The sequence below is a fragment of the Saccharopolyspora sp. NPDC002578 genome, from assembly GCF_053592695.1.
Window position 1 is genome coordinate 57,672 of the sequence record NZ_JBSFWJ010000010.1, and the last position, 57,671, is coordinate 115,342.

41 protein-coding genes (2 of these 41 cut by a window edge) are annotated in these 57,671 nt (G+C 71.9%); 18 read left to right on the top strand and 23 right to left on the bottom strand.

Annotated features, from left to right (window positions below; translation table 11 throughout):
* Both ACWD38_RS07615 and ACWD38_RS07620 read left to right on the top strand, forming a co-directional pair.
* Positions 1–120: the 3' portion of a hypothetical protein gene (locus tag ACWD38_RS07615; RefSeq protein ID WP_184479874.1), read on the top strand. 396 nt of this gene lie to the left of the window's left edge; only the last 120 of its 516 coding nucleotides appear in the window; its start codon lies off the left edge, out of view; it ends in the stop codon at positions 118–120.
* A 65-nt stretch (positions 121–185) separates the two neighbouring features.
* Positions 186–770 (top strand): DUF305 domain-containing protein, encoded by a 585-nt coding sequence (locus ACWD38_RS07620; protein ID WP_450123609.1) that lies wholly within the window; start codon positions 186–188, stop codon positions 768–770.
* Between the two features lie 48 nt (positions 771–818).
* Here ACWD38_RS07620 and ACWD38_RS07625 read toward each other — a convergent pair whose 3' ends face one another.
* Both ACWD38_RS07625 and ACWD38_RS07630 read right to left on the bottom strand, forming a co-directional pair.
* Positions 819–1,580, bottom strand: coding sequence for a sulfite exporter TauE/SafE family protein (locus ACWD38_RS07625; RefSeq protein WP_184479876.1), 762 nt, complete (start codon positions 1,578–1,580; stop codon positions 819–821).
* Between the two features lie 527 nt (positions 1,581–2,107).
* Positions 2,108–2,971: a LysR family transcriptional regulator gene (locus ACWD38_RS07630; protein ID WP_450123610.1), complete on the bottom strand. Its 864-nt coding sequence runs from the start codon at positions 2,969–2,971 to the stop codon at positions 2,108–2,110.
* A 196-nt stretch (positions 2,972–3,167) separates the two neighbouring features.
* Between ACWD38_RS07630 and ACWD38_RS07635 the strand changes: the two genes are divergently transcribed.
* A complete protein-coding gene (locus ACWD38_RS07635; protein WP_450123611.1) occupies positions 3,168–4,418 on the top strand; it encodes an FAD-dependent monooxygenase in 1,251 nt (416 codons plus the stop codon).
* A 207-nt stretch (positions 4,419–4,625) separates the two neighbouring features.
* Here the strand turns inward: ACWD38_RS07635 and ACWD38_RS07640 are convergent, their stop codons facing one another.
* The 3 genes from ACWD38_RS07640 to ACWD38_RS07650 form a co-directional block, all read right to left on the bottom strand.
* Positions 4,626–8,273 (bottom strand): caspase, EACC1-associated type, encoded by a 3,648-nt coding sequence (locus tag ACWD38_RS07640; RefSeq protein WP_450123612.1) that lies wholly within the window; start codon positions 8,271–8,273, stop codon positions 4,626–4,628.
* Positions 8,270–8,599 carry a hypothetical protein gene (locus ACWD38_RS07645; RefSeq protein WP_184479880.1) on the bottom strand — a complete coding sequence of 110 codons (330 nt, stop codon included), beginning with the start codon at positions 8,597–8,599 and terminating at the stop codon, positions 8,270–8,272. The genes ACWD38_RS07640 and ACWD38_RS07645 overlap by 4 nt, the downstream gene beginning before the upstream one ends.
* A 453-nt stretch (positions 8,600–9,052) precedes the next feature.
* On the bottom strand, positions 9,053–9,799 hold the full coding sequence (locus ACWD38_RS07650; protein WP_450123613.1) for a class I SAM-dependent methyltransferase: 747 nt from the start codon (positions 9,797–9,799) through the stop codon (positions 9,053–9,055).
* Positions 9,800–10,282: 483 nt separating this feature from the next.
* Here ACWD38_RS07650 and ACWD38_RS07655 point away from each other — a divergent pair, with 483 nt between their 5' ends.
* Positions 10,283–11,851, top strand: coding sequence for a hypothetical protein (locus ACWD38_RS07655; RefSeq protein WP_450123614.1), 1,569 nt, complete (start codon positions 10,283–10,285; stop codon positions 11,849–11,851).
* A gap of 9 nt (positions 11,852–11,860) precedes the next feature.
* On the opposite strand, the gene ACWD38_RS07660 is transcribed toward ACWD38_RS07655, so the two are convergent.
* The 3 genes from ACWD38_RS07660 to ACWD38_RS07670 form a co-directional block, all read right to left on the bottom strand.
* A complete protein-coding gene (locus ACWD38_RS07660; RefSeq protein WP_246458259.1) occupies positions 11,861–12,553 on the bottom strand; it encodes a lysophospholipid acyltransferase family protein in 693 nt (230 codons plus the stop codon).
* Between the two features lie 405 nt (positions 12,554–12,958).
* Positions 12,959–13,435, bottom strand: a complete 477-nt coding sequence (locus ACWD38_RS07665; protein ID WP_450123615.1) for a (2Fe-2S)-binding protein — start codon at positions 13,433–13,435, stop codon at positions 12,959–12,961.
* Positions 13,436–13,518: 83 nt separating this feature from the next.
* Complete coding sequence (locus ACWD38_RS07670) at positions 13,519–15,870, bottom strand: molybdopterin cofactor-binding domain-containing protein (protein WP_450123616.1); 2,352 nt, start codon at positions 15,868–15,870, stop codon at positions 13,519–13,521.
* 267 nt (positions 15,871–16,137) lie between these two features.
* Here ACWD38_RS07670 and ACWD38_RS07675 point away from each other — a divergent pair, with 267 nt between their 5' ends.
* Positions 16,138–17,376 carry a PucR family transcriptional regulator gene (locus ACWD38_RS07675; protein WP_184479886.1) on the top strand — a complete coding sequence of 413 codons (1,239 nt, stop codon included), beginning with the start codon at positions 16,138–16,140 and terminating at the stop codon, positions 17,374–17,376.
* Between the two features lie 70 nt (positions 17,377–17,446).
* Here the strand turns inward: ACWD38_RS07675 and ACWD38_RS07680 are convergent, their stop codons facing one another.
* Complete coding sequence (locus ACWD38_RS07680) at positions 17,447–18,055, bottom strand: TetR/AcrR family transcriptional regulator (RefSeq protein WP_184479887.1); 609 nt, start codon at positions 18,053–18,055, stop codon at positions 17,447–17,449.
* Between the two features lie 94 nt (positions 18,056–18,149).
* Between ACWD38_RS07680 and ACWD38_RS07685 the strand changes: the two genes are divergently transcribed.
* Positions 18,150–18,878, top strand: a complete 729-nt coding sequence (locus ACWD38_RS07685; RefSeq protein WP_184479888.1) for a class I SAM-dependent methyltransferase — start codon at positions 18,150–18,152, stop codon at positions 18,876–18,878.
* Between the two features lie 93 nt (positions 18,879–18,971).
* Here the strand turns inward: ACWD38_RS07685 and ACWD38_RS07690 are convergent, their stop codons facing one another.
* The 5 genes from ACWD38_RS07690 to ACWD38_RS07710 form a co-directional block, all read right to left on the bottom strand.
* Complete coding sequence (locus ACWD38_RS07690; protein WP_184479889.1) at positions 18,972–20,132, bottom strand: sialidase family protein; 1,161 nt, start codon at positions 20,130–20,132, stop codon at positions 18,972–18,974.
* A gap of 214 nt (positions 20,133–20,346) precedes the next feature.
* Positions 20,347–21,549, bottom strand: coding sequence for a sialidase family protein (locus ACWD38_RS07695; protein WP_450123617.1), 1,203 nt, complete (start codon positions 21,547–21,549; stop codon positions 20,347–20,349).
* A 443-nt stretch (positions 21,550–21,992) separates the two neighbouring features.
* Positions 21,993–23,291 carry an enolase C-terminal domain-like protein gene (locus ACWD38_RS07700; protein WP_184479891.1) on the bottom strand — a complete coding sequence of 433 codons (1,299 nt, stop codon included), beginning with the start codon at positions 23,289–23,291 and terminating at the stop codon, positions 21,993–21,995.
* A 219-nt stretch (positions 23,292–23,510) separates the two neighbouring features.
* Positions 23,511–24,227 carry a DJ-1/PfpI family protein gene (locus tag ACWD38_RS07705; protein ID WP_184479892.1) on the bottom strand — a complete coding sequence of 239 codons (717 nt, stop codon included), beginning with the start codon at positions 24,225–24,227 and terminating at the stop codon, positions 23,511–23,513.
* A gap of 100 nt (positions 24,228–24,327) precedes the next feature.
* Positions 24,328–25,923 (bottom strand): IS1634 family transposase, encoded by a 1,596-nt coding sequence (locus ACWD38_RS07710; protein WP_184479893.1) that lies wholly within the window; start codon positions 25,921–25,923, stop codon positions 24,328–24,330.
* Between the two features lie 145 nt (positions 25,924–26,068).
* On the opposite strand from ACWD38_RS07710, the gene ACWD38_RS07715 reads away from it, so the two are divergent.
* The 5 genes from ACWD38_RS07715 (at position 26,069) to ACWD38_RS07735 (ending at position 35,858) form a co-directional block, all read left to right on the top strand.
* Positions 26,069–28,678 (top strand): bifunctional FO biosynthesis protein CofGH, encoded by a 2,610-nt coding sequence (locus ACWD38_RS07715; protein ID WP_184479894.1) that lies wholly within the window; start codon positions 26,069–26,071, stop codon positions 28,676–28,678.
* Between the two features lie 546 nt (positions 28,679–29,224).
* Positions 29,225–30,337 carry a sensor histidine kinase gene (locus ACWD38_RS07720; RefSeq protein WP_184479895.1) on the top strand — a complete coding sequence of 371 codons (1,113 nt, stop codon included), beginning with the start codon at positions 29,225–29,227 and terminating at the stop codon, positions 30,335–30,337.
* A 90-nt stretch (positions 30,338–30,427) separates the two neighbouring features.
* The gene (locus ACWD38_RS07725) at positions 30,428–31,705 is read left to right on the top strand and encodes a hypothetical protein (RefSeq protein ID WP_450123618.1); all 1,278 of its coding nucleotides are present in this window, start codon (positions 30,428–30,430) and stop codon (positions 31,703–31,705) included.
* Between the two features lie 202 nt (positions 31,706–31,907).
* Positions 31,908–33,131: a hypothetical protein gene (locus ACWD38_RS07730; protein WP_450123619.1), complete on the top strand. Its 1,224-nt coding sequence runs from the start codon at positions 31,908–31,910 to the stop codon at positions 33,129–33,131.
* 915 nt (positions 33,132–34,046) lie between these two features.
* Entirely contained in the window at positions 34,047–35,858 is a 1,812-nt protein-coding gene (locus ACWD38_RS07735) for a coagulation factor 5/8 type domain-containing protein (RefSeq protein WP_184479898.1), read from the top strand.
* A 64-nt stretch (positions 35,859–35,922) separates the two neighbouring features.
* Here the strand turns inward: ACWD38_RS07735 and ACWD38_RS07740 are convergent, their stop codons facing one another.
* Together ACWD38_RS07740 and ACWD38_RS07745 are read right to left on the bottom strand one after the other, a co-directional pair.
* Entirely contained in the window at positions 35,923–36,303 is a 381-nt protein-coding gene (locus ACWD38_RS07740) for a VOC family protein (protein ID WP_450123620.1), read from the bottom strand.
* Positions 36,304–36,425: 122 nt separating this feature from the next.
* Complete coding sequence (locus ACWD38_RS07745) at positions 36,426–37,181, bottom strand: 2-phosphosulfolactate phosphatase (protein ID WP_450123621.1); 756 nt, start codon at positions 37,179–37,181, stop codon at positions 36,426–36,428.
* Between the two features lie 297 nt (positions 37,182–37,478).
* Between ACWD38_RS07745 and ACWD38_RS07750 the strand changes: the two genes are divergently transcribed.
* The 3 genes from ACWD38_RS07750 to ACWD38_RS07760 all read left to right on the top strand — a co-directional run bounded on the left by ACWD38_RS07750 (position 37,479) and on the right by ACWD38_RS07760 (position 40,191).
* A complete protein-coding gene (locus tag ACWD38_RS07750) occupies positions 37,479–38,168 on the top strand; it encodes a response regulator transcription factor (RefSeq protein ID WP_450123622.1) in 690 nt (229 codons plus the stop codon).
* Complete coding sequence (locus tag ACWD38_RS07755) at positions 38,168–39,622, top strand: sensor histidine kinase (protein ID WP_450123623.1); 1,455 nt, start codon at positions 38,168–38,170, stop codon at positions 39,620–39,622. Before ACWD38_RS07750 ends, ACWD38_RS07755 begins: the two co-directional genes overlap by 1 nt.
* 176 nt (positions 39,623–39,798) lie before the next feature.
* The gene (locus tag ACWD38_RS07760; protein ID WP_450123624.1) at positions 39,799–40,191 is read left to right on the top strand and encodes a hypothetical protein; all 393 of its coding nucleotides are present in this window, start codon (positions 39,799–39,801) and stop codon (positions 40,189–40,191) included.
* A 174-nt stretch (positions 40,192–40,365) separates the two neighbouring features.
* Here ACWD38_RS07760 and ACWD38_RS07765 read toward each other — a convergent pair whose 3' ends face one another.
* From ACWD38_RS07765 to ACWD38_RS07775, 3 genes are all read right to left on the bottom strand, one after another.
* The gene (locus ACWD38_RS07765; RefSeq protein ID WP_450123625.1) at positions 40,366–41,202 is read right to left on the bottom strand and encodes an SAM-dependent methyltransferase; all 837 of its coding nucleotides are present in this window, start codon (positions 41,200–41,202) and stop codon (positions 40,366–40,368) included.
* A 158-nt stretch (positions 41,203–41,360) separates the two neighbouring features.
* Entirely contained in the window at positions 41,361–42,944 is a 1,584-nt protein-coding gene (locus tag ACWD38_RS07770; RefSeq protein ID WP_450123626.1) for an MFS transporter, read from the bottom strand.
* A gap of 208 nt (positions 42,945–43,152) precedes the next feature.
* The gene (locus ACWD38_RS07775) at positions 43,153–43,905 is read right to left on the bottom strand and encodes an SDR family oxidoreductase (RefSeq protein WP_450123627.1); all 753 of its coding nucleotides are present in this window, start codon (positions 43,903–43,905) and stop codon (positions 43,153–43,155) included.
* 240 nt (positions 43,906–44,145) lie between these two features.
* Here ACWD38_RS07775 and ACWD38_RS07780 point away from each other — a divergent pair, with 240 nt between their 5' ends.
* Together ACWD38_RS07780 and ACWD38_RS07785 are read left to right on the top strand one after the other, a co-directional pair.
* A complete protein-coding gene (locus ACWD38_RS07780; RefSeq protein WP_221315853.1) occupies positions 44,146–44,589 on the top strand; it encodes a hypothetical protein in 444 nt (147 codons plus the stop codon).
* Positions 44,590–44,812: 223 nt separating this feature from the next.
* Positions 44,813–53,335 (top strand): WXG100-like domain-containing protein, encoded by an 8,523-nt coding sequence (locus ACWD38_RS07785; protein ID WP_450123628.1) that lies wholly within the window; start codon positions 44,813–44,815, stop codon positions 53,333–53,335.
* Between the two features lie 139 nt (positions 53,336–53,474).
* Here ACWD38_RS07785 and ACWD38_RS07790 read toward each other — a convergent pair whose 3' ends face one another.
* Entirely contained in the window at positions 53,475–53,909 is a 435-nt protein-coding gene (locus ACWD38_RS07790) for a MarR family transcriptional regulator (RefSeq protein WP_221315854.1), read from the bottom strand.
* A 334-nt stretch (positions 53,910–54,243) separates the two neighbouring features.
* Here ACWD38_RS07790 and ACWD38_RS07795 point away from each other — a divergent pair, with 334 nt between their 5' ends.
* The gene (locus ACWD38_RS07795; RefSeq protein ID WP_184486159.1) at positions 54,244–54,402 is read left to right on the top strand and encodes a hypothetical protein; all 159 of its coding nucleotides are present in this window, start codon (positions 54,244–54,246) and stop codon (positions 54,400–54,402) included.
* Positions 54,403–54,605: 203 nt separating this feature from the next.
* On the opposite strand, the gene smpB is transcribed toward ACWD38_RS07795, so the two are convergent.
* Positions 54,606–55,136 carry an SsrA-binding protein SmpB gene (gene smpB, locus ACWD38_RS07800; RefSeq protein ID WP_450123629.1) on the bottom strand — a complete coding sequence of 177 codons (531 nt, stop codon included), beginning with the start codon at positions 55,134–55,136 and terminating at the stop codon, positions 54,606–54,608.
* A gap of 147 nt (positions 55,137–55,283) precedes the next feature.
* Between smpB and ACWD38_RS07805 the strand changes: the two genes are divergently transcribed.
* Complete coding sequence (locus ACWD38_RS07805) at positions 55,284–56,123, top strand: hypothetical protein (RefSeq protein ID WP_184479908.1); 840 nt, start codon at positions 55,284–55,286, stop codon at positions 56,121–56,123.
* Here ACWD38_RS07805 and ACWD38_RS07810 read toward each other — a convergent pair.
* Both ACWD38_RS07810 and ACWD38_RS07815 read right to left on the bottom strand, forming a co-directional pair.
* Complete coding sequence (locus ACWD38_RS07810; RefSeq protein WP_450123630.1) at positions 56,113–57,276, bottom strand: acyl-CoA dehydrogenase family protein; 1,164 nt, start codon at positions 57,274–57,276, stop codon at positions 56,113–56,115. The genes ACWD38_RS07805 and ACWD38_RS07810 overlap by 11 nt on opposite strands.
* Positions 57,277–57,280: 4 nt before the next feature.
* On the bottom strand, positions 57,281–57,671 hold the final stretch of the coding sequence (locus ACWD38_RS07815; RefSeq protein WP_450123631.1) for a zinc-binding dehydrogenase. The gene runs 644 nt beyond the window's last position; 391 of the gene's 1,035 nt are visible here — the last part of the coding sequence; the start codon falls outside the window, past its right edge; the stop codon is at positions 57,281–57,283.

A 57,671-nucleotide genomic window follows, 5' to 3' on the forward strand; every position in this document is an offset into this window, starting at 1 on the left:
GGCGCGATTCGGCCCGTGCCGGTCGTGGCGGGCTCGGCCGCCGTTCCCGTGCGCAGCAGGCCGCGGGCGCCGCCGAGCGTGCCGCGCAGGCTCGCCCTGCTGTGCGTGCTCCGACGCTGATCCGGATTCCGATCGCCCGCGCGGCGATCGCGACGGACCGGTTTGGAGCGACGAACGAGGAAAACATGAACAAGATCTGGACCACCGCTCTCGGCGGTGCGCTCACCGCTGCCCTCCTCACGGGCTGCGGCGCGCAGCAGGGCGGCCACGAAGGTCACGGCGCGAGCAGCGGCGCGCAGCAGGAGGCGCGGCACGGCGCCGCGCCTGCCGACGTCGCCTTCGCCCAAGGCATGATCCCGCACCACCAGCAGGCGCTGGACATGGCGCGACTGGCCCCGCAGCGCGCCGGTTCCCCCGAGGTCCGCGACCTCGCCGCCCGCATCGAAGCGGCGCAGGGCCCGGAGATCACCACCCTCACCGGGTGGCTGCGGAACTGGGGCGCACCGGCCGGAGGCGGCGGGCACGAGCACCACGGCATGCCGGGAGTGATGACCGCGGACCAGCTGGCGGCGCTCGCCGCGAGCGGTGGTGCCGAGTTCGACCGGCTGTTCCTGGAGCTGATGATCGCGCACCACCAGGGCGCGGTGGAGATGGCCCGCACCGAACTCGCCGAGGGCACCGACCCGGCGGCGAGGGAACTGGCGACCTCCATCACCACCGCCCAGCAGTCCGAGATCGAGGAGATGCGCGGCCTGCTGGCGCGGCGCTGATCGCGCGGTGCGGGGCCCGCCTCGGCGCGGGCCCCGCACGAGCACCGCTCAGCCCCGGGCGAAGTAGACGACGGTCATCATGACCGCGGTGGTCAGCACGATGCCGCGCAGCACGGGAGCGGGGAGCTTGCGCGCCCAGTGCGCTCCGGCGAACCCGCCCGTCGCCGCGCCGACCAGGACGGCCGCGACCTGCACCGGATAGCTCAGGACGTCGGAGGCGATCAGGAAGAACCCGGCCGCGGTGGCGTAGATGGCGGCGAGCTGCACGATGCGCGCGGAGTTCCCGGCCGCCGGGTCGATGCCCAGCCCGACGTTCCACAGCGCCAGCATCAGGATTCCGACCGCGCCGCCGAAGTAGCCGCCGTAGCCCGCCAGCACGAACTGTCCGATCAGGACTCCCCACGCGCCGAGGTGGACCGAGCGCCCGATCGCGGCGGTCAGCAGCCGCGACAGCGAGCGGCCGAAGGCGAGGACGACGGTGGCGAACGCGAGCAGCCACGGCACCGCCGCGTCGAAGGTGGCGGCGGGCAGCACCAGCAGCAGCGCCGCGCCGACCGCGCTGCCCAGCAGGCTGGCCACCGTCAACGCGCTCCGGGGAGGGGAACCGACCTGCACGATGTCCCCCCGGTACGCCCAGGCGCCGGCGAGCGCGCCGGGCAGCAGCGCCACGGTCGACGACGCGTTGGCGGCCACCGGCGGCAGCCCGGCGGCGACCAGCGCGGGTAGCGCGATGAACTTGCCGCCGCCTCCGACGGCGTTCAACGCGCCCGCGGCGACACCGGCGAACAACAGGGCGATGGTCTGCAACATGAATCCAGCATCGGGTTCGGATGTTCGGAAAAGCAATCCATCCCGATAGGACGATCCTCGCGGACCGAGCGCGCCGGAACCGACAGAGCCGTTTCGGCGACCGCTCGCCGATAGCGCGGGAAACCGGCCCGGCCGAAACACACCACGAGCTCATCAACGCCGTCCCACCTGCGACGAACTGCTCATCACCCGTCGACACGCAGAACCGCCCACCCGCCCGGATAGGCGCTCCCGGACACCTCCGATCAATCGATTCCAGAGCTGAATCGCAGCGATGAAAAGTGTTGGACCGCACCCGAAACCGGTCGAATACTGGGTGAGCGATCCGCCCTTTCCACCCGTGACCGAATTCCGGAGGGATGCCGACATGCCGTCCACCGATGTGGCCCTCCTGCTGCGGGCGCTCGGAATCCGCGTCCTGCTGCTCGGGCTCCTGCTCGGGGTCTCGGGGGCACCGCTGGCGGCGCTGGTCGTGCTGCTCGCGGGCACCGGCCTGCTCGCCCGGTCAGGTGCGGCGTTCCCGGCGGTCAGCCGAGCAGGTGCCGGAGCAGCGCCCGAGCCGCCGGGTTGGCGGGTTCCGGCGACCGGCCGACCAGACGGATCGGCCTGGTGATGCTCGGCCCCTCGATCCGCGCGTGCGGCAGCCCGGAGCGCTCGGCGATCGCGTCGGGCACGATGCTCACCCCGAGCCCGGCCGCGACCAGGTCGACCAGCAGCGGGATGTGCGTCGCCTCGCACACCCGGTTGAGCCGCACACCCGCCTCTGCGCAGCTGCGCTCGATCAGCGCCTGCAACCCGCTTCCGCTGAACTCCACGAACGGTTCGTCGTCGCATTCGGCGAGCCGCACCCGCCGCCGGTCGGCCAGCCGATGTCCCGGATGGCTCAGCAGCACCATGCGCTGGCTCCACTCGCGGAAACCGACCAGGTCCGCCACCGGCTTGCCGTCGCCCGCCAGGTAGGCCAGGTCCAGTGCTCCTGCGGCGACGGCATCCACCAGCTCCGGGGCGATCCCCTCCCGCACGCAGATGCGCACACCGGGGTGGTGCTGCCGGAATTCCCCGAGTTCGGCGGGCAGGTCGACGACGGTGAGGGTCTGGATGGTGCCGACCGAGACGCGACCGCGCGACAGGCCCGCGACGGCCGACACCTCGCCCCGCGCGGCGACGACGTCCGCCGCGATCCGCTGGGCCACCGGCAGCAGTGCGCGGCCCGCTTCGGTCAGCAGCACCCGGCGGGTCGTGCGCTCGAACAGCTGCGCGCCCAGCGCGGCCTCCAGCTTGCGGATCGAAGCGCTCAGCGCGGACTGCACGACGTGCGTGTCGCGGGCCGCGCCGGTGAAACTGCCCTGCCGCGCCACCGCGAGGAAATGCTCCAGCTGCCGCAACTCCATCCGGCCACGGTAGTCCCCGCGATCGAGGCGCAGCCCCGCACGACCGAGGTGGCCGCCGACGATCACGAGCACGACTCGACCGGCCGCACGTTCCGGTCGGCGCGATGGCGTGCGCGCGCCGCGTTCTCCCGAGGATCACCCGGATAGATCTCCGAACAGCCGGATCGGCATCGAGGTCCGTCAGTACCGTCGACGCATGGACGGCACGCGCGCGGGACGGGTCCTCGTCGTCGGAACGGGCATCAGCGGAGTCGCGACCGCCGCGCGGCTGCGCGACGCGGGATGGCGGCCCGTGCTCGTCGAACGCGCCGCGGCACGACGATCGGGCGGCTACTTCGTCGCGCTGTTCGGCGCGGGCAAGGCCGCCGCCGAACGGCTGGGAGTCCTCGGCTCCCTGCACGACCGCTCCGCCACCAAGCAGCACCTCGACGTCGATCGCCGCAACCGGCAGCGCTCCGGGCTCGCGTTCGGCGACATCCCCGGGCGACCGTGGCTGATGACGCGCGGCGACGTCGAACGGGCCGTGTTCGCGAGGCTGCAATCCGACGTGGAGATCCGCTTCTCCACGGTGCCGGCCGCCATCGAGCAGGACGACGACGGGGTCGACGTGACGCTGCTCGACACCGCATCGGGCAGCTCGACCCGCGAGCGGTTCGACCTGGTCGTGGGGGCGGACGGGCTGCGCTCCACGGTCCGCTCGCTCGTCTTCGGCCCGCACGACGCGTGCTTGAAGCGGCAGCACCACATGATCGCGGCGTTCCAGCACCCCGGAACCCCGCCGGGATTGGAAGAGGGCCAGGGCGCCACCCTGCTCGAACCGGGCCGGTCGTTGTGGGTGTTCGCGTTCTCCGACCACCCCCCGACCATCCTGCTGTCGTACCGCACCGACGACGTGGACGCCGAGTTCACCCGCTCCCCGGCCGAGAGCGTTCGCGTCGCGTTCGGACCGCAGCCGCTGGGCGCGATGCTGGAGGACGTAGTCACCGCGCTCGACGACAGCGACGAGGCGCTGTTCGACTCCGTCGAAGAGGTGCACCTGGACACGTGGCACCGGGGTCGCGTCGTGCTCGTGGGAGACGCCGCCTGGTGCGTCACCCTCTACGCCGGGATGGGCGTCTCGGCCGGGCTCGCCGGGGCCGACGTGCTCGCCGCCGCCCTAGAACAGCACCCCGGCGACCTGGAGACCGCGCTCAGCGAGTGGGAACGGGTGCTGCGCCCCCACATCGACGCCTACCAGGCCAGCGCCCCCGCGCAGCGCAAGATCTTCGTCATGGACGGCCGCTGGGAGATCCGGCTGCGCCGAATGGTCCCGAAGCTGACCAAGACCCGCTTAGGCAGGCGTTTGGTGCAACGCCTGATGCCGAACATGGACGCAACAGAGGCCCGCAAGGCCGTGGACATCGTCGGCGAAGCCTTGAAATCCTTGCACAGCCGGGAAAACCACTGACCGACCAGCGTTCTCGGCCTGGACAGGGTCGAGCGACGGACTCACTACCTGCCTTTGATCTTGTCATTCGAAGTGAGCGGCGTTGGTCGTTGTCCTGTCAGCGGCGAAGCCGCTGAGCAGCGACCAGCTTGAGCAACCGGCACCGCAGCGGGTTCTCAGCGGTTTCCTCGCGAGGACAGCTACCCAGGCCGAACAACCTCACCCCGATCACGCGAGTGCTTCGTTTGTGTCGTCGCGTTCGTAGAGTCGCCACACGGGCACGCGCACGGCCGAACGCACCCCACGCTCCGGATCGAGCAGGTCCCGCTTGCGCAACATCCGGTGCAGGTGCTCGCCCGGATCGACGCCCGCGGCGGGGCCGCGGTCGAGCAGCACCGAGAGCGGAACCCCGCCGTGCGACACCGTCGCGTCCACGCGGTGCCCGTTGAGCACCTGGTTCAGCTGCACCGCGGCGCCGGGCACGAGACCGTACAGCCGCTGCTGGTGCTCGTCCGGGTCCGGCAGGGCGTGCCCGTTGCGCGCCGCGGCGGCGAGTTCGCCGCCGACTCCGGCGCGGGTGCTCCAGTACTCGGCGTTCCCGGCCACGATCAGCTGCGAGCGGGCGCGGGTGATCGCGACGTTCCACAGGTTGCGCTGCTCTTCCAGCCACCGCACCGATTTCTCCTCGATGCCGGGGGCCGCGACCGGGGAGAACACGATCACGTCGCACTCGCCGCCTTGGAACGCGTGCACGGTGTCCACCTTGATCCGCGGGTTCCCGGCGAGCCGCCGGTCCAGCAGCCGCTGCTGCGGGCGGAACGGCGTCACCACGCCGATCGTGGCGTCCTCCGGCAGCGAGCGCCGCAGCGTCGCCACGATCCGCACGACGGCGTCGGCTTCCTCCGCGTTCTGCCACGTGCCGCCCGCCGCCGGGGTGGTCGCGTGACCGGGGACGTGCTGCCACTCCAGTGCCGGTCGTTCCATCGCGGGCCTGCCTCGGATGTCGGTGAGCACCGCCAGTTCCCCGTCGTAGAACAGCCGGTTGGCCGTGTCCGCGATGCGCGGGTGGCAGCGGTAGTGCTCGTCGAGCAGCAGCGCACCGCCGGTGGCGCGTTCGGCGGCGTGGAACGCGGAGTGGCGCACGAAGGTCAGCGACCGGCGTTCCAGCCAGTCCGCCCGGATCCCGACTTCGCGGCGGACTCCGGCTTCGCCGACCGGGTCGAGCTTCGCGATGTGCTTGAGCTGCATGACGTCCCCGATCACCACGGCCCGCCGCGCGCGGAACAGCAGCGGCAGCACCGGCGCGATGCCGCACTGGCTGGCCTCGTCGATGACGACCAGGTCGAACAGGCCGGGTTTCAGCGGGAAGCGGTTCGCGGACTGGCAGGTGACCGCCCAGCCCCGCACGTGCTCCAGCACGGCCTGCACCTCGGGGCGGTCGAAGGAACCTTGCCGCTCCAGCAGGGCGCGGATGGCGCGGCGTCCTTCGCGGGCGGCGTCGCGCACCGCCGTGCGCAGCACCGTCGCGGACGCGTCCCGCGCCGAGTCCGCCGCCGCCCGCAGCGACTCGGCGAGCCGCTGGTCGTCGGGCCGGTCCCGCAGCAGCGCCCGCCGGTCCTGCCACACCTGCTCGGCCTCGGCGAACTCGGCGACCCGGCGGCAGATCGCGGCGGGCTCGGGGTCGGCGCAGTCGTGCGGATCGATGCGCATCGCGCGCACCACCCGGGAACGCCGCCACCCCGCGAGCACCCACGCCGTCGCCGCCGCGCCCGCCCGCCGCGCCCACCGCTGAGGCCGCTGCCCCAGCAGTTCCACGAGTTCCGCTTCGGTGCGCCCGAGCGCTTCCGCCGCGTCGTGCCGGGTGGCGCCCGCCGCCCGCAGTTCGCCGTCGAGGCGGCCGATGGCGCCGAGATCGCGGCGGGCCCGGGTGGCTCGGTGTTCGGCGGCGGCGAGTTCGGCGATGGCCGTCGCGCGCCCCGGCTCCTGCGGTGCGTCGCCCGCGAGCAGGCGCAACGAGTCCGCTTCCCGTTCCCGGTTGGCGCGGGAACCGGTACGCACCAGCGCGCCCGGCTGCACCTGCTCGCAGCGGTGCCACACCTCGTCGACGGCCTTGTTGTTCGTGGACGCCACCAGCACCCGCTGCCCGTCGGCGACGGCGGTGGCGACGATGTTGGCGACGAGCTGGCTCTTGCCGGTGCCCGGCGGACCGGTGACCGTGCTGAGCCGCCGCGTCATCGCCCCCAGCAGCGCTTCCCGCTGCCGATCGTTCAGCGACCACGGCGCGACGACCCGCGGCGTGTCCGCTTCGGTGGTGGTGTCGCCGTCGAACAGCGCGCCGAGCGCGGTGTCCCGGATCCTGCCCGGTTGTTCCGCGATGGCCGCGAGGTCCTTGAGCACTCCGGCGTCGGCCTTGCCGCCCCGCGGCACCGCCAGCAGCACCGCCGCGTTGCGCGCGCCCTCCCCCGGCGACCGGTCGTCCAAGACCTCGTCGAGCGAGTCCGGCACCAGTTCGGCGTTGTTCTGCCACCGGTAGGTCTCGCGCAGCAGCGCCAGCACGTCGGCGGCCATCCGCTGCCGCTGGCCGCCCTGCCAGTTCGGTTCGAAGCTCTCCGCGAGCACGTCGGCCTCTTCCTTGCCGAGCTTCTTCTTCGCCAGTCCCGGATGCGGCAGCACCGGGCCGGAGGGGCGCAGCCGCCGCCGGCCGGTTCCGGTGTCGACGAGTTCGACCCGCCGCACCAGCAGCGGCGCGAACTCCGGTCCGGAGCCGCGGCGGCGGTCGTGCAGCACGACCGCCGGATAGCCCGCCCACAGCTCCCCGCCCTGCCGTTCGGCCTCGTCGAGGAACTTCTCGGCCTCCGGCGGGACGGGCGCGCAGCCGTCGTCGTCGAGCTCACCGCACAGGAACCGCTCCTGGCCGGGCAGCATCGCGTACTGCTCGCCTTCGGCGCGGACCGGGATCAGGCCGGTCTCCGGGGTCGCGGCCAGCAGGCAGCGGCGGTGGTAGTCGAGCAGCGCTTCCCGCCCCGGTGCCGCCTTCGGCGCGGCCGGGGCCGGTCCTTCGACCGCGGGACCCGCGGGGCGCGCGGCGAGCGGTTCCAGCACCGGCGCCGCTCCTCGCGGGCAACGCGCCAGCACGATGCGGTCGTCCACGCCGATCGACGAGCTCACCGGCACCTGGCCGCCGTCCTCGCGCATCCGCTGGTTGACGTAGCCGAAGAGGTCGGCGACGGTGACCACTCCGCTTCCGTCGTGGCCGACCTTGCCGGTGCGCAACGCCTCCACCAGCCGCCCGGTGAACGCCGACGGTTCCCCGTCCGCCCCCGCCACGGCGGGTTCGCGGGCGCGGGCGGAGCCGATCACGTAGACGCCGCGGCTGCTCAGCGGCGACGGCCGCTTCCGGGCGGCCCGGGTGCTCTTCAGCGGCTTGTGCTTGGTCTCGAAGCCGAGCGCGAATCCGCCGCTGGCGCAGGAATCCAGGATCGCGACCTTGTGCGGCGAGCGGCACGCCTCCAGCTGCTCGTTGACGAAGTCGGCCCCGACCCCGGTGCCCGCGATGTCGTCGAGGCTGGTGTCCGTGGCGAGGAAGACGTACTCCCCGTCGACCGCGACCATCCGCTCGCCGTGGCCGGTGATGTAGAGCAGCGCGAGCTCGTCCGGGCCGCAGTCCTCCAGGAATCCGGCGATCTCCGCGCGCATGTCGTCGGCCGTCGGGTCGTGCACGACGCGGACGGGCTGGAATCCGCCGATCTGCCGGTGTTCCAGCACTTGCCGCAGCAGCCCGGTGTCGGTGCGGCTGGAGGGCAGCGCCTCGATGCGCTCGTCGCGGTGGTGCCCGGTGCCGATCAGCAGCGCGCGTCGGCGCTGCGGGCGGGTCACGCCCGGCCCCGCAGGTCACGCGGCAGCGACTTCACCAGCTCGGCGCACTCGTCCGGACGCCCGGCCAGCCACAACGACCGGCCGCCGAGCGTCAGCTCCACGCGGCGGGTGCGCTCGCGGGCGCACCAGGAACTGATCGAGGACAGCAGCATCGAGGCGCTCGCCGAGCCGGCCGCTCCCAGCGACGCCCACAGCAGCAGGTCGGTGGCTGTCCCGCCCTTGTACCCGTCGCCGTGGGGTTCCCGCTCGGTCGCGAGGGAGACCTGCACTCCCAGCGAATCGCGGAGGTCGTCGCGCAACGATCGCACCAGACGCTCTTCGCGCATCGGGTCGTCCGCTGCCGCCACCCTGATCCAGAAGACCGTCGAGCCGTCCGCCATACCGCCCTCTCCAGCTGAATTCGCCCAGATCGCCGCAGAGCCTAGAAGATCGCGCGGCGAATTCGGGCAGATTCGCGGAGATAGCACCCCGACAGCGCAGAACTGAGATGATCTCACTACTTGTGTTTGATCTCGGCTTGGGCAGCGGGTCGGGTGGCGGAACCTCAGGTGCTTCCTCGCTGCGGGATCTTTTTCCCAAGTGGCTCCGCCACGAGGGAAAAAGCTGTCCTCACGAGGAAGCACCTGAGAACCCGCCGGTAGTCGCCTTGCTTTGGTAGTCACTGCTCAGCGGCTTCGCCGCTGACAAGACGACGACCAACGACGCCGCTCACCTGGAACGACAAGATCAAAGACAGGCGGTCAGAACTGCGCGTCGGGGAATCCCGCACTAGTGCGGGATCAGTGCTCCGTCCGGGGGCGTGCCGTGCGGAGGTGGAACGCCGCGCTGGACGGGTGGGCATATTCCGGCAACAAATGATCCACTCGATCACCGGGCTCGAATCCCGCGGACCGCAGCAGATTCTCGGCCTTCGCCGCGGTGAGCCCGGCCCAGTTCGGAGTGGCACGTCCGATCTTCGCGTAGTCGCGCACGATCTTCGCCAGGTAGCGGTGATCCGCGCCGGGCCGCAGCGACGCCAGCACACGGCGCGCGTCGAGGCCCCAGGTGTGCCACACCCCGTCGGCGAGCAGCAGCGCCCCGCCCGGCGCCAGCACGTCCCGCCACGCCCGCAACGCCCGCACCGGATCCGGCAGCGTCCACAGCACGTAGCGCGCGCTGACCAGGTCGAAACCTCCCGCACCGGCCACGTCGCGCACGTCGTGGCCGCCGTGCCCGGCGAATTCGATCTCGACGCCGCGCCGCCGCGCCTCCTCCCGCGCGTAATCCAGCATCGCCGGGGACGGATCGACGGCCGTGACCTCGTGCCCGAGCTCCGCCAGCAGCGTGCTCAGGAATCCGGTGCCGGTGCCCACGTCGAGCACCCGCAGCGGCTCCACCCGATCCGGGAACGCCGCGTGCAGCGCCTTGTCGCAGACCGCCCGCCACGCCTCGCGCTTGTCCTGCGCGTAGCGCTCGTAGAAGTCGTTGTACGCCGCGGCCCGCGCCGTCCAGTTGTCGCGGACGGCTTCGATCGCACGGTCGGTCACGAGCTGGTTCCTTTCGCCGGGTCCGGCCAGCCTGAACGCTCTCGCCACTGATGTGCAACAGTGCGCGCCCCGCCCGACGCAGGTCACACCCCCACCGGCCGGGAGCGGTGCGCCACCTCACCCGGCTGGATCACGAGTTCCGGCACCTCGCGGGCAATTCCCCTGCGGTGACTGGCTCCGGCATCCGCACGATCACCAGCCGTGATCATGACCTGCGGCACTGGCACGCGAGCGACGGCGAGTCGCACGACACCGCCGAGGGCTGGACCCCGGTGGGACCGCCTTCCACGACGTGCGCCACAACGGCGACCGGCGAGCACGCGGCGTGGTCCTTCCGGGGACCACGCCACCTGATTCCGCCGTTCGACCGCCGCCGCTGTCCATAAGGTCAACAACGCTGCCCCCGACGACGCACTTCCGGGCCTTCCGCGCTCGAAGCGCCTGCACGATTCTGCGGGTACCTCGATCGCGAAGGGATCACGGATGCGCGCGGGCAGACACCAGCCGGCCGGGAGTCATCTCTCCACGACGGGCCGTGCCTCGGCACCGCGGCCCGGACGGGCGACGGCGCCGAACCGCTTCGGGCCGGGCGGGCTCGCGCCGGAGCAGATCGAGCAGCTGCAGCGAACAGCGGGAAACCGGGCCGTCGCCGGGACGCTCCAGCGAAGCGCGGAACAACAGGAGGACACGACCTCCGATCCGGTTCAGAGCACGGGAGCGACGGCCAGGACGATCGTCGGCCAGCCCCACGGCGGCCTGCGCAAGATGGCCCCGGACAAGGTGCAAGCCCTGTTCGTCCGGAAGAAGCTCGTGAAGCGGCTGCTGAACGGACCGGTCTTCAACGACGCCGAGATGCAGGACCTCAAAGCGCAGAGACCGACGTGGCTCGCCGCAATCGGAACGGGCGAGTACGCGAAAGCCGTGGCCTACGCCCAGGCGAGCCGGTACGACGATTGGCTCACGCTGCCACCGGGGAAGCGATTGCTCATCGCCACCGTCGAGTGGCGGGAGGGCAAGGGAACGACGCACAAGAGCCCGGCCTACACCCTGGGCAGACACCTGGATCTGCGCGGCGGCGCCGTCGCCGAAGACGAACGCGGCCGAGTGGAGGGAGAACGGGACGCGCAGATCCGCGACGCGTTCGTCAACACCCTTGATCCACCGGGGCTCGCGGCCGATCAGATCGACGACCAGGCTGCGGTCGTGAACGCCAATGCCAACGCCAACGCGATCCTCGCCCGCGTCTTCCTGATCCTGCAGAACGGTCTGCAGCTGTACGAGAAGTCCGGCGCGCACCTCAATCTCACCAACAAGGACGTCGCCCGAGCCCTCGCGCACGGTGGACGGGTCAACATCCGGATTCCCGCGTTGCAGGGCGACGAGACCGGAACCGAGCTCACCGACTGGCTCGGAGTCACCGACGCCGGCGAGCTGAAGGACCCCGCGGTGACGCGCAAGTTCGCCACGCACCACATGTCCGTGCGCGGCACCGGCGGGAAGTTCAAGGAACGCGGCGGGAAGATCGCGGCCGTGCGCAATGCCCTGACCTGGGGGGACAAGCGAGTCCGGCTCTACGGGGTGGACCTCGCGGCCGACGGCCTCGGCAATCGCGACTTCAACGGCGATGTCATCCTTCCCGACGGCGGGCACGGTCACATGCTGCTGGTGTTCACGCCGCCGCGCCGGAAGCGGGACGGTGCGCTGGAAGTCGGCATCGAGACGACCAAACCCCACGGCAAGAGTCCCGTCGGGTACCGGCACAACATCCTCTCGACCGAAGCCACCGCGAATCCCGAGTCCAGCACTTACGGGCACAAGAAGGACAAGCTCGGCGACGGGAAGCTGGCCGACAACCAGCGCTACGTGGACCTGTCCACGATGTCGCCCGTCTCCGGAGACTGGATGAAATTCCTCCAGAGCTTGAAAACGGACTGGGAGCAGCGCTTGACCGCCACCGAGAACGACCCGGCCGCTCGGCGAGCGCTGTACGAAGACCTGGTCGGCCCCCGGCAAGGCCGGTTCTCTCCCTCGATGCAGGAAGATCAGCCATGACGCGGAGCCTCACGCCGCAGGCGGCTGCTCCTCGCGGGCGTCGGCGAGCAGCGCGGTGATCGCGGCCATGATGCGGTCGGTGGCCTCCCGCAGCACCGCGGCGGTGAGCGGCTTGCCCATGAGGTCGTCGAGCGGCACCGCGGGACCAGCGACGAGGTCGATCGGGGTACGGCGGAACAGCCTCGGCAAGCCGCCGCGCGGCAGCAGGTGGTGGGTGCCCCAGTTGGCGAGCGGGATCACCGGGACTCCGGTGGTGAGCGCGACGCGGGCGATGCCGTTCTTGCCGCGCATCGGCCAGTGCTCCGGGTGGTCGGAGAAGGTCGCCTCGGGGAAGAACAGCACGCACTCGCCGTCCTCTGCGGCCGCGACCGCGTCCCGGTAGGCGTCCTGCGCTCGCGCGGTGCCGCGGTGCACCGGGATGTGGCCTCCGGAGCGCATCACCCGTCCCACCACCGGCATCCGCCACAGGTCGTCGCGCGCCAGGTAGCGCGGGACGCGCCCGGTGGCGAGGCAGAACGCGGTCACCGTGATCGGATCGGCGAACGACAGGTGGTTCGAGGCCACCAGCACCCCGCCCCGCTCCGGCAGGCCCCCGCGGAACCGCAACCGGGAGCTGAGCACCAGCACCGGCCACAGCACGTCGATCGCCAGCCCGAACCAGAACCCGCGCCCCCGCCGGGGGAAACGCCTGGTCAACCGCATCGTCCCGGCCACGGGGGGACCGCTCGCATCGCTGTGCACAACCCCCATTCGTAGCCGACGCCCCCAGCGACCGGTCACCCCACCCACCGCAGGCGAACGGACCGTTCGACCAAGCCCACTGGACGAACGGGCCGTTCACCCCGAACGCCTCCCGAGTCAACGGCCCCTTTGCCCAATCCCGTTGGTCAAACAGGCCGTTCACCCCGAGCAGCTCCCCGAGTGAACGGACCGTTCGACCAAACCCACTGGACGAACGGGCCGTTCACCTCGAACAGATCCGAGCGAACGGACCCTTTGCCCAACCGCATTGGACGAACAGGCCGTTCACTCCCAACGCCTCCCGAGTCAACGGACCGTTCGACCAAACCCGTTGGACGAACGGGCCGTTCGCTTCGGCTTCCGCACTCACATGTTCTGGGCGCCGGACTTGATGGCCTTGCGGATTCGGGTGTAGGTGCCGCAGCGGCAGATGTTGCGGATCTCGTCGAGGTCCGCGTCGGTGATGTCGCGGCCTTCCTCGGTGACCTGCCGGACCTTCGCGACGGCCGCCATGATCTGGCCGGGCTGGCAGTAGCCGCACTGGGCGACGTCCTCCTCCAGCCACGCCTCCTGCATCGGGTGCAGGTCCTGGCCGACGGTGCCGGGCAGGCCTTCGATGGTGGTGACCTCGTCCTCCGGCGTGATGTCGCCGACCCGCACCGAGCAGGGGTTGAACGCCTTGCCGTTGATGTGCGACGTGCACGCCTTGCAGACGTTGATGCCGCACCCGTACTTCGGCCCGTAGAAGCCGAGCACTTCGCGCAGCACCCACAGCAGCCGCACGTCGTCCTCGATGTCCACGGTCACGGTCTCGCCGTTGAGCCGGAAAGTGTGCTGTCCCATGTCGAAAGCTCCTCCGATGGATGGCGCGCGCCCGGCCGCGGACGGCTTCGCGGCCGGGCGGGGCGTAAAGCGGGAAGGTCGGCTCAGTACGCGAAGTCGAGGCCGTTGGTGGGCGACTGCGGCAGCGGCGGAACGGTCGGCTTCGGGGTGAAGCTCAACTCCCCGTGGTTGATCGGGAAGCTCGTGGGCATGGTCCCGGTCGCGGCGCCGTAGGCGCAGGCCGTCGCGGCCATCGACGAGGGCACCGCGAATTCTCCGGCACCACCGGGCTTCCCGGTCGTCGGCGGCATGACGATGATCTCGACCTCCGGCGGCGCGTTCCACTGCCGGGTGTAGAAGTAGTCGTCCCAGCTGCCTTCGAGGAAGGTGCCGTCCTTGAGGTGCAGGCTGGAGGTGAGCGCCTGCGCGATGCCGTCGGAGATGCCGCCCTGCATCTGCGCTTCCAGTCCGCGCGGGTTCAGCGCGAGTCCGGTGTCCACGGCCAGCACCACCTTGGTGACCCGCGGACCGGTGACGGCGTTGCGGATCTCTCGGTTCACCGTCTCCGGGCGGCAGTCGATCTCCACGAGCGTCGCCGACGCGCCCTTGTACTCCTTGTGCACGGCGAGTCCCTGCGCGATACCCGGTTCGGTGCTGCGGCCCCACTGCCCGACTTCGGCGACCTTGTCCAGCACCGCGATCAGCCGTTCGTCGTCGAGGAAGGAGCGGCGGAACTCGTAGCGGTCCTTGCCGAGCTTCGCCGCGAGCTGATCGACGATGAGCTCCTGCGCGGTGCGCACGTCCGGGTTGAACAGGTTGCGGTTGCTGCCGGTCGGGAACGTGTCGTACTGCATGATCTCGTTGAGCAGCTGCGTCGTGACGCCGAACTTGTAGGGCACGCCGACGGTCAGCTCGAACACGGGCAGCGAGAACCCGGCGAAGTTGCCCAGCCCCAGCGGGGGCAGCCGCGCGGCCAGCGAGGTGATCGCCTCGGCGAAGCCCATCGTGTAGTCGGTGGCGACGCTGGTGTGGCGCTGCTCGAAGGTGAGCACCTTGTCGCCGGTGTAGCCGGCGCGGATCCGGGAGGTGCACATCGGGTGCGTGCGGCCCTGGCGGCATTCGTCGGTGCGGTGCCACATGAGCTTGACGCGCTTGCCCATGGCCTTCGAGATCTCCACGGCCTCCAGCACGACGTCGTTGAACATGCGCCGCCCGAACGCGCCGCCGCCCTGCTGGACGTGCACCGTGACCAGTTCCTGCGGGATGCCGAGCTTCGCGGCGACCTCCTGCTTGCACAGGATCGGCGATTGCAGGCAGGACCAGATCTCGACGCCGTCGTCGCGCACGTCGGCGACGGCGGTGTTCGGTTCCAGCGCGGCGTTGTTGCGGAAGTGGAAGGTGAACTCGCCCTCCACGGTCTCGCCCACGTCCGGCACGACCAGCGGGATCTCGGCGGCCTTGATCTTCTCCAGCACCGTCTCGTCGGATTCGCCGTCGACGCTGCCCGGCCCCCACGCGACCTCCAGCGCGTTCACCGCGTCGATGCACTGGCCGAAGGTGCGCCCGCGCACGGCGACGCCGGTGGAGATGACGGCGACGTCGGTGATGCCCGGCATGTCCCGGACGGCGTCGAGGTTCGCGACGGATTCCGGCGTGCCCTTGATGGTCGGCGGCCGGCACACCATCGTCGGCAGCGCGTCCGGCACGTCGAGGTCCATGCTGAACTGCTTGCGCCCGGTGACCGCGTCGCGGGCGTCGAGCCGGTTCTGCGGCTTGCCGAGGACGCGGAACTCCGATTCCGGCTTGAGCACCGCCTCGACCTGCTTGGTGACGTCGCTGGCGGCCTTCTCCGCGAGTTCCCCGTAGGGCAGCTGGGTCCCGGCGACGGAGGTGATCACGCCGAGCTTGCTGGTCAGCAGCGACACGGGTTCGCCGAGTTGGGCGGACGCGGCCTGCAGCAGCCGTCCGCGCGCGATGGCCGCCGCGACCCGGACCGGGGTGTAGATCGAGATCGCGGTGTTCGAACCGCCGGTGAACTGGTTGAACATCAGCTCCGGGCGCGCGTCAGCGAGCGTCACGTCGACCTTCTCGACCGGCAGGTCCAGCTCCTCCGCGATGATCATCGCGACCATCGTGGTGATGCCCTGACCGCTTTCGACCCTGGGCAGCGCGAACGACGCGGTGCCGTCGGGGTTGACCTGCACCGAGATGAGGTTCGACGTCGGCAAAGCCGCCTCGGTCAGCAGGTCGTTGAGGTCGAAGATGTCCGACGGTTCCGGCAGCGCCGCGTGCGCGGCGGCCGGGTCGGCGAGCTGCCCGAGCTGCGCGGCGGCGGCCACGGTGGGTGCCGCGAGCAGCAGGCCGAGGAATCGGCGGCGGCCCAGCCCCGCCGAGCCGGGCTCGGTTCCGGCGAGTGCGTCCGGGGTCTCGGGGTGGAGCGAACGGCGCTGTTCCATCGAGTTCCTTTCGCCGCCCCGGCCTGCGCGGCGGGACGGGCGATCGATCGGCGTTGATCGGTGGTGGGATCAGTGCCTCATCCTGATCAGCGCGACCGCTGTGATCGAGGACATATCGCCCAGCGATCTCGCTCGGATCTTGTGCGGATTGCTCCAATCCGGCGCCCGGACGGCCCAGCGGGCGCTCGCGCGAGTGGTGGACTTGCCGTGATCGGGTAACTAGCCTTCCCCGAACGGTGCTCGCGAGAGCCGCAAAGGAGCGGGCTCATGGCCGACGGAACCAGCACGGACAGCTCGACGGTCGACGGTGTGGAACAGCGGATGCTCGCCGGTCTGGCGCACACCTCGCTGACCAGGCTGCCCGGACTCGCCGACGCGCTGGTGGAGCAGACCTGGGGCGACGTCTACACGCCCGACGGGCCGGTGGGCAAGGACGACCTGTGGCGGTCCTGCCGGGACAACATCCACAGCATCCTCACCACGCTCGCGGGCTCCGGCCCGTCCCAGCAGGACCTGCTGCGCGCGGCTCGCGCCACGGGTTCGCGCCGGGCGCAGCAGCACTGCCCGCTGGATTGGGTGCTGCACGCCTGGCGGCTCGGCGGCCAGGTGCTGTGGACCGACCTGGCCTCCCGCAGCGGCGCGCAGAGCCCGGAGGAGTTGCGCCGGCTCGTCGGCGCCGCCGGTGAGCTGTGGGGCGTCACGGAGCGGTTCTCCACCGAGATGGCGCTGAGCTACCACACCTCGGAGCAGGAGATGCTCGGCGGCGTCGAGCTCCGGCACACCATGATCCTGGACGCTCTGCTGGACGGCCGGGCCGCCGAGGTCCGCGCCGAGGCGGAGCACCTGCTCGACCTGGGCCGGGGCCGCGGCTTCGTGGTCGCGGTCGCGGAGACCTCGGGCGAGCACCAGGTCTCCCCGCGCGGGCTCACCCAGGCGTTGCAGCGCCGCGGCCTGCGCTCGGCGTGGCGGCTGCGCACCGGGTGCCAGGTCGGCATCATCGGCGTCGACGACGGCCGGGCGGGCGAGGTCGCCGCCGCGCTGCGCGAGCACGCGGTGGCGCGCATCGGCGTCTCGCAGGAGCTCACCGCGCTGATGGAGGTCGGCGCCGGGTACCGGATGGCGATGCTCGCGATGGCCACGCTGCCCGCGCACCGGCCGGGCGCGGTGGCGCTCGATGACTGCCTGCCGGACGCGCTGGCGCTGAGCTCGCCGCAGCTGGCGGACCGGATGGTCGCGGTGACGTTCGGCCCGGTGCTGGCCCTGCCCGCGGCCGAGCGGGAGGAGCTGCTGCGCACCACCTCGGTGTGGATCAGGTCGCTGGGTTCGACGCTGCGCGCCGCGAAATCCCTGTACTGCCACCGGAACACGGTGCTCAACAGGCTGCGCAGGCTGGAGTCGCTGACCCACCTCGACCTCAGCGACGTGACGGTGTGGCCGCAGGTCCTGCTGGCGCTGTCCATCCTCCGCCGCGAAGGCCGCCTGCCCCCGGAACTCGACTCGGCGTGACCCCATGGCAGCGACTCCCGCAGCGCCGCGATCGCGAACTCCGCACCGGTCGCCGGAGGCGCTGCGCGGCTCAGCTCGCGGTCGAGCCCGCCGCGGTGAGCGCCGCCCACGCCGCCGCCGTGACGAGATCGCGGTCCTGTTCGGACAATCCCGGGCCGATGCCGGATTCGGGCGGGCGGTTCAGCGCCAGCGCGTCGACGTCGCGGGCGGGGATGATCGCGCCCCGGATCGTGCCCAGCGCACACCGGGCCAGCAGCAGATCCGCGGCCTCGCCCGAGACCGCGAGGGCGCGCTCCAGGGCACCGAGCCCGCCGAAGAGGTCGTCCTCCGCCAGCAGGACCTGCCGGGCCGACGAATCGTAGAGGGTGCCGCGCAGGACGTGGCGGTTGTCGTCGAACAGGTCCACCACCCGGCGCAGCAGGTCGCGCCGCGGCTCGGCGCGGGATTCGGCGGCGCGCACGCACGCGGTGAGTTCCACCGCGACCGGGGCGACCAGCTCGCGCAGCAGGTCCTCCTTCGCCGGGAAGTGGTAGTACAACGCCGCTTTCGTCATCTCCAGGTGTTCGGCGATGTCGCGGATCGACGTTCCCGCGTAGCCGCGTTCGAGGAACAACGCGCGGGCCGCCTCCAGCACCCGCTGCCGCGTGCGGATCGCCGAGCTTCCGGCCGTTCTCGCCATGACCACCTCCCTGCCGTGGGCTCCGAGGTTAGCGGACCCTTGACGACCACAGTAATCTACCGGTCGTCCGATTAATTACACGACGGAGGACGCGATGCCGGACGACGAGCGCTTCGCCAAGACGATCGACCTGGGACGAACCGACTTCGACGCCGTGTACCGCGGCGACGGACTGGCCGAAGTCCCCTTCGAGAAACCCCCGTGGGACATCGGTGAGCCGCAGCCGCAGGTGGTGCGGCTGGAACGGGACGGCGCGTTCCGGGGCCGGGTGCTCGACGCCGGCTGCGGAGCGGGCGAGAACGCGATCTTCCTCGCCGCGCGCGGATACGCCGTGACCGGCGTGGACGGCTCCCCGAGCGCGATCGAGATCGCGCGGCGGCGAGCCTCCGACCACGGCGCCGACGTCACCTTCCAGGTCGCCGACGCGACCCGGATGGACGGGGTACCGCAGGAATTCGACACCGTCCTCGACAGCGCGCTCTACCACTGCCTGCCGGAGGACGCGCGGGCCGCGTACTCCGCGGCCCTGCACCAGGTCACGCGGCCCGGCGCCGGGCTGCACCTGCTGTGCTTCGCCGACGTCGAGCGGCGAACGCCGTTCATCCCTGCCGCGATCAGCCAGGACGAGCTCCGCGCGAACTTCGGGGCGCACTGGCGGATCGCCGGCATCGAGGAGGTCGACTACTCCGCGGCGTTCGACGAGGAGACCGCGGTCCGCACCTTCGGGGAGCACTTCGCGAGCGCGCCCCCCGGGCGGATCACCACGGACGACGAAGGCCGCATCACCATCCCTATGTGGCACCTGCGGGCCGAGCGAGCCTGACCGCCCCGATTCCCCCGCGCGCGGCGCACCCGCCCACCGGCGATTGCGCCGCGCGACCCTCCGGGCGAACGCGCAGGTCCGCGGCCTACCGGATCACAGCGCGCCCGTCGCGTAGTAGGCGCGGCACTTGCCGCTGTCGTCGTAGTCGGTGGCGATCTCCAGGATCTTCGACGTATCGGCCAGCGGCGTCAGCGCGGAGCTGTAGTTCGGGCAGGGTTCGTTGCGGGCGCCCGGGACCTGGACCGGCGCGAGGATCTCCGCGTTCTCGCCCGAGCCCGGCGCGTCGCTGACGAACAGGGTCGCGCCGTTGCCCTCGGCGACCGTGCCGTCGGGGTGCTTGAGCTCCTGGCCGACGGTCACCACCTTCCCGTCCGGCGTGCCGTCGTCCACGACGGTGATCTTCGGCGCGTGCGCGAAGAACCTGCCGTCCGGGAGGGTGAGCAGCGTTCCGGCGTCGGCCGGGTCGCCCCAGTTCGAGCCGTCCTCGGAGAGCCGGAAGTACGCGGCGCAGTCGTGCGCGTCGCCGGTGCCGCAGATCTCGTAGGAGAAGTAGTACCGGTCGTCGGGCAACCGGCGGATCACCGGCATTCCCGGTCGCTGCCCCGGATTCTCCAGCGCCACCACGTTCTCCGGCGCTCCCCAGTTCACCCCGTCGGTGGACGTGGTGCGGCGCAGCACCTGGCTGTGCGCGGGCTGGTCGTTCTCGTCGGCGAAGTAGCAGCCCAGCGCGCCGCCCGCGTCCACCGCCAGCTCCGGCTCCCAGAATCCCTTGTCGCCCGAAGCGGTCCCGCAGGTCGACAGGTACGACCAGGTCCGGCCCTGGTCGCGGCTCTGGAACACCGGCAGGTGCATCCGCCGGTTCTCCTCCTCGGCGCCGACGCTCGCCGTCCACAGCAGCGTTCCTTCCGGCAGGTCGCCCACCTGCCGGGGCAGTTCGAGCATGCTGCCGCAGCACAACCCGGTCGCGAACGACGGATCGCTGATCCGCCCGACCTCGGTGAACGTGGTGCCTTCGTCGGTGCTCTCGTAGATCGGGGCGGTGCCGCCGTCCGCGCCGAAGCTCACGGTGGCGGCCAGCACCGCGCCCGACGCTTCGCCCGCGTGCTGCAGCCGCACCGACGTCGGGTACAGCCCGACGTCGTCGGACAGCGGAGTTCCCGTCGCCGCGGGAGCGGCCGCCGCACCGGTGACGGGGAGCACCAACGCCGCCAGCGCCGCGCACAGCAGCAGCGTTCTCGATTTCGCACCACGCATGGATTCACTCTCCCCAGAACAGGTTCGGCGAACGCACGGACCACCCGGCGATCACGCCGAAGTCTGCCCCGGCGAGCCCGCGCGCGGTGACCGCCACCGGGGTGGCGAGGGCTTTCCCCCGCACCGGAGCGGACTCAGGAGTCCTTTCAGAACGACCTGCGCGGCTGGTCGCTCTGACAAGACATCGATCGAAAGATCATTCTGAATGGCCCCCTCAGAGGGGACCGGTGGCGAAGTAGGCGTGGCACCGCTCGCCTTCGTCCTGGTCCGCCGCGATCTCCAAGATCTGCGAGGGCTCGTCCAGCGGGACCAGCGCGGAGCTGTAGTTCCCGCACGACGCGCCGTCCGCGCTCGGCACGTGGACCGGGGCGGTCGAGGCGGTGAACTCCGCCGTTCCCGGATGTTCGCCGACCAGCAGGGTGCCGCCGTTGCCGTCCGCCGTCTTGCCGTCCGCGTTCTTGAGCTGCTGTCCGACGACGACGAGCAGCCCGTCGGGAGTGCCGTCGTCGATCACCGCGATCTTCGGGGCGTGCGCGAAGAACCTGCCGTCGTCCAGCTCGACCGGCGTGCCCCGGTCGGTCTCAGCGCCCCAGTCGACGCCGTCGGGCGACGTCCGCAAGTGCGCGGCGCAGTCATGAGTGCCGGGCCGGCCGCAGATCTCGTAGGACATGACCGATTTCCCGTTCGGCAGCCGCCGGACCACCGGCATCCCCGGCCGCCGGTCCTTCTCCGGCAAGACCACCACGTCTTCCGGCTCCGACCAGGTGCCGTCGCCGAAGGTGGTCCGGACGATCCGCTGGCTGTGCGCGAAGTCCTCGTTCTCCTCCGCGTACGAGAAGTAGCACTGCAACCGCCCTGCGTCGGTCACCGCCAACTCCGGTTCCCACAGCCCGTCCTTGTTCGCGGCCGTCGCGCAGGGCTGTTCGAGCCGGTTCCAGGTGAGCCCGTGGTCGTCGCTCCGGAACACCGGCGTCGACATCCGCCGATCGTCGTTCGGTTCGTCCGGGGGCCGCGGGTGGTCCGGATCCGGACCGTTCGCGCCGACGCTGGCCGACCACAGCAAGGTTCCCGGCGCCATGTCGCCGACCTGCCGGGGCAGTTCGAGCAGGCTGCCGCAGCACAACCCGGTCGCGAAGGACGGGTCGTGGATCCGGGAGACCTCGGTGAACGTCGCGCCGCCGTCGGTGCTCCGGTAGATCGGCGCGACCCCCGCGGGGAAGCTGATGGTGGCGGCGAGCACCGTTCCGTCGGCCTCGCCCGAGTGCCGCAACCGCACCGCCGTCGGGAACTTCCCGTTGTCCTCCGCCAGCCGCGTACCGCCGGCCGACGTGTCCCGGGCGGCGGTCTCGGCGGCCGGATCGGCGACCGCCCCGCATCCCGTGGCCCCCAGCAGCAACGCGGCCAGCACCGCGCTCACCCGTGCTCCCGATTTCGGCACCGCCATCGTCCCCTCTCCGGCGCGGTCGCACCGCGCACCTGCCCGCGACGTCACGCGGTGATCGGTGCTCAGTGTCGTCAGGAGCGCCGTCGCGCCATACCGCGACACGGCGCCACCCCGGGCGTCGATCGGGCATTCATCGCTGCCCGATCGACGTCTCGCCCCTCCGGCCGGTGAGCGAACGTTCCGCCAGTACAGCCTCACCGGCGCGCACGCCGACGCGGTGGAGTTCACCGTGTCGAGGTCCCGGACGGCGCGACCGCCTACCTCTGCGGTCCGCCCCCCTTCCTGCGCGCGGTGCGCGGGCAACTGCTGGACCGCGGAGTGGCCCTACGAGGTCTTCGGCCTCGACATGTGCCTGGCGCGGTAGGGCCCAGCTCCGCCGCCCGGCGCCGGTGGGGTTCCGGTGCCAGGGCGGCGGTTCAGGACCACTCCGGGCCGTCGGGAAAGCTGAAGCGGCGCAACGAATCCCGGCGGATCTCCGCGCTGTAGCCCGGCGCCTCCGGCGGCAGGTAGCGACCGTCGCGCATCCGGACCGGGTCGACGAAGTGCTCGTGCAGGTGGTCGACGTACTCGACGACGCGGTCGTCGAGCGAGCCGCTCACCGCCACGTAGTCGAAGATCGACAAGTGCTGCACCAGCTCGCACAGGCCCACTCCCCCGGCGTGCGGGCACACCGGGACACCGCGCGCCGCCGCCAGCAGCAGCACCGCGACGGCCTCGTTGACCCCGGCGAGCCGGCACGCGTCGAGCTGGCAGATGCCGATCGCCTCCGCCTGCAGGAACTGCTTGAACATCACCGCGTTGTGCCCGTGCTCTCCGGTGGCGACGTGCGTCGGGGCGATGGCGCGCTGGATCGCGGCGTGCCCGAGCACGTCGTCGGGGCTGGTGGGTTCCTCGAACCAGTGGATGTCGAACTCGGAGAGGCCACGGTGCCAGCGGATCGCGTCCTGCACGCCGAGCGTCTGGTTCGCGTCGATCATCAGCCGCCGCTGCGGGCCGAGCACCTCGCGGGCGATGCGGCAGCGCCGCCGGTCGTCGTCGAGGTCCGCGCCGACCTTCAGCTTCACCGAACCCCACCCGGCGTCCACCGCTTCCCGGCACAGCCGCCGCAGCTTGTCGTCGTCGTAACCGAGCCAGCCCGCGCTGGTGGTGTAGGCGGGATAGCCGGACTCGCGGACGTGGCGCTCCCGTTCGGCGCGGCCGGGTTCCGCGGCGCGCAGCAGGTCCAGCGCCGCCGCCGGGCTCAGCTCGTCGCGCAGGTACCGCCAGTCCACCAGGTCGACCAGCTGCTCCGGGGGCATGTCGGCGAGCAGCTTCCACACCGGTTCGCCCGCGATCTTCGCCGCCAGGTCCCAGACGGCGTTGACCACGGCCGCCGTCGCCAAGTGCAGCACGCCCTTGTCCGGTCCGAGCCAGCGCAGCTGGCTGTCGGCGGCCAGGTGCCGGGCGAAGCCGCCGAGGTCCGCGGTGATCTCCTCGACGGGCAGCCCGGTCGCCCGCCGCGCGACGGCCTCGACGGCGGCGACGACGAGCTCGTTGCCGCGGCCGATGGTGAAGGTGAACCCGTGGCCCTCGGGGGCGCGCGGGTGGTCGGTGCGCAGCACCAGGTAGGCCGCCGAGTAGTCCGGCGCCGGATTCATCGCGTCGGAACCGTCGAGCTCCCGCGACGTGGGGAACCGCAGGTCCACGGTCTCGAAGTCCAGGATGCGGGCGGTCATCGGCGGCTCCTCGCTGCGGTCGGCCCCGGCGCGTGCCGAGTCCTTGCGGAACGGTTCGCGTGACGGATCGGGGGCGGAATCTCAGCGGCCACCTCGCCGACGGGACGCGGAACGAAGACCATTCTGCAAAAACGCGCTCGCCCCCACCAGAGGGAACGCCCGACGGTAGGAGGAATCCCGTTGTCCCGCACGGGATTCCTCCCTCCGGCGAGACGGAGCTCAGGCCACGGGGCGCCGGGCTCGCTCGACCGCCGCGACCAGCGGGGTCTCCGGGTCCGTCAGGGCCGCGCGGATCCACGCCACCTTCTCGGGATTCGCGCGCTCCGGGCTTCCCGCGTCGAACGGCGGCGCCGGGTCGTACTCCAGGGCGAGCTGCGCGAACTCGGCGGTGTCGTCGCCGAACATCCTCGCCACCAGCGTCAGCCCGAAGTCGATGCCCGCCGTGACACCACCGCCGGTGATCCGGTTGCCGTCCGCGCACACCCGCTGCGCGGCCACCTCCACCCCGAGCCGGCCCAGCAGCTCGCGGGTGCTCCAGTGCGTCGCCGCCCGGTGCCCGTCGAGCAGCCCGGCCGCCGCCAGCACCATGGAACCGGTGCACACGGACGTGACGTACCCGGCGGTGGCGCCGCGGTCGGCGAGGAACGCCAGCGCCGCCTCGTCGGCCATCACCTCGCTGACGTCACCGCCGGGCACGAACAGCACGTCGACCTCGGCCGGGCAGTCCTCGGTGGTGGTCGTCGGCACGATCCGCACCCCGCTGTCGCAGCGCACCGGTCCCGGTGCGACCGCGACCAGCGACACCCGCATGCCCGCTGCCGTGAACACCGCCTGCGGACCCACCAGGTCCAGCAGCGTCATGCCGTCGAACACCAGCATCGCCACCGTGCGGGCGGGCACGTCCGCGTCGAGGGCGGAAATCAGCTTGTCGGTCATCAGTTCTCCGTCGTTCGGTCGGTCCGATGACCTCACGCTAAGGATGATCGACTCCGGGTGACCGGGGCGAAATGGACAGGTTCCGCCGAGTTCCCGCCGATCACCGGCGGCCCGGGGCCGACGCGTCCAGACCGAACAGGTCGTAGAGCCGCTGCTGGACCTCGGTGCGATCGGTGATCACCCGGCGGGTGCGCGGCCTGCCTCCGGTAGACGGGTAGCGCAGCACCGTCTCCTGGATGTCGGCGAGCTGCTCGAACAGCTCCCGCACCGACAGGTCCAGTCCGGCCTCGGTCGCCTCCTGCCGCATCAGGTGCAGCACCGCCACCGCCAGCACCGAGATCATCCGGTGCACCGCGATCGCGTCCCCGCCTCCCGGCGACTGCGGCGCGCTGAGCCTGCCGAACGTGGAGTCCAGGTGGTAGCGGGCGCGGTAGGCGGTGATCACGTCCGCGGCCCGCCACGAATCCCGGTCGGTGACCAGCAGCTGCTTGCCGAAGAACTCGGCGGCGACCCGGCGACGAGCGGTGCCGTCGATGTGCCAGTGCAGCCGCATCTCGCCCGGCGTCGACCCGTGCAGCGCCGTCACCAGCACCCGCTCCACCCAGCGCACCCGGGTGATCCGGGAGATCTCCGCGAGCACGTGGTCCCGCGAACGCCGGTTGCCGCCCGCGGCCAGCGCCTCGGCGAGCCCGTCCAGGCGCCGCGCCGCCTGGCCCAGCGCTTCGGTGAACCCGCGCGCCTGCGCCGCGTGCAGCGTCTCGGAGTGGGTGAGGATGACGCGCCTGCTCACCCCGTCCATCACGATCCGCGTGTCCAGCGCCGTCAGCCCCGGCAACCGCCGCTGGTCCACCGGGCGGCGCGCCGTCGCCGGGTACGCCAGCAGCTCGGGGTGGTCGCCGGGCAGCAGGCCGCCCACGAAACCGAGCCCCGAATCCGGGTGCGGCCGCGGGTGGGTGCCCGCGTCGTAGACCACGGTGATCTCCCCCGCGCCCGCGTGCTCGCGGTACCGCTCGGCGAGCCGGTGCGCGAGCACGCCGTAGGGCGCGCAGTCGTCCCGGTCGCGCAGGTGCTCGTGCGCCAGCAGCGGAATCGCGCCGTCCCGGCTCACCAGCACGCTCATCCCGGCGAGCTCACCGCGATCCGGGACCGCCGGTGCACCCAGGTGCGGCACGTCCACGATCAGCGCGGGCAGGCCGTCGGAGGCGCCCAGCTGATCGCGCACGGCCGCCGACACCCGCGCCTCGACCTCGCCGCGTTCCACCGGGCCCAGGCGGCGCATCGCGCGCCGGAAGCGAGCGCGGTCCCACAGCGGCACCGGCGGCTCCGGGCGGATCAGCCGGGAGACCTCCGGCCACCAGCGCCCCGGATCGGTGCGGCCCGCGGTGGCCCGGTGCAGCACCGCCAGCGCCAGGCAGGTGCCCGCGGAGACCGCCGCGCGCTGCCTGCCGACGACCTCGTCGACGATGCCCGCCAGGTCCAGGCGCCGGATCACGCCCCACACCGCGGCCACCTCGCCGAACGGGAGGTGGCGGGTGTGCTCCGGTTCCGCGGCGGCCCGGTTCAGCGCGGCTTCGACGTCCTCGGCCGTGCCCAGGTAGCGCTGGGCGACGATGCGCGGCTTGCCGTCGACCCGGGCCGAGTCGGCGGCGTAGTAGTACGTCCGGCCGTTCACCCGTTTGCCGATGATCGAAGACACCCTTTAGGTAATACACCCGCCGACCCCGCCGGACAACCGGATGTGACGCGCTGATCAGGCAGAACACCGCACCCCGCAGGGCTCCGCCGATGACGCGTGTTCGTGTAGTGGCGGACGCGCGCGGCAGCCGCTTAGCGTTTCGCGCATGGCTTCCGACGACGTTCCCACCACCTCGGCCGCCCCGAACGCCTCCGCGATGCGCCGCGCGCTCGCCCGCGCGCGCGACGGCAAGGCGCTGGACCACGACGAGGTCACCGTGCTGCTGCAGGCGCGGGACTCCGACCTGGACCGGCTCGCCGAATACGCGGCCCGCACCCGCGACGCCGGGCTGGAGGGCGTCGGCCGGGAAGGCGTGATCACCTACAGCCGCAAGGTCTTCATCCCGCTGACCCGGTTGTGCCGGGACCGCTGCGGGTACTGCACGTTCGTCACGGTGCCCGGCCGCGTCGAGTCGCCCTACCTCTCCCCCGACGAAGTGCTCGACATCGCCCGCAAGGGCGCGGCGATGGGCTGCAAGGAAGCCCTGTTCACCCTCGGCGACCGCCCCGAGGACCGTTGGACGGCCGCCCGCGACTGGCTCGACGCGCACGGCTACGACGACACGCTGTCCTACGTGCGGGCGATGGCGATCCGGGTGCTGGAAGAGACCGGCCTGCTCCCGCACCTCAACCCCGGCGTGATGAGCTGGCAGGACCTGCAGCGGCTCAAACCGGTCGCGCCGTCGATGGGCATGATGCTCGAGACCACCGCCAGCAGGCTCTACACCGAGAAAGGCGGGCCGCACTTCGGCTCCCCCGACAAGGACCCCGAGGTCCGGCTGCGGGTGCTCGACGACGCGGGCCGCACCACGGTGCCGTTCACCACCGGCATCCTCATCGGCATCGGCGAGAACCACGACGAACGCGCCGACACGATCTTCGCGATCCGCAAGGCGGCCCGCGCCTACGGCGGCATCCAGGAAGTCATCGTGCAGAACTTCCGCGCCAAACCCGACACCAAGATGCGCGCCACCCCGGACGCCGACCTGCAAGAGCTCGCCGCGACGATCGCCGTGACCCGGCTGGTGCTGGGCCCGAAGATGCGCGTGCAGGCACCGCCGAACCTGATCGGCGACGAGTACGCGCTGATGATCCGCGCCGGCATCGACGACTGGGGCGGGGTGTCCCCGCTGACCCCGGACCACGTGAACCCGGAACGGGAATGGCCGCAGATCGACGAGCTGGAACGGCTCACCGAGCAGGCCGGATTCGCGCTGCGGGAACGGCTCACCATCTACCCGGAGTACGTGCGCGCGGGCGAACCGTGGCTGGACCCGCGGGTCAGCGCGCACGTCGCCGCGCTCGCCGATCCGGAAACCGGGCTGGCGAAGGAAGGCGTGCAGCCGACCGGGATCACCTGGCAGGAACCGGACGGCGGCTGGCAGAACCTCGCGGGCAGCGGGCGCACCGACCTGCACGTCGAGGTGGACACCGTGGGCCGCACCGGCGACCGCCGCGGCGACTTCGACTCCGTCTACGGCGACTGGGACGAACTGGCCGAGCGGGTGCCGAACGCGCCGGAGCGGATGGACACCGACGTGCGCGACGCGCTGCGCCGCGCCGAGCAGGACCCGGCGGGCCTGTCGAACGAGGACGCGCTGGCGCTGCTGCACGCCGACGGCGCCGACCTCGACGCGGTGACCCGGCTGGCCGACGGACTGCGCCGCGACGCCGTCGGCGACGACGTCACGTTCATCGTCACCAGGAACATCAACTTCACCAACGTCTGCTACACCGGCTGCCGGTTCTGCGCGTTCGCGCAGCGGCGCACCGACGCCGACGCCTACACGTTGTCGCTGTCGCAGGTGGGTGAGCGCGTCGACCAGGCGTGGGAGGCCGGCGCCACCGAGATCTGCATGCAGGGCGGCATCCACCCCGACATGCCCGGCACCGCGTACTTCGACCTCGCCGCCGAGGTCAAGCGCAGGCAGCCGGACATCCACCTGCACTCCTACAGCCCGATGGAGGTCGTCAACGGCGCCTCCCGCACGAACCTGTCCATCCGGGACTGGCTCACCAGGGCCAAGGAGTCCGGCGTCGACTCGCTGCCCGGCACGGCCGCGGAGATCCTCGACGACGACGTCCGCTGGGTGCTCACCAAGGGCAAGCTCCCCACGTCGAGCTGGGTCGAGGTCGTCGGCACCGCGCACGAGCTGGGCATCCCCACGACGTCGACGATGATGTACGGGCACGTCGACACCCCGGAGCACTGGGTGGGCCACATCAAGCTCATCGCCGAGCTCCAGCGCAACGCCCTCGACAAGACCGGCAAGCCCGGGTTCACCGAGTTCGTGCTGCTGCCGTTCATCCACCAGAACTCGCCGATCTACCTGGCCGGGCTGGCGCGGGCGGGCACCACGCCGCGGGAGAACCGGGCGGTGCACGCCGTCGCCCGGATCCTGCTGCACGGGCTGATCGACAACATCCAGTGCTCCTGGGTGAAGCTCGGCGTCGACGGCTGCCGCGACGTGCTCGCGGGCGGGGTCAACGACCTGGGCGGCACCCTGATGGAGGAGACGATCAGCCGGATGGCGGGCGCCGACAACGGCTCCTACAAGACGATCAGCGACCTGGAGGAGCTCGTCGGGCCGACCGGGCGCCCGCTGCGGCAGCGCACCAGCCTCTACGGCACCCCCACCGCCGACCGCGTCGAAGCCGCCCGAGCCAGCGACGGCGTCACCCCCGCCGTCCGCAACTCCCTCCCCATCGTGAGCTGACACCCCGGCGCCTCGGTTTCCAGTGAACGGACCGTTCGCCCAACGCGCTTGGACGAACGGTCCGTTCACCACTTCTGGGATCGAGTCAACGGACCGTTCGTCCAACCGGCCTAGCCAAACGGGCCGTTCACCACTCCTGGGTTCGAGTGAACGGACCGTTCGTCCAACCGGTTCGGTCGAACGGTCCGTTCACCCACTCCGGTGCGAAGTCAACGGACCCTTTGCCCAACCGGTTCGGCCAAACGGGCCGTTCACCACTCCTGGGTTCGAGTGAACGGACCGTTCGTCCAACGGGGTTGGTCGAACGGTCCGTTCACTCCGCGAGGTCGTCGGGGGATGTGGCGGAATCGGTTCGGGCGGGCGGGGTGAGCCGATAGGGTCGCGGAAGCTGATCTTCCGGAGGCCGGGCCGATGCCGCGCCGGAGGCGTCGGCGACGACGACCCCTACCCCGGAGCGCGACGCTTGGTGCCCGACGAGGCTGGACAGGAGCAGGCCCGCGCACAGCGAGCGGGCGCCCGGCGCATGTTCGCCCCCGGTGGGCGCAGATGACCTCACCGCAGCTCATCGTGCTCATCGCGGCCTGCGAATCCGCGGGGGTCGGCCTGCTCGGGGCGACGGTGCTGCACCTGCTGCGGCGGCAGCCGCTGGGCCTGTCGCTGATCGCGGTCGTCGTGATCACCGTGTGCGCCACCAACATTAGCGTGATCACGGCGATGTTCGTGACCGAGTCCGACAGCATGCCGGTGACGGTGAGCCTCGCGGTCAACTGCGTCGCCGGGGTCGTATCGGTCGGCGTGAGCCTGGTGCTGGGGCGATCGGTGATGACCGGTGGCAGGCGGCTGGCCGACGCCACCCGCGCCTTCGGCCGCGAGCAGCGGTTCAGCGCTCCGACGGACCTGCCGAGCGCCGAATTCGCCGAGCTGGCCCGCGAACTGCGGGTCACCAGCGAGAACCTCGCCGAGTCGCAGCGCAGGGAACGCGCCTTGGACGCGTCGCGGCGGCGGGTCGTGTCGTGGATCTCGCACGACCTGCGCGCTCCGCTGCACCGGATGCGCCTCAAGGCGGAGGCCGTCGAGGACGGGGTGTCGCCGGATTTGCCGCGCTACTTCCGGGAGGTCCGCGCCGACGTGGACCAGCTGACGGAGATGGCCCAGGACCTGTTCGAGCTCTCCAAGCTCCAGTCGGGGACGTTGCGGCTGAAACCAGTGCGGGTGCCGCTCGACGACCTGCTCAGCGACGTGGTCGCCCGCACCGATGTGCTCACCGAGAAGCGCGACGTGCGGCTGCGGGCGGAACGGATCGACCCGGTGGTCGCGACCGTGGACTACGACGCGATGAGCAGGGTCTTCACCAACCTGCTGGTCAACTCGGCGCAGTACGGCCCGGTGGGCGGTGCGGTTTCGCTGGAGCTGCGGGCCGACGGCGAGCACGCGGTGGTCTCGGTGTCCGACGAGTGCGGCGGGATCCCGGCGGCGGACCTGGATTCGGTGTTCGACACGGGCTGGCGCGGTGGCGACCGCGACACGGCACCCCAGGGCGGTGGGCTCGGACTCGCGATCGTGCAGGGCATGGTCGAGGCCCACCACGGGCGGGTCAGGGTGTTCAACGTCGTGGGCGGATGTTGTTTCGAAGTCCGGATTCCGCTGGCCACCGCATGATCGTCCGGCCGCCGACCCCGGTTCACGCCCTACCGGCCCTGCGGTAGCGTCGGCGGGAAATCGATTGCCTTGCGTGAGATTCGGATGCGGATGCCTCGATTCGACGACCAGCCCGTTGACCAGCCCCAGGACGGGACGTCGCCGAATCACGGCTCCGAGCTTCCCGGCGCTCGCTCGGACGGACCGCACCGGCAGCAGCGGACGGGGCTGCTGGTCGCCTCGGTCTGCGGGATCGCCTTGATCGCGGCTCCGCTGGTGTGGGCGGTCGCCACGCAACGGCCCGAGTACCCGTCGTCCGTTCCCGCCGGTCTCGGCGCGCAGGCCCCACCTCACTTGGCCGAGCACGCGGGGGCGTTGCCCGCGGGCCCCGCGAACCTCGATTCCAGGGGCCGGCTGGTGCTGGTGGCCCGGCAGGCCGCCGGATCGGTCGGGCTGAAGTTCCAGCGCGAGTCCGACCGCGGCCAGTGGGACGGCTGGTACGCGATCGGCCAGGACGCGGCGGGCGACGTGGTCGCGGCCCAGGACTCGCGCGGCGGCATGGGCGCGTTTTTGATCGACACCGGCGGCGCCCTCAAGTTCGCCGCGGAGACCGCCCCGGAGTCCCCGCGCCCGGCGCGGTGGACCGATTTGGGCGGCACCGACCTGCGCGGAACGCCCGCCGCCTCGCGCGATGCCGAGGGCCGTTTCGTCGTCGTGGCACGGGATTCCGGCGGGCGCCTGCACGAGACCCACCAGGTCGGCGGCGGCTGGAGCGACCTGCGCGAGTTGCCGGGACCGCCCGTCGACGGCGACCCGGTGCTGCGCCAGGACGACCGGCAACGGCTGACCCTGTTCGCGCTCGACCGCGAGCAGCGGTTGCGCGTCCAACGCGAATCCGACCCCGGTGAGTGGGCCCCGGCGCGAGCGGTCGGCGAGCGCTTCGCGGGGCGCCCCAGCGTGGTCCTCGACTGGGACGGCAAGCAGCGCATCTACGTGCGGGGCACGGGCGGCAGCGTGCGGGAGGTCGTGGAGACCGAAGCCGGTTCGGGCCAGTGGGCCGACTCGACCGAGCTTTCCGGGGAGGCACCTGCGAAGGGCGATCCGATCGCCACCGTCGACCCCAACCGCACCGTCGTCGTGTTCGCCCTGGCCGGGGACGGGTCGGTGCACGAGCGCTTCATCGGCCCGAAGAAGAAGCGGTGGACGGACTGGCGTCCCCTCGACGGCCAGGTCGAACGGCTGCTGGCGGCGGTGCAGGACGGCGGCGGCACCCTGGTCGTGCTGGGGATCGGGAAGACCGGTTCGATGGAGCAGAACTTCCAGAGCCCCGGCCCCGCTCCGTGGGAAGGCTGGGAGCACGGCCTCGGCGGCCGGTTCGCGCCGCGGTGACGGCCCTGGTCGCCGCCCCGCTCGGCCGACCGCGCCGGGCGCGGATGCCCTCGGTTCCACCGGAACGCCACGGCATTCGTCGCAGCGCGGCAGGTGTTCGAGGCGGATCCCCTGGCCACACCCCACCCGGTACGGTCGAGGACGGCGATCATGGAACGAGCGCGGGGTGGTGTCGTTGCCGCAACCAGGGGGATCGGGGCCGGTGACCGGGCCGGAAGAGCACCCGCCCGCCGACCCCGACCGGGCACCGCGCAAGGACAGGCGGTTCATGCTGGCCGCGGGCCTCGGCGGGATCGGCATGATCGTCACCCCGCCCGCCGTGTTCGCGCTGCTGACCAACGCCCGCCACGCGCAGGACGATCCCGCCGCCCGCCCGCGCCTGTCCCCCGACCCCGGCGGGCCGGTGCACTCGGACGAGCAGAACCGGATCGTGGTGCTGGCGAAGGGCACCGATCTCGCCGTGCTGCGCAACCACCAGTCGACTTCGCAAGAGGGGGCGACCGGCGACTGGCTGGACCTGGGCGAGCGCGCGGCGGGCCAGCCGATCGGCATCATCGACCGGGACGGCAGGCTCGCCGCGTTCGTGATCAACACCGCGGGGGTCCTGCGCTACGCCGAGCAGATCGCGCCGAGCGAGCAGGCCGCGCCCCGGTGGCGGAGCCTCGGCGGCGGCGAACTCGTCGGATCGCCCGCCGCCGCGCAGAACTCCGCCGGACTGCTCGTCGTCGCCGCCCGGGACCGCGCTGGGGCGCTGTGGGAGACCCACCAGTACCCGTCCGGCGGCTGGAGCGAACCGCACCGCCTGCCCGGCCCGCCCGTGCGCGACGATCCGGTGCTCCGCACGAACCCCGGGGGTGCGCTGGCGCTGTTCGCCTTGGGCCGGGACGGCCGGGTGCGGGCGCATTCCGAGCAAGGGTCGAACTCCGGCGAGTGGCTGCCCGCCTCCGACATCCCGGGAACGGTCGAGACCTCCCCCGCGACCATCATCGACAAGCAGCAGCGGCAACGGCTCTACTCGATCCGCGCGGACGGGACGATGTGGGAGAACGTCGAGACCGCCGCGTCCTCCGGGCAGTGGCGGGGCTGGCGCGAGTTCGGGCTCGGTGGCCCGTTCGCGGGCAGGCCGGTCACCGTGGCGGACGGCAACAACACCCTGGTGGTGCTGGCGCGGCACGAGGACGGGACGGTGTGGGAACGCTTCCAGCGCAACCGGGCCGATGACCGCTGGTCGTTGTGGAAGCGGCTCCACGGCGACGTCGCCGAACTCGTCGGCGCCGCGCAGGACGCCAACGGCGTCCTCGTCGTGTTCGGAATCGGCCGCGACGGGGTGATGCAGCGCAACTACCAGGTCAAGGGACAGCGCACGCCGTGGTCGGGGTGGCACGCGGACTTCGGTGGCGAATTCCCGAAACAACGCACGCCGTGATCTCCCCTTTTCCGACACCGCAACCGGGAAATTCCCGGATTATGGGAATGGCGATCGAACCGCGCGGAAAGCGTTTGTCCGGCGCAATGTCGCCGACGCCCGGGGACGCGGACGATTCACGAATTCCGGCACCCGCCGCGGGCCCGTCGAGTCGATCACCGAGCGGACGCGGCAAGCCCACCGGGGACGCCCCCGAACGCATCTCCCCGAACTGCTCCCATCACTGGATTCCCCAGTGGTGAGACCGGAACGCGCCCCACACGCGCCCCGATCCGCACCGCTGCGGTCGACACCGCGAACGCCGGCCTCCGCGGTCCGCTCGAGCCGGTGAGCGGGCCGCGGCCGGTCGTTCAGCCACTCCTCACCGCACGGCCCCCGAAGCCGGGAGACGGGCTTCGGAACCGATTCCGATGACGAGCACCGCAGAGTTAACAACACGGCCATAGCAGCGTCAAGACCGAAGCCGTCGATCTACGCAAACCGCTCGTTCCCATTCACATTTCCGCGAACACCTCGGCCGATCACCCCCTTGACATTCCAGAATCGGCGCCTAAATTCGTGAGAGCGTTCTCATGGAGTGCGTTCCCCGCTCTGAGCACTCCGCGAGCAACGGCGAGCCGGATGGACCCCGCGTCGACCTTCGCTTCCGCGACGGTCGGCGAACGTCGTCGGAAGGGCTCGCCGTGCCGCTGTCGCCTCCTGTTCGTCCCCCGGACGTCGCGCGCCGCTCGACCGCTCGCGGCCGGCGCGCCGAGGAGTTCAGCGCGCCCGGATCCGACGACCCCCGAACCACCCGCCTCCGGGCGGGTCTCCCGCCATCCCCGACGAAAGGACGAGACCACCTCCCTCCCCTTCGCAACACGATTCACCGGCGAGGAGCCGACCGGCTCCTCACCCCGTCAGACAGGCAGAACCATGAAGATCTTCGGTAGAACCGAGACCCGCCCCCGGCAGGCGGTGATGGCGCTGGCGACGGCGTCGGCCGTGGCCGCCGGGCTCGTCACCGTCACCGCTGCGGGAGCAGAGCCGCAGGCTCCGGCGCCGCAACCGGCGCAGGCGGTGCGCGACACCGACCCGAAGAACCCGGACCTCGGTCCCAACACCTACATCGCGACCCCGTCCACTCCCGCGGGCGAGTTGCAGGGCAAGCTCGACGAGATCGCCGAGCGCCAGCACACCAACCAGTTCGGCCCGGAACGCGACGCGGTCCTGTTCCAGCCCGGCGATTACAACGCCGACGTCAACCTCGGCTTCAACACGCAGGTCGCCGGTCTGGGCATGTCGCCCGACGACGTGAACCTCAACGGCCACGTGCGGGTCGAGGCGGACTGGCTGGGCGAAGGCAACGCCACGCAGAACTTCTGGCGCTCGGCGGAGAACCTGGCGGTCACGCCACCCTCCGGCGAGATCGAGCGCTGGGCGGTCTCCCAGGCCGCCCCGTACCGCCGGATGCACATGCGCGGTCAGATGCAGTTGTGGAACGGCTACGACGGCTGGGCCAGCGGCGGCTACATCGCCGACTCCAAGATCGACGGCCTGGTCGAGTCCGGTTCGCAGCAGCAGTTCCTCACCCGCAACAGCGAACTGGCCGGCGGCTGGTCCGGTTCGGTGTGGAACATGATGTTCACCGGCACGGTCGGCGCTCCGGCGCAGCACTTCCCGGACCCGTCGCACACCAACGTGCCGGAAACCCCGAAGTTGCGGGAGAAGCCGTTCCTGAACATCGGCGAGGACGGCAACTACAACGTGTTCGTCCCCGCGCTGCGGGAGAACACGCAGGGAGTCAGCTGGGCGAACGGCGCACCGGAAGGTGAGCAGATCTCCCTGGCGGACTTCTACGTCGCCAAGGAGGGCGACAACGCCGCGACCATCAACGCGGCGCTGGCCGAGGGCAAGCACCTGCTGTTCTCCCCCGGTGTCTACCACTTGGACGACACCATCAAGGTGGACAACCCGAACACGGTGGTGCTCGGCATCGGCATGGCCTCGTTGGTGCCGGACACCGGCAAGCCCGCGATGTCGGTGGCCGATGTGGACGGTGTGAAGCTCGCCGGTCTGTTCATCGACGCGGGTGAGCAGAACTCGCCCGCGCTGATGACGCTCGGCGAGGAGGACGCGAATGCGAGCCACGCGGAGAACCCGACGCAGCTCTCGGACGTGTTCTTCCGCATCGGCGGCCCTTGGGCGGGCAAGGCGACGACGACGCTGGACATCAACAGCAACGACGTCCTGCTCGACCACTCCTGGCTCTGGCGCGGCGACCACGGCGAAGGTGTCGGCTGGGACGTCAACACGGCGGAGACCGGGCTGATCGTGGACGGTGACAACGTCACCGCGCACGGGCTGTTCGTGGAGCACTACCAGAAGAACAACGTGGTGTGGAACGGCAACGGCGGCCGCACCTACTTCTTCCAGAACGAGTTCCCCTACGACCCGCCGGACCAGGCGGCGTGGGGCGGCGACGGCGGCTGGGCGGCCTACAAGGTCGCCGACGACGTCACCGACCACGAGGCGTGGGGCCTGGGCAGCTACTGCTTCTTCGACACGAACCCGGCGGTCACGGCCCCGCGTTCCTTCGAAGTGCCGGTGAACCCGGGCGTCAAGATGCACGACCTCGTGTCCGTCTCGCTGGGAGGCACGGGCACCATCAACAAGGTCATCAACGACCAGGGTGACACGGCGAACGCTGACAACCAGATCAGCTACGTCCCCGAGTACGGCGGCTGAGCCGAAGCTCGACCGACCGGTGCCCCAGGTGCGATCCGCACCTGGGGCACCGGTGTTCCCGGTGTCAGAGCTGAGGAATCCGGGCCCGCAGCAGGCAGAACTCGTTGCCCTCCGGGTCGGCGAGGACGTGCCAGGGCTCCTCGCCGGTCTGGCCGATGTCCGCCGGGCGCGCGCCGAGCGACAGGAGGCGTTCGAGCTCGGCCTCGTGATCGCGGTCGGTGGCGTTGACGTCGATGTGCAGCCGGGTTTTGCCCGGTTCCGGCGCGTCCCGGCGGCTGAGGATGATCGTCGGCTGCGCGCCGCCGAACCCCTCGCGCGGACCGATCTCCACCATCTCGCCGTCCTCGCGGTCGAGCACGACGAAGTCCAGCACCTCGCACCAGAACCGCGCCAGCACCTCCGGGTCGTGACAACCGAGCACGAGCTCACTGATCCGACACGCCATCGATGAAACCTGCTCTCGGCTCGCGAACCGCACGTGTTCCCCCAGCGGGAACCTGCCCGGAACCGTAGCTGGCGGCGACCACGGCCGCGACGGATTTTCCCACCCCGTGCCGAATCCGCTTCTCACCCCACGGCCCCGAAAGCCCCGGCGGTGAGAACGGGAACGACGACCGACTCGTCGAGCTCGACCGCGATGCCGACATCGTCGGCGAACCCCCCGTCCGCGAGTTCCCTACCGGAGGCGCTCGCCCGGACCGCGGTGCGGACGTCCGAGGTCGCCGTGAAGGCGGCGGCCGCCACCGCGGCCTCCGGCGACCACGTTCCACCGCCGTGGGAGTGCAGCGACGCGATCACCGCACCCGCGCCGAGCAGGTCCTCCACCGCGGGCCGGAGGCCGTCGTCGGGCCACCGCTCCCCCGCGGCGACCACGCCGACGGGACGATCAGCGGTGCCGTACCCGTGCGCCGCGAGCCATTGCCCCACCGCGTCCGCGTTGCGCAGGCACGCGGCGAGGACGATGGCCGTGCCCGCCGCGGCGGCGATGGCCGAGCCGTTGGGCGACGGGAGGACCAGGCGAGGGGGCGCCGGAGCCCGCCGCAGCGCCGCCGGGGACAACGACCACGGACGTGCCGCCGTCGCCATCCGGCGCCCCACCGCCAACTCGGCGTCCCGCTCGGCGGCGTAGGCGGCAGCGCTGCCGTCCCGCCACCGGTAAGGCAGAACACGGGTGCCCGACTCGACCGCCACCGACACCGACGTCGTGAACGAGAGCACGTCGACCACCACCAGGCAGGCGACGCCCGCAGCGAGCCGTTCCGCGCCCACCGGCCCCCATTCGAACCGCGTCCCGAACCCGACCTGCGCGAAGCACTCGTCCACACCCCGGATCATGCCGGACCCGAGCAACGGCGACGGCGGAACTCCGCATCTCCGCAGGACGTGCACGACCCACATCCGGCCGAGGTCCTGGCTTCCCCGCCAGACCGGTACTTCTTGCGTGAGGGAGGGCTCGCGTCGGGTGTGCGTTCCGCGTCCGACGGTCGGGACGGTCGGACGCCGGGGGGTCGAACCGTCGGCGCGCACGCTGGTCGTCGTCCGTTGACCAGGAACGGAACCGTGCGCCGCGAACGTGCCTAATCTGGGTTGCGGAAGATCAGGGATACGGGTGAGGACGGTATGGGGTCGCGGAATTTGCTGGTGGTGGATGACGAGCCGACGGTGCGGGAGCTGCTGGCGGCGACGTTGCGGTTCGCGGGGTTCCGGGTGACGGCCGCCGCGACCGGGGCCGAGGCGGTGCGGGCGGCGGTGGACGAACGTCCGGATCTGGTGCTGCTGGACGTGATGTTGCCGGATGTGGACGGCTTCGAGGTGCTGCGGCGCCTGCGGGAGGTGCGCGGCGGGCAGGTGCCGGTCCTGTTCCTCACCGCTCGCGACGCGCCTCGGGACAAGGTGCAGGGGCTGACGCTGGGCGGTGACGACTACGTGACCAAGCCCTTCGACCCGGAGGAGCTGATCGCCCGCATCCACGCGGTGCTGCGCCGTTCCGGGCACGCCGGGACCTCGGGGGCGATGACCGTCGCGGACCTGGAGGTCGACCCGGACAGCCACCAGGTGCTGCGCGGCGGGGAGCCGATCCGGTTGTCCCCCACCGAGTTCCGGCTGCTGACCTACCTGGTTCGCAACTCCGGGCAGGTGGTGTCCAAGCGGCAGATCCTCGACGAGGTGTGGCAGTACGACTTCGGCGGTGATCCGAGCATCGTGGACACCTACATCAGCTACCTGCGGCGCAAGGTGGACAACGCCGAACCCAAGCTGATCCACACGGTGCACGGGGTGGGTTACGTCCTGCGCGGGCCGCGCTCGTGATGGCCCGGCTGTCGCTGCGCGCCCGCGTGCTGCTGATCGCGATCGGCCTGCTCGCCGCGGGCCTCGCGATCGGCAGCGTCGTGGTGATCGGCGCGCTGGAGCGCAACCTGGTCGGCAAGCTCGACGCGCAAGTGGTGGCGACCGCCGAAGCGGGCGCGACGATCTACAAGGTGCCCGGTCCCGGCGCGCCCGATCCGATGCCGAGTCCCGGCCCGACCGATCCGGGCGGCGCCGGGCAGGGAACGGTCGTGGTGCGGGACAACTTCGCACTGCCCGGCTCCACCGTCTACACCGCGCGGCTGCGCGCGGACGGCACGATCGCCGAGGAGGACCGGGGCGCGGGGCGGGACGCGGCCGGGCCGGACCTCGCGGGGATCACCGCCACCGCGCAGCCGGTCGACGTGCGGAGCCGGTCGGGTTCGCAGCACTGGCGGCTGGTGGCGCATGCCGGCCCGGACGGGCTGGTCGTCACCGCGATCTCGCGGGCCGAGGTGGACGACACCGTCGGTCAGCTGCGGGCGGTGTCCGCCGGTACGGCCGCGGTGCTGCTGACCGTGCTGGCGCTGGCCGGGTGGTTCGCGATGCGCGCCGGATTGCGACCGCTGCGCCGGATCGAGCAGACCTCGGCGGCCGTCGCGGCGGGCGACCTCGCCAGCCGCGTTCCCGAATCGGGCGGGCCGGGCACCGAGATCGGGCGGCTGTCGCGGGCGCTGAACGTGATGCTCGGCCAGAACGAGGCCGCGTTCGCCGCGCGCAGCGAGTCGGAGGCGCGGATGCGCCGCTTCGTCGCGGACGCCAGCCACGAGTTGCGCACCCCGCTCGCCGGGATCAAGGGGTTCAGCAAGCTGCACCGGATGGGCGCGCTGCCCACCGGAGTGGACGCGATGTCCCGGATCGAGAAGGAGTCCGACCGGCTGGAACGCCTCGTGGAGGACCTGCTGCTGCTGGCGCGGCTGGACGAGCAGATCCCGTTGCAGCTCGCCCCCATGGACCTGCGGACACTGGCCGCCGACGCGCTGCACGACGTGCACGCGCTCGACCCGACCCGGACCGCCGAACTCACCGGTCCGGGCGGCGGCCCGCCCGCGGCCGCACCCGCGCTGGCCGACGAGGAGCGGTTGCGGCAGGTCGTGACGAACCTCGTCGGCAACGCGATCCGCCACACGCCGCAGGGCACACCCGTGCGGATCGGCGTCGGCGCGGTGGAGGACGGCGCGGTGCTGGAGGTCGCCGACGACGGTCCCGGACTCGCCGCCGAACAGGCGGAGCGGGTGTTCCAGCGGTTCTACCGGGCCGACGACTCCCGCAACCGCTCCAGCGGCGGATCGGGGCTGGGCCTGGCGATCGTGCGCTCGCTGGTGGAGGCGCACCACGGGCGCATCGAGCTCGACACCGCCCCCGGGGCGGGCACGCGGGTCCGGGTAGTGCTGCCGCCGGCCGTCGAGTCGGAGTGATCTCGGAGAATTCCTGGGAGTTCTCCTGGAGAACCATCCCCGTCGGGCCACCGCTGCCGCAGCGTCCGGGAGGAACGTGGCGCGGTTCCCAGGAATCTCCCAGATCCGCTCCGATTTCACCAAGATCGACCGGTCAACCTGAGTGGGTCAGCTGCTCCACGAGGAAAGGAAATCCCATGCGGATCAACACTCTGCGACGCACCTCCGCGATCGCCGGACTCGCCCTGGTCCCCGCGCTGGCCTTCGGCGCCGCGGCGCAGGCCGCGCCCGCCACCCCCGCCGCGCCGACCTCCGCGTCCGCCGAGCAGGCCCCGGCCGCGGCGCCCCAGGAGGCCATCGCCGAGACCGGCACGATCTCCCAGGTCGGGCAGGTCGAGACGCCGGAAGGCCGGTTCACCGCGTTCCAGTTCGGTCCCGAGGGCACCTGGTGGCTCGCGGGTGCGGACACCGTCGTGACCAAGGGCGGCCAGGTCGTCGCGCCGGAGGCCCTCCAGGTGGGCGACGACGTCACCGCCGAGGGCGAGTTCGACGGCCGGACCGCTTCCGCGTCGCGCGTCGAGGTTCGCTGAGACCGGCCGGGCCGCGGAGGACCCAGGTCCTCCGCGGCTCGGCTGCCGAGCTCTGCCCGCGACCCCGAAGCGGGCAGGGCGGCGGGTTCTCGGCGGCTTCCTCGCCGCGGAAGCGATCGCGAGGAAGTCGCCGAGAACCGCCGGTAGTCCCTACTGCTCCACCGCCGGAACGTCCTAGGGCTTGCGCGCCACCGCTGCGAAGCACACCGCGTTCTGCGGGTTCTCCGCGGCGAACTCGTCGACCTCGGTCAGGTCGGAACGCCATTCCGAGGTGAACGCGACGCCCGGTTCCAGCAGTTCCCAGCCGGTGAAGAAGCGGCGGAACTCCAGTTCGTCGCGGGCGGTGAAACCGGGGTTCTGGGTGTCCTTGTAGGAGTCGATGAAGTCCAGCGTCTGCGACCGGACGGGTTCCGCGACGCCGTCGACGGTGGCGTGGCTGATCGCGAGCCTGCTGCCCGCGGGCAGCGCTTCCTTGTAGCGCTCCAGCGCGGCCTCCGGGTGCTGCTCGCGGGGGATGAAGTGCAGCAGCGCCACCGCGAGCACGCCGATCGGGCGGCTGAAGTCGAGCAGTTCCCTGGTGGCCGGTGCGGCGAGGATGCTGTCGGGTTCGAGGAAATCCCCCTGCACCACACCGGTTCCGGGCACCGCGTCGAGCAGCTCCTTGGTCTGCACGACCGCCACCGGCTCGTTGTCCGCGTAGAGCACGCGCGCGTCCGGGTTCACCTGGTGGGCGATCTCGTGCGTGTTGCCCACGGTGGGCAGGCCGGCGCCGATGTCGAGGAACTGGTCGATGCCCTCTTCGGCCATGGTCTGCACCGCGCGGCGCAGGAAGGTGCGGTTCCACCGGGCCACGTCGGCGATGTGCGGCAGCTTCTCCTTGGCCTGGGCCACGAAAGCCCGGTCCGACGCGAAGTTGTGCGCTCCGCCGAGGTACGCGTCGTACACGCGGGCCGCGCTCGGGAGCTCCACGTCCACACCGAGCTCCCGCCACCTGTCTTGATCACCAGCCATTCACCCAAAGTAGTGATCACCAGAGGTGACGACAACCACCCGTTGGACGGTCGGGTTCCCCCTCCCAGCACTGAAGAACCGGCTTGACCTGGGTAATCCCGATCTTGAAACTTCGCTCAGTAACGAACCTCACCAGCGCCCCCGGGTCGTCGCCGTGATCAGACCGCTGCCTGCTCGCGGGACCGCTGGCGTTCGAGACCGCTCTCGGTCTGCAGCGGGATCTCCTTGATGCCGAGCACGGCGATCAGCGACACCGCGCCCAGCGCGGCGGCCACCACGAAGATCGTCGCGGTGCCGTTGCCGTACGCGCCCCGCACGATGTCGGCCAGCGCGGGCGGCAGCTGGTTGAGGCTGCCCAGCCCCACCCCGGCCGAGTCGCCGCCCGCCGGGACCTGGACGCCGATCGCGGCCAGCCCGCGCGCGATCCGGTCGCTCACCTCGGTCGCCAGCACCGCGCCCAGCACCGACACCCCGACGGTGCCGCCGAGCGAGCGGAAGAACGTCACGGTGGAGCTCGCCGCGCCCAAGTCCGAGGGGGCGACGGTGTTCTGCACGGCCAGCACCAGGTTCTGCATCATCATGCCCATGCCGCTGCCGAGCAGGAACAGGTAGCAGCCGAGCAGCACCATGCTCGTGCTCTCGGTGATCGTGCCCAGCAGGCCGAACCCCACGACCGTGAGCGCACCGCCGCCGACCAGGTAGCCCTTCCAGCGGCCGAAGCGGGTGATCAGCGCGCCGGACCCGGCCGAGGAGAGCATCGATCCGATCACCATCGGCAGCGTCAGCAGACCGGCCGCGGTCGGGCTGTAGCCGCGGGCGATCTGGAAGTACTGCCCGAGGAACACCGCCCCGCCGAACATGGCGATGCCGACGGCGATGCTCGCGACGGTGGCCAGGACGGTGGTGCGGTCCCGGAACAGGCGCAGCGGGATGATCGGCTCCGGAACCCGCGCCTCCACGACGACGGCCAGCGCCAGCAGCGCCGCGCCGAACCCGGCCAGCGCCCAGGACGTGCCCGAGGCCCAGGCGAACTGCTTGCCGCCGAGCGTCACCCAGATCAGCAGCGCGCACACGCCGCCCGCGATGAGCGCCGCGCCGAGGTAGTCGACCCGCACCTCCCGCTTGATCACGGGCAGGTCGAGGGTGCGCTGCACGACGATCAGCGCGACCACCGCGAGCGGCACCCCGGTGAAGAAGCACCACCGCCAGCCGAGCCAGCTCGTGTCCACGATGAAACCGCCCAGCAGCGGCCCGGCGACGGTGGCCACCGACATGACCGCGGCGATGGGCCCGGTGTACTTGCCGCGTTCCCGCGGGCTGATCATGGCCGCGACCACGATCATCACCAGGGACTGCAGGCCACCGAGCCCGAGCCCTTGCAGCGCGCGCCACGCGATCAGCGTGCCGACGGACTGCGCGAGGCCCGCCGCGACGGAACCGGCGGTGAAGATGCCGATCGCGATCTGCACCAGCAGCTTCTTGCTGAACAGGTCGGCGAGCTTGCCCCAGATCGGGGTGCTCGCGGTGGAGGCGAGCAGGGTCGCGGTGACCACCCAGGTGTACTGGTCCTGGCTGCCGCGCAGCTCGGTGATGATCGTGGGAAGCGCGGTGGACACGATGGTCGACGACAGCAGGGCCGTCATCATCGCCAGCAGCATCCCGGTGAGCGCCTTGATGATCTGGGGCTGCGTCATCCGGCCGCTCTCCTCGGCCGTGGACTCCGGTACGGGCGCGTCGGGCACGGGTGGTCTCCTGTGGGGAACGTCGTGGGAGTCAACCTGGACCGCCCGACGGCCCCTCCAGACCGCCACCGCTGCACGGTGACCCGCGGGCAATGGTTGATACCTTCAACCATACGCGAGCCGTTGCATCGTGCAACCAGTCGCCCGGAGTCCGACCCCGCGCGGTGGCCCGATCCCGCGACGAGCGGGCCACCGCACGCGCGACGCATCAACGCCCGGCGGCATCCCTGATCCCGGCCAGGTACCGGTCGAAGGTCCACTGCCCCTGGACGTGCTCCCCGCGCGGCAGCAACCCGCCGCCGCGCATGCGGGCGCCGACCTCACCGGGCGCGAAGATCGGCAGCACGAGCTTGCGCAGCCCGCGCGCCTCGACCAGGCGGCGCGCCATGTCGACCACGTCCATCCGCTCGGGGCCCGCGAGCTCCGGCGCGTAGCCCGTCGCGTCCTGCTCCGCGTGCGCGACCAAGCTCGCCGCCACCTCCTCCGCCGCCACGGGCCGCGACAGCATCCGCGGCACCACCGCGACGGGCGAGCGGTTCGCGAGCAGCGGCTCCGGGAACTCGAAGAACTGCGTGGCGCGCAAGATCGTCCACGGAACGCCGCCGCCCGCGACGACCTCTTCCTGCGCCCGCTTCCCGTGGTAGTAACCGAAATCGACGGCGTCGCAGCCCACGATCGACAACGCGACCAGGTGGCGCACACCGGATCGCCGCGCCGCCGCGAGCAGGTTCCCGCTCGCGCGGGCGAAGAACTCGACCGAGACCCGCTTGCGGACCGTGACCACGTTGCTCACGTCGATCACCGCTCGGCAACCGGACAAGGTCCCCTCCAGCCCGGCGCCCGTGACCAGGTCGACGCCCTGCGCACGCGCCAGCACCACCGGCTCGTGCGCCGCGGCCAGCAGCCGCGCCACGACCATGCGCCCCACCAGCCCGGTGCCTCCCGCTACCGCGATCCTCATCGGCTCCTCCTCCCGCGTTCGGCCGGTGCTCACCGGCGTCGAGTCGGGGACGAGACGGCCCGCGGCCGATGTGACAGCAGGTGATCGGAGTCACCGCCACGAGCCGCCCTGTCACACCGGCGGTGCCGCTCTCGTCCTCCGAGCACCGGCGGACGAGCGTCGCCCCCACGGGACGCGGTCTCCCGCCCGTTCGCTCGCGAGCCGGAGTCCGAGCGCCGAAGACCGGGAAGGTCACCGAACATGTCGAACGAAGCACCGACCGAACGCAGCGGCCGGACGAAGGTCGCCGTCGACCGAGCCGCCCTGGTGGCACTGATGCTGGTCGCGGCCGGCACCGGCTGCTGGGCGTACCTCGCCCCGCTGTCCTGGCACCTGTCGTTCCCCGGTTTCGGCCTGAGCTGGCTGCCGCAGCTCGGCCCGTACAACGAGCACCTCGCGAAGGACACCGGTGCGATGTTCCTGGCGCTGGCCGTGCTCAGCGCGATCGCGCTCCGGCGGGCCGCCGATAGGGCGCTCGTGCGCGTCGCCGGGGCGGCATGGCTGGTGTTCGACGTCCTGCACCTCGGCTACCACCTGACGATGCTGCACATGTACGGCCCGCTGGACCAGGTGCTCAACGTGCTCAGCCTCGGATTCCTGGTGGTGCTGGCGCTCGTCCTCGTCTTGCCCGCACGCCACCGCTGAGCGACCGGCGGGCGGCATGCGCGATCTCACAGGTCATTGCGACTTGCCGGAAAGAATGGTTAGGCTAACCTAACCAAGATCTTCGGCCGATGCGATGCACCATCGGCGGCCCTCGATCCCCACCCCGCCACCAGGCGACCAGCGCGCAGCTGCTCGTCGCGATGCCGCCTGCCTCGCTCCGGTTCGCCCGGCGCGGCCCAGGTTCGATGGAGAGAACAAGCGCATGCCCACCGAACTACCCGCCGGGCTCCAGAAGGCCCTGGAGATCGTCGGCGGCCAGCCGTGGCCCGAGGGCGACGAAGCAGGACTGGAACGCATCGCCGGCGCTTGGGATTCGTTGATAGGCGCGATCGACGAGACCGCCGCGGCGCTGCGGAAATCGGTGCACGGGCTGCAGGAGCACATGCGCGGCGAATTCGCCGAGTCCTACGGGGACCACGTCCGCGGCACGCTGCTGCCGACGCTCGACGGCCTGCGGGAGACCGCGCGCGGACTCGCCGACCAGGCGCAGAACACCGCCGCGGACATCCAGTACGCCCGGATCATGATCGTGGTGCAGCTGGTGATGCTGGCGGCGACGATCGCGCTGGCCTGGATCCCGGGGATCGGGCAGGCGCTGGTGGCCGCGGCGGCATCGGTGGCGCGCGTGGTCATCGGCCGGGTGCTCTCGCAGGTGCTGGCGAACATCATCGCGCGGGCGGGCACCACCGTGGCCGGGCGCGTCGCGTTGAACGCCGCTTCCGGCGCGGTCGTCAACGAAGTCGTCGAGCTGTCGCTGGACGCCACCGTCCAGGGATTGCAGCTGGCCACCGGCAAGCGCACCGACTGGAACGAGCAGTTCACCAAGGGAGCGGCCATCAGCGGCGCGGTCGGCGGAGCCGCGGCCGGGGCGGCCGGTTCGCTCGTGCACGAGCTGACCCGGATCGGCGGTGCCGCGCTGAAGAAGTCCGCGAGCGCACCCGGTGCGGGTGGCGGCCTCGGCCGCGACGCGGTGCGCGGGATGGACCGGTTCGCGGACAGCCGGGCCGGGAAGGAGGCGAACCGGGCCCTCGGCGCCGGAGCTCAGGGCGCCGCGGCGCTGGCCGGGGACGCGGCGGCGAACGCGGCCGGCGGGATGCAGGGCGTGGGCGCGTACACGTTCACCTCGGCCGCGTTGGAGAGCCTTGCGGGCGGACGCGGTCGAGGACGCGGCGGTGCCGGGGCCTACGGCCCGGTGCAGGCGGCGCCCGACGTGGGCGACGCGATCGGCGGGCTGGATTCGGTGACCACCGAGTCGACCGGGCCGGACCTGCCCAGCGCGGAATCCGCCGCGCGCGGCGACACGACGGCGTCCGATGCCGCCGCGGGCGGTGACCCGGTCAGGACGGTCTCGCGGGACGCCGTGCCGGAATCAGGTCCGGAGCGCGCGGACGGCGTTGCCGAAACACGTCCCCGCGCCGCACCGGATCCGCGCTCGTCCACAGTGGAGTCGAATTCATCGAGCGCGGCTCGCTCGACCTCGGGAGCCGAAGCGATCGCGGACGCGGTTCCCGCCACGCGACGGTCCGACGACGACTCCGGCACGGCTCCGGCTCCGGCTTCGACCACGGGTTCGGACGCGCCGCGGGGCCGATCCGAGGCGGAGGGCATCTCCAGCAGTGATGCGAGAAGTGCCGAGCCGAGCCAGGAGCGTCGCGAGGAGTCCACCCCGGCGACGCCCCGGGAACGAGCCGCCGCACTGCACCGGGAGTCGCCCGCTCAGGATTCCGCGATCGAAGACCACCGGAATACCGGTTTCCCTGAGAACACCGCGCAGAATTTCACCGCAGGGCAACGGGAAACGCCGGTCGAACATCGCGCGTCGGAGTCGGCACGGCAGTTCGCCGCGGCCGAGCGGGCGGAGACCGCGACCGAGCAGACGCCCCGCGATCCGCGATCGGAATCCGCCGAACCGGCGCGCGGAACCGGACACCCGCACCCGGCGGAATCCGGCGCGGCACAGGGGCGGAACGCCACAACCGGGGACGACACGGCTGCCCCCTCCCGCACCTCGACGTCGGCGGAGTCGGCGCCGGACGCATCCGCCCGGCAGGACTCGCCGACCGCCGACACGACGACGGAGCCCGCGCCCCGTGTCGCACCGCAGGAACCCGCTGGCATCGCGCCGCACGACCCGGCCACCGCGGACGGCGCGCGGCACGACGACACCGCATCGCCGCAGCGCGCCGTCGGCGAATCCGCGCGGAGCGAAACGGCTTTCGCGCGACCCGCGAGTGATTCAGTGTCGTCCGACTCCACCGATGTGCTCGCTGGGGAGCACTCGCGCACAGCTCCCGTGCCGCACTCCCCCGTCGACCGCGCAGCTCCGTCCGAACTGAGCTCCGCTCAGGACGGCGACGCGCCCAGCGCCGCCGCGCGTGCGCAGGGCGACTCGGCATCGCCCCCGGTCGCGCCGCGCGAAGCGGCACCTGAGGCCGAACTCGCCGCGACCACCGCCACCGAGCGCGCACCGCACGAGCAGGACGACACGGCCCCGGCCGAGCCTCGCCAGCGCGACGTGGAACGCGCCGAGCCGCACGACCGGGAGACTCCGCAGGAGCAGCACCGCGACCACCGCATTGCACCGGCCCAGCCGGACGGAACCGACCGGTCGGTGATCCAGCACGCCACCGACCACTCGGATCCGGGCTCCCGGAGCGAAACCGGCCAGCGGGAGCCGACGATCCAGAACGAGACCCGCCAGCCGGAGTCGACGATCCACAGCATCACCGCCCGACCGGAGCCAGGAGCCCGGAGCGAGACGGATCAGCCCGGCTTCCGGCAGCGGGGTGACACCGCCCAGGTGGCGCGAGACAGCGCCGAACGGGTCGCGCCGCCGGAGCAGCGCGTCGGCCAGGAGGGGACCCGATCCGCTGAGCCCTCAGCGGTTCCGGCCACGACTCCGCTGCCGAACCACTCGGTCGCGACGCACTCCGCACCGTCCTCCGCACCTACGACGGCGAGCCCTTCCGGCACCGCGAGCACCCCCGGCATCACGAGCGCTCCCGGCACCCCTCACGATGCGCACACGCGACCGGCTACCAGCAGCGACCCGAGCGGACCGGCGGGGAACGCGACGCGCCGCCCGGCCACGACCTCGGCGACGGCCGAGACCGGCGCCGCCCCTCCAGACCGGCGACCGGACGCGCCCGCCCCGCCGCCGCGCGCGCACCTGCGTCAGGAACGCGCAGCGGAGCCCGCCCCGCGCGCGCACGAGGATTCGGCGCCGCCCGCCCGCGAGCACGCGCCCCGCTCGGGACTCCCGACCGTTCCCGAGCGGGCGCACCTGTCCGACGCGGACGGCATCCCGCTGCGCGAGCTCCCCACCCGATCCAGGGGCGCGGAGCTCGACCCGGCGTCCGAACCCGACCGGGCACCGCTCGCGGCGACACGGCTCCAGGAGGGTTCCGGCGACGTCGTCCTGGACATCGACGGCACCGCTCCGCGCGAAGGCCCGGTCACCGAGCGGACCCAGCGCGTCCACGACCTGGTGCGGCACAACGCGGTCATCGCCGACGCCATCGACGGCACCGCGCTGCGAGCGGACGCGCGGGCCGCGCTGCACCGAGCGGAGGTCCCGGCGGCGCGCGTCGACCGGTTGCTCGACGGCCTGTCCGACATCGCGCTGAAGGACGACTTCAAGGTGCTCACCCAGGAAGGACTTCGGTTGCGCACCGGGCAGGGCGCGGACGCGGTGGAGGTCCACGTCCGGCTGCGGCCCGGTGACGACACCTCGGACGGCGCCTCGCCGGAACCGACCTCGGGCAAGCAGGACTTCGCGCACGGCACGGATTCGGTGGCGGGCGGCGCCTACGGCAAGGCCGCCGGGGACAAGCAGTCCGGTCCGCGCCGCGACGGCGGATTCAACCACTTCCTGTCGCTGCCGCCCCCGACGGGCACCTCGAACCCGCACCGCACGATCGACCCGTCGTTCGGGTTCCGCGGCGCCACCCCGCAACCGTCCTGGGCGCACGGCGACACCACCGAGCTGGAGCACAGCGCGAGCTACACCCCGCCGAACACGTGGTCCGGCAGCACCCACGACCTCGTGCACGACCTGGTCGTGCGGCGCCCCGACCGGACCACGGCGAGTTCGGGGACGCAGCCGGGCGGCGCGAAGCTGACCATGCCGGAGGTGCTGGTGCAGGTCGACGCGGCCGAGGCGAAGTCAGCGGGCGGCCCGCGCGCGACCTTCGTGCGGGGTGATCAGGGACTGTTCGACGTGCTGAGCGATCTGGTGGGCGGTCATCCGCGGTGGACGGCCGCGACCGGCGCCGTGAACTCGCCGGTGCGCAACGACCTGCTGGAGCTCACGGGGAGCAAGAGCCTGTCGCACCTGGGCAACGACGTGCTCGACGGCTCGACGCTGACGAAGGCGCTGGAGATGCACGACGACGCGGGCCGCAGGCGCACCGCGCAGGTGGAGATCCGGTTCCGGCAAGGCGGCGCGCGGGGGTTCACCACTCCGCCGCGCCCTGAACCGGCGACCTCGGAGGCCGGATCGCAGCGGCCCGGCACGTCCGCGGGCACGAGCCCGGCGGAGCGCAGCGATCCCGGCTCATCCGAGCTCCGTCCCCCGCCGGACTCGGAAGAAGCGGCACGCAGCGTCCCGGCCACGGCGGAGACCAGCGCATCCGACGAGACGTCCGGATCGGCGGAAACCGCGCGGAAATCCGGGAAGGACGCCGAACCGGACGACGAGCCGAAACCGACGATGCTCACCGAGCAGGGCCGCGGCTACAAGAACGAGGCCTCGCACACGGCGGGGTCCGCGCAGCCGTTCAACGTCAACGCCGGGCTCGGGCTCGGCTTCACCTGGAGCCTGTTCGACAAGCCGGGCACCGCGCAGCCGAGCTACACCCACGGCGACCGGCTGGACCTGCGGCTGGACGGTCGGGCGTTCCGGTCCAGCGGCACCGACCGCTCCACCGTGCGCACGGTGGAGAACACCGCCGCGACCACGTGGTTCGGCAGCGGACGGCTGCACGGCGTGGTCGGCGACCTCACCTACGACGTCACGGTCCGCTTCGACGACGGCCAGGTCCGCCACGCGGGCCACCACGTTCCGGAAGGCGCCACGACCTGGTCGCTGGCCGAGCCCGACGCCCCGGACAAGCCGGCGGACGACCCGGGCCACCTCGCCGAGGACAACACGGCCCCGTTCGCTCCACACCGGGTGATCGGGGCCGCGGAGACCCACTTCCCCAACGCCGACGGCCTGCGCACGGCGCTGCGGGACCGGTTGCCCGCCGCCGTGCTGCGCGATGACGCGGGGACCGCCGGGAACGTGCGCGCCTCGGACAACGAGGTGGCGTTGCGCTACTTCACCTCGCCGCGCGGGTTGCTGTCGCACTCCCCCGAGCTCAACGGCGACGGCATGTCGTTCCTGCTGAACCGGGGGACGCACGCCGGCACCGGCACCCCGGACGACTTCGTGCGCGTCGTGATCCGGGCGGTGCCGCGCGAAGGCTCCGCCGTCGAAGCCGGCACCGCGAGGGCATCCGCGGCGGGGAGCTCACCCGACGCGCGGGACACCGCCGACGCGAGCACCACCGACTCTGACGACTCCGGGAGCACGCGACCCGTCGGCCTCGCCGGCTCAGCGGACGGCGTGGTTCCTCCCAGCAGCGCGCAACGCCGCTACACGCCCGAAACCGACCGCTCCCGCGAGGGATCCGGTTGGGAGGACACGACGTTGCGCGGCGAACTGCAGGAGAAGGGCCGCATCGACCACTCCGAAACGGTCCGCGGCGCGACCACCGCCGGCGGCGGTTCCGGGGTTCGCGCGGGCATCGGCTCCGAGCGCATCAACCGCACCCTGGAGTTCACCGCCGGGTACAACCGGTCGTTCGGCGGCGAGCAGCGCACCGTGGACTCCTCCAGCGGGCAGGGACGCGGGTTCGGCTGGTCCGGGAAGAAGTTCACCGCGCACCAGCGCCCGATCGACTACGAGATCTCGTTGCGCGACAACGGGATCGTGGAGCGCTTCACCGTCGACGGCGGCGCGGCCACCACCTACCGCAGCGGGCGCACCGCGCTCACCGAGCCCGCCACCGACGGCAACTCCGAGTACCGCGCGGTCGACCACGACGCCCCGGCGCGCCCGGACGGCTGGGCGCCCGGCTCGTTGCCGGACCACTTCGCCGTGCACGGGCTCGACCTGCCCGCGGGCCGCGCCGATCGGCTCAGCGGCGAGCTGCTGGGCGAACACCCGGACGGCGCGCAGGTTGCGGAGCAGCAGGTGCACGTCTTCGCGGGCGAGGACAAGGTCGCGGTGAACCTGGACCGCGCCACGACCGGCACGTACACCACCCCGGTGCACCGGTACGCCGAAGGCGAATGGCTCGGTTTCCGCAACCGGCTCGGCGACGCCGCGATGCACGTGGCGCTGAGCAATCCGCGCGTCTCCGGCCCGCCGACGAAGATGACGTTGACGTTCATCGGCAAGTCGACCGGCTCCACCGGGCACGGTTCGGAACGCGGCAGGACCGACTACACCTTCGGCAACGGCCGGATGAGTGTGGCGCCGATCAAGCAGTTCTACCTGCTGCCGCAGCCCGGTTACGGGTACGCGCGCAACGACTCCGAAGGCGGTTCGGTCAAGCAGGAGCACGAGCACACCACGACGACCACCTACGACGGTCCGGCGTACCTGGTCACCTACGACACGACGACGCTGCTGTCCGGGCGCGACGTCGTCCACACCGGGGTCGGCCCGTACGACGGGCGCGGTGTCGGCGAGTGGCGGCACGCGCAGGCGGACCGGCGGGACTCGGTGCAGGTGTGGGTGCCCGCGCGGGAGATCGACCAGGTCGGGTTGCCGCCCGGCTGGGACGACGGTCACGACCGCGCGGACGCCGAGCCGCGCACGTCCGGCGAACGCGCGCCCGCCTCCGACCGCGCGGGCGAGGGCGACGACGCGTCCCGCGGCACCGCCGAGGAGCGGCCGGTGCCGAGGCTGGTCCTCGACGGGCACGCCTCGCCGAGCGTGCGTCCCGAGGTGACCGAACGACTCGTCTCGCAGATCAAGGACTCGCTGCTGCGGGTGCCGCCCGCCGAGGTCCCGCAGGCCGCACTGGCCCGGTTCACCCGCTTCCTCACCTCCGGCATCGCCGACGCCGCGGGACGCGTCGTCCACGGTTCCGGGCAGCGGGTCGCGGCCGAGGACCTGGCTCGGCAGGTCCTCGGTGACGTCTCGCCGCGCGGCCTCGCGACGTTGCTGCCCGACCTGGTGGGGCTCGGCAAGGAGTGGTCGACGTCGGTGGACGGCCCGCTCGGCTCGACCAGGCTGAGCCTGCTGCTGCGGGCTCGGCTCGGCGAAGGCCGTTTCACCGGGACCGACGAGGGCTGGTCGGACAACCACCAGTCGAAGGCCACGACGACCACGAGCGCGGTCGTGTCGTCGAGCCGTTCGCACAACGGCAACTTCTCGCTGCGCACCCCGATCTACACGGACGCGCAGATCGCTCGCTCGGTCGGGGCGGGCGCGATGACGACGGGTTCGCTCGCGGACACGCGCAAGCGCACCGAGGAGTCGGTCACCGAACGCACCACGTCCCAGTTCACCTCCGGCGACATCGCCTGGTTCAGCCACCCGATCGAACTGGAGCTGGAGGTCCGCCGGACCGCGCACGCCAACCACGCGGCGCGCGCGCTCACGGGCGGCCTCGTCGACAACATCATGCCCGGGGCGGACGTGCGGCATCCGCGCGTCGACGCCATCCCGGACGCGGTGCACAGCTACCACCCCGCCGGAGAGAGCGCCCCCGGTGACCGCGAGGCGCAGCCGGTCACCGGATTCCCCGACGCGCACTACTCCCGCGCCGGCGGCGGCTCGATCGCCGGGGTGGTGCGGGACGTCCTCGACGGTGTCCCGGCGGGCGAGCACACCGGGCAGGCTCCCCCGGCGGTCCCGCCGGAGGCGACCTCGGCCCGCCAGGCCATCAACACCGGGGCGAGCCCGTCGGCGCTGTCGGCGCACCTGCCGGACGCGCTCGGCGACACCGGCTACCGCTTGGACGGGCTCGACCACGACGCCCGTTACCGGACCGCGTTCGGGCAGCGGCACCCGTTGCGGTCGCTGACCTTCCACGTCCGGCTGGAGCAGGCGCGGGTGACGCCCGCCGGGTACACGCCGCTGGAAGGCTTGGAGATCAACAAGACGGAGGTCTCGAAGAGCTCGGTGAACGACGAACGCACTTCCGGTCCGATGTGGAACACGCTGATGGCTTCGGCTCCGCTGACCCTGTTCCCGCGGCCGACGGCGGGCAGCAGCTTCGAACCGGGCACCGCGCTGACCGAGATGGGCGAGGTGCGCGGCAGCGGCCCGGCGCTGAGCTGGCAGCGCACCGACACCGCCGCCCTCAACGGCAAGAAGACCGAGGACATCGAGCTCTCCGACGGGGAGATCTACCTGGTCGAGGCCCGCGCGCGGTGGACCATCACCCCCGGATACCGGGGCGAGGTCCCCTCGGAGTGGACTGCGCCCCGGACCGCGCGGGACGCGGTGCACGTGCGCACCGACGAGAACGGCTTGCGCGCGATGGGCCTGGAACCACCGCCGAAGACCGAGGACGACTCCGACGCGGAGTCCGACGTGTTCTTCGACGCGGTGTCGGACTTCGGCGAGGACGTCTTCCACGACGCCCCCACAGACCCGGCCCCACCAGGAGACGAACCCACCTCGGAGCTGGCGCACTTCCTCACCCCGAGCAGAGAGAACCGTTGAGAATTTCTAGTCACCGGCGAAGCCGCTGAGCAGCGACCACCAAAGCAACTGGAACACCCGCGGGTTCTCAGCTGTCTTCTCGCGAGGACAGCTGAGGTTCCGCCAAGCGACCCACCAAGCAAAAAGACCCCGACCCCCATCACAAGTCGGATTCGCCGAGGCGGTGTAGGAGGCGGGTGAGCTCGGCGACGTCGTCGGGGTTCCAGCCGCCCAGCGCTTCGCGCCACCGCCGCGCCTGGTCGGCGAGCTGCTCGGCGACCTTCGCGCGGCCGTCCTCGGTGAGCACGACGAGGCGGGCGCGGGCGTCGCTGGGGTCGGGCACCCGTTCGGCGAGGCCGATCCGCACGACGGCGTCGACCTGCCTGCTCACGGTGGACTTGTCCAGCGACAGCGCCCCGGCGATGGCCGACATGCGCATCGCCCCCTCCTTCGACAGGAGGACGACCAGCGGATAGGCGGTCGGGTCGAGCCGGGGGTGCACGGCGCGGGCGAGCTCGCGGGTGCGCAACCGCGTGCGGCGCCCCAGTTCGCGCATCTCCTCTTCCAGGGCTGGCAGGTACTCCTCCGCGGACACCTGGCTCCTTCCGTGCCGAACCGATCAGTTGATCTTACGGCTCGTCTTCGCTCTCGGCCTGCGCAGCGGGGCGAGCACCGGAACCTCAGCGGCGACGCCGGTCAACGGCTTCGCCGCTGACGAGAACACGATCGACCATGCTGCTCATCCGGCACGACGAGTTCACGGGCGAGCAGTGGGAGACCCCGCCGCGGATCGATCAGGTCATCACCTGATCACCCAGGGTGCACGCGACGCCCTCCCCGGTGCTCACACCCGGTGCGAGACCAGGCATCCTGGGCACCGTGCCGCCAGGCGGCACCCACTGAGGAACCGGAACCAGAGGAGGCACGGCATGAGCGAGCCCGACCCGTTGATCGACCCGACCCGCGACCCGAACCCCGGCGTCGCCGACCACGCCGCCCCCGAGGGCGCCGACATCGATCCCCTGATCGACCTGTCCCGCGACCCGAACCCCGGCGTCCCCAACCACGCCAAGCCGGACGAGGACTGAACGTCCTTCTCCGCAGCGACTTGCGCGGCGGTCGAGTAGCGGAACCTCAGCGGCTTCCTCGGTGCGGGATCGATCTCTCATGCATGCCGTACACAGCGAAATCGGTGCCCTCACGAGGAAGCCGCTGAGAACCCGACCGCTCGGGGTGACCTTCGCCGCTGCCGGGGTTCCGAACCGATGACCGCTGTGGCCACCGGCGGGTCCTACGGGCTGTAGCGCAGCACCGGGTCCTCCGGGGGTCTGCGCCTGCCCTTCTCGACCGGGCGGCCCTTCATCTTCCAGCCGATGCCGCGGGCCATCTCGCGTTCGGCGTCGCGGGCCGCGATGTCGCGGCGCTTGTCCCAGTTCTTCTTGCCGCGGGCCAGCGCGAGCTCGACCTTGACCCAGCCGTCGCTGAAGTACATCGACAGCGGGACCAGCGCGAACCCGGTCTCCCGGGCGCGCACGTTCAGGGCCCGGATCTCCTTGGCGTGCAGCAGCATCTTGCGGGTGCGGCGCGGCGTGTGGTTGGTCCAGCTGCCGTGCCAGTACTCGGCGATGTGCAGGTTGCGCAGCCACACCTCCCCGCCGTCGACGGTGGCGAAGGCCTCCGCCAGCGAGGCGCGGCCGAGCCGCAGGCTCTTCACCTCGGTGCCGACCAGGACGAGTCCGGCCTCGTAGGTGTCGACGATCGTGTAGTGGTGCCGCGCCCGGCGATTCGTCGCGATCACCGAGCGGTCCCCGTGCTGGACCATGCCTCCGACTCTACGACCTCCGCCCGAGGTCGTGTTCCGGCCGCCATGATCATCCGATCGGGTGGGTTCGGCCCCGACCGTGCGGTGATCGACCGCCCGCCTGCTGGACTGGCCGTGATCGATTTCCGCCTTCCGGGAGGAACCACGGTGCGACTCCGACTCGACCGCCTGCGCGGTGCGGCCCTGCTGCTGCTCGTGCCCACCCTGATCGCGCTCGGCTGCCCGCCGGCGAGCGCGGCTCCCGTCCGCGACGGGCGGTCCTGCGCGGCGGCGCTGGACTGCTCGGCGCTGGAGCTGGAGCGGTTGCCGCTGAGCGAGCGGCTGGTGTTCGTGCGCGCGATCCAGGACGAGATCGCCGCCGAGTACATCCCCGGATTCCGGCACTGGCGCAACATCGAAGGGGTCATCCGGTTCTTCGACGAGAACGGCTTCGGTGCCCCCGGCACCTGGGTGTCCTACGTGGACGCGGCGATCCTGGAGGGCGTCGAGCGCGGCGCGGCCATCGCGCTGGGCCGCTCCGAGGACGACTTCGGCAACCCCGGTTCCGAGCTGTGGGCGGACTACCTGCGCCGTTCGCACCGCGGCGAGCTCACCGACCGGTGGGTGCACGACCCGGCGTGGGGCAACGCCGAGCAGGCCTCCACCGAGCACGGCCTGCGCTTGGCGGCGGCTCACGGCGCGGTGGCGAGCAGGGTGGACGAGCAGATCTACGAGTTCTCCGAGTTCTACCGGTGGTTGCTGCGCAACCCGCAGACCGCGTTGCTCGCGCTGAACGAGGCGCTGCGCGGAACGGTCGGGCTGCCGCTGCCCCCGGCGGACTTCCTGCGCTGGTTCACCGACGTCACGATCTCCGAACCGACCTACCGGGGCGGGCACCTGGCGAGGGACGTCGCGGTGCCCGACCCGGTGGCCGCCCCGATCAGCGCGTTGCGGCTGCTGCTGGCCTACGCTCCGGAGCTGCTCGCCGACGACCGGGTCAGTCCGTAGGCCAGCGGGGTTCGGCGAGCGGGTCGATGCCGAGCGCGCTCTTGCCGATCGTCTCCAGCGCCACGTCGTTGTTCGGCGGGTGGAACTGCCCGGCCCGCACGTCGCGGTAGAACCGCTCCAGCGGCAGCTTCCGGAAGATGCCGTGCCCGCCGACCATCCGCACGCACTGGTCCACCGCCTCGTCCGCGGCGTTCACGGCCACGTACTTGAGGGTGTTGAGGTCGGCGGGCGCCAGCACCTCGCCCGCCGCGCGCCTGCGCAGCCCGTCGGAGACCAGGGCCTCCGCCGGTCGCAGCAGCAGTTCGATCCGGCTGGCGTTGAACACCTGGGCGGGCTGGCGCGCCATCGGCAGGCTCGCCCCGGTGACGGTCCGGTTCGTGACGTAGTCGTAGGCGAACCGCGCCGCGGCCCGCGCCACGCCCAGGTAGATCGACGCGACGGTGAACGCGAACCAGGCGAAGCCCCGTTCCTGCACCTCGTCCCACACCGCCGGGTCGCTGGGCTTGCGACCGCGCTGCACGGCGGCGTCGGGCACGAACACGTCGTCGAACTTGACGTCCCACGAACCGGTGCCGCGCATCGCCATCGTGTCCCAGGTGTCCACGAAGCCCAGGCCCGGAGTGTCGCGCCGCAGCCCGAACAGCAGCAGCTCACCGGTCTCGGTGTCGGCGGCCGTCCCCCAGAAGAAGCCGAGCACCGGCGCCAGCGAGCAGAACGATTTGCGCCCGCTGATGACGTAGCCGCCGTCGGTGCGCTTCGCCGGGGTCGACGAGGTGCGCACGTTGAGGCCGGTGGCGGCGTCGGTGAGGCTCCCGCCGACGATGGTGCCGCCCGCGGCGAGCCGGAAGATCGGTTCGGTGGCGGGATCACCGGCGGCCCAGCTCTCCGCGGCCGAGCCCAGGCCGAACACGTGCATGTTCGCGGCCAACGCCGTCGAGGCGCAGCCGCCCGCGAGGATCCGCTGGCATTCGGCGACGGTGGCGAGGTCCGCGCCGCCACCGCCGAACTCCGCGGGCACCGCGATGGTCAGGTATCCGGTCTCCCGCAGGCGCTCCAGGTTCTCGACCGGAAATCGGCCGGTGCGGTCGATCTCGGCCGCCCGTTCGGCGAATTCCGCCGCCAGGTCGGTGGCGAGCGCGGTCCAGTTCGTCATTGCTTCACGGCTCCACGATGATCTTGCAGTGTTCTTCGGGATCGCCGAGGGCGTCGAACGCCCACGGCACGTCGTCCAGCCCGACCCGCGCGGTCACCAGCGGGGCGACGTCGACGTCCCCGTCGGCGATCGCCCGCAACGACTCCGCGAACTCCGCGGGTTCGTAGCCGAAGGCGAACCGGACGGCGAGCTGCTTGGTGACGGCGAAGTAGGGGTTGATCACGTCGTCGCCCATGCACACGCCCACCACGACGACCTGGGACCCGGCCGGCGCGTGGCGCAGCACGTCGTTGAGCACGCCGGGCACGCCGACCGCCTCGAACACGACGAGCCGCCGATCACCGCCGACCCGGCGCCACGCGGCCCACCCGGTCTCGGCGGCGGGATCGACGACG

What these genes read in the sequence shown, in the direction of transcription:
- ACWD38_RS07750 (WP_450123622.1), top strand. Translation starts at nt 37,479, where the DNA reads ATGGGGTCGCGGAATTTGCTGGTGGTGGATGACGAGCCGACGGTGCGG.
- ACWD38_RS07775 (WP_450123627.1), bottom strand. Translation starts at nt 43,905, where the DNA reads ATGAGGATCGCGGTAGCGGGAGGCACCGGGCTGGTGGGGCGCATGGTC.
- ACWD38_RS07755 (WP_450123623.1), top strand. Translation starts at nt 38,168, where the DNA reads ATGGCCCGGCTGTCGCTGCGCGCCCGCGTGCTGCTGATCGCGATCGGC.
- ACWD38_RS07795 (WP_184486159.1), top strand. Translation starts at nt 54,244, where the DNA reads ATGAGCGAGCCCGACCCGTTGATCGACCCGACCCGCGACCCGAACCCC.
- ACWD38_RS07765 (WP_450123625.1), bottom strand. Translation starts at nt 41,202, where the DNA reads ATGGCTGGTGATCAAGACAGGTGGCGGGAGCTCGGTGTGGACGTGGAG.
- ACWD38_RS07705 (WP_184479892.1), bottom strand. Translation starts at nt 24,227, where the DNA reads ATGACCGACAAGCTGATTTCCGCCCTCGACGCGGACGTGCCCGCCCGC.
- ACWD38_RS07665 (WP_450123615.1), bottom strand. Translation starts at nt 13,435, where the DNA reads ATGGGACAGCACACTTTCCGGCTCAACGGCGAGACCGTGACCGTGGAC.
- ACWD38_RS07700 (WP_184479891.1), bottom strand. Translation starts at nt 23,291, where the DNA reads ATGACCGCCCGCATCCTGGACTTCGAGACCGTGGACCTGCGGTTCCCC.
- ACWD38_RS07670 (WP_450123616.1), bottom strand. Translation starts at nt 15,870, where the DNA reads ATGGAACAGCGCCGTTCGCTCCACCCCGAGACCCCGGACGCACTCGCC.
- ACWD38_RS07655 (WP_450123614.1), top strand. Translation starts at nt 10,283, where the DNA reads ATGCGCGCGGGCAGACACCAGCCGGCCGGGAGTCATCTCTCCACGACG.
- ACWD38_RS07785 (WP_450123628.1), top strand. Translation starts at nt 44,813, where the DNA reads ATGCCCACCGAACTACCCGCCGGGCTCCAGAAGGCCCTGGAGATCGTC.
- ACWD38_RS07620 (WP_450123609.1), top strand. Translation starts at nt 186, where the DNA reads ATGAACAAGATCTGGACCACCGCTCTCGGCGGTGCGCTCACCGCTGCC.
- ACWD38_RS07780 (WP_221315853.1), top strand. Translation starts at nt 44,146, where the DNA reads ATGTCGAACGAAGCACCGACCGAACGCAGCGGCCGGACGAAGGTCGCC.
- ACWD38_RS07720 (WP_184479895.1), top strand. Translation starts at nt 29,225, where the DNA reads ATGACCTCACCGCAGCTCATCGTGCTCATCGCGGCCTGCGAATCCGCG.
- ACWD38_RS07625 (WP_184479876.1), bottom strand. Translation starts at nt 1,580, where the DNA reads ATGTTGCAGACCATCGCCCTGTTGTTCGCCGGTGTCGCCGCGGGCGCG.
- ACWD38_RS07760 (WP_450123624.1), top strand. Translation starts at nt 39,799, where the DNA reads ATGCGGATCAACACTCTGCGACGCACCTCCGCGATCGCCGGACTCGCC.
- ACWD38_RS07685 (WP_184479888.1), top strand. Translation starts at nt 18,150, where the DNA reads ATGCCGGACGACGAGCGCTTCGCCAAGACGATCGACCTGGGACGAACC.
- ACWD38_RS07635 (WP_450123611.1), top strand. Translation starts at nt 3,168, where the DNA reads ATGGACGGCACGCGCGCGGGACGGGTCCTCGTCGTCGGAACGGGCATC.
- ACWD38_RS07715 (WP_184479894.1), top strand. Translation starts at nt 26,069, where the DNA reads ATGGCTTCCGACGACGTTCCCACCACCTCGGCCGCCCCGAACGCCTCC.
- smpB (WP_450123629.1), bottom strand. Translation starts at nt 55,136, where the DNA reads ATGGTCCAGCACGGGGACCGCTCGGTGATCGCGACGAATCGCCGGGCG.
- ACWD38_RS07675 (WP_184479886.1), top strand. Translation starts at nt 16,138, where the DNA reads ATGGCCGACGGAACCAGCACGGACAGCTCGACGGTCGACGGTGTGGAA.
- ACWD38_RS07645 (WP_184479880.1), bottom strand. Translation starts at nt 8,599, where the DNA reads ATGCGCGAAGAGCGTCTGGTGCGATCGTTGCGCGACGACCTCCGCGAT.
- ACWD38_RS07660 (WP_246458259.1), bottom strand. Translation starts at nt 12,553, where the DNA reads ATGCGGTTGACCAGGCGTTTCCCCCGGCGGGGGCGCGGGTTCTGGTTC.
- ACWD38_RS07735 (WP_184479898.1), top strand. Translation starts at nt 34,047, where the DNA reads ATGAAGATCTTCGGTAGAACCGAGACCCGCCCCCGGCAGGCGGTGATG.
- ACWD38_RS07680 (WP_184479887.1), bottom strand. Translation starts at nt 18,055, where the DNA reads ATGGCGAGAACGGCCGGAAGCTCGGCGATCCGCACGCGGCAGCGGGTG.
- ACWD38_RS07740 (WP_450123620.1), bottom strand. Translation starts at nt 36,303, where the DNA reads ATGGCGTGTCGGATCAGTGAGCTCGTGCTCGGTTGTCACGACCCGGAG.
- ACWD38_RS07810 (WP_450123630.1), bottom strand. Translation starts at nt 57,276, where the DNA reads ATGACGAACTGGACCGCGCTCGCCACCGACCTGGCGGCGGAATTCGCC.
- ACWD38_RS07690 (WP_184479889.1), bottom strand. Translation starts at nt 20,132, where the DNA reads ATGCGTGGTGCGAAATCGAGAACGCTGCTGCTGTGCGCGGCGCTGGCG.
- ACWD38_RS07630 (WP_450123610.1), bottom strand. Translation starts at nt 2,971, where the DNA reads ATGGAGTTGCGGCAGCTGGAGCATTTCCTCGCGGTGGCGCGGCAGGGC.
- ACWD38_RS07725 (WP_450123618.1), top strand. Translation starts at nt 30,428, where the DNA reads ATGCCTCGATTCGACGACCAGCCCGTTGACCAGCCCCAGGACGGGACG.